General features: G+C 57.4%; 58 protein-coding genes and 1 pseudogene (1 of these 59 cut by a window edge). 18 read left to right on the top strand and 41 right to left on the bottom strand.

Features of this window, described 5'->3' with window-relative positions; translation table 11 throughout:
* Positions 1-2,228, top strand: partial view of a glycogen/starch/alpha-glucan phosphorylase gene (locus RBB62_RS04165; protein ID WP_309397344.1) — the 3' portion only. 283 nt of this gene lie to the left of the window's left edge; 2,228 of the gene's 2,511 nt are visible here — the last part of the coding sequence; the start codon falls outside the window, past its left edge; its stop codon occupies positions 2,226-2,228.
* Positions 2,229-2,692: 464 nt separating this feature from the next.
* On the opposite strand, the gene RBB62_RS04160 is transcribed toward RBB62_RS04165, so the two are convergent.
* The 4 genes from RBB62_RS04160 to RBB62_RS04145 all read right to left on the bottom strand — a co-directional run bounded on the left by RBB62_RS04160 (position 2,693) and on the right by RBB62_RS04145 (position 5,405).
* Positions 2,693-3,541 (bottom strand): alpha/beta fold hydrolase, encoded by an 849-nt coding sequence (locus RBB62_RS04160; RefSeq protein ID WP_309397342.1) that lies wholly within the window; start codon positions 3,539-3,541, stop codon positions 2,693-2,695.
* Between the two features lie 58 nt (positions 3,542-3,599).
* Positions 3,600-4,352, bottom strand: a complete 753-nt coding sequence (locus RBB62_RS04155; protein ID WP_309397339.1) for a TIGR01458 family HAD-type hydrolase — start codon at positions 4,350-4,352, stop codon at positions 3,600-3,602.
* 65 nt (positions 4,353-4,417) lie between these two features.
* Complete coding sequence (locus tag RBB62_RS04150) at positions 4,418-4,894, bottom strand: DUF4019 domain-containing protein (protein WP_309397338.1); 477 nt, start codon at positions 4,892-4,894, stop codon at positions 4,418-4,420.
* A gap of 145 nt (positions 4,895-5,039) precedes the next feature.
* Complete coding sequence (locus RBB62_RS04145; RefSeq protein ID WP_309397336.1) at positions 5,040-5,405, bottom strand: nucleotide pyrophosphohydrolase; 366 nt, start codon at positions 5,403-5,405, stop codon at positions 5,040-5,042.
* A gap of 64 nt (positions 5,406-5,469) precedes the next feature.
* Here RBB62_RS04145 and RBB62_RS04140 point away from each other — a divergent pair, with 64 nt between their 5' ends.
* The gene (locus tag RBB62_RS04140; protein WP_309397334.1) at positions 5,470-6,147 is read left to right on the top strand and encodes a hypothetical protein; all 678 of its coding nucleotides are present in this window, start codon (positions 5,470-5,472) and stop codon (positions 6,145-6,147) included.
* 15 nt (positions 6,148-6,162) lie between these two features.
* Here RBB62_RS04140 and RBB62_RS04135 read toward each other — a convergent pair whose 3' ends face one another.
* The 12 genes from RBB62_RS04135 to RBB62_RS04080 form a co-directional block, all read right to left on the bottom strand.
* Positions 6,163-7,002 carry a hypothetical protein gene (locus RBB62_RS04135; protein ID WP_309397332.1) on the bottom strand — a complete coding sequence of 280 codons (840 nt, stop codon included), beginning with the start codon at positions 7,000-7,002 and terminating at the stop codon, positions 6,163-6,165.
* A 56-nt stretch (positions 7,003-7,058) separates the two neighbouring features.
* Positions 7,059-7,649, bottom strand: a complete 591-nt coding sequence (trmB, locus tag RBB62_RS04130) for a tRNA (guanine(46)-N(7))-methyltransferase TrmB (RefSeq protein ID WP_309397330.1) — start codon at positions 7,647-7,649, stop codon at positions 7,059-7,061.
* A gap of 105 nt (positions 7,650-7,754) precedes the next feature.
* A complete protein-coding gene (locus tag RBB62_RS04125) occupies positions 7,755-9,071 on the bottom strand; it encodes a sensor histidine kinase (protein ID WP_309397328.1) in 1,317 nt (438 codons plus the stop codon).
* Between the two features lie 12 nt (positions 9,072-9,083).
* Positions 9,084-9,785: a response regulator transcription factor gene (locus RBB62_RS04120; RefSeq protein WP_309397326.1), complete on the bottom strand. Its 702-nt coding sequence runs from the start codon at positions 9,783-9,785 to the stop codon at positions 9,084-9,086.
* A 228-nt stretch (positions 9,786-10,013) separates the two neighbouring features.
* On the bottom strand, positions 10,014-11,945 hold the full coding sequence (locus tag RBB62_RS04115; RefSeq protein WP_309397324.1) for a tRNA uridine-5-carboxymethylaminomethyl modification enzyme MnmG/GidA: 1,932 nt from the start codon (positions 11,943-11,945) through the stop codon (positions 10,014-10,016).
* Positions 11,942-13,300: a tRNA uridine-5-carboxymethylaminomethyl(34) synthesis GTPase MnmE gene (mnmE, locus tag RBB62_RS04110; RefSeq protein ID WP_309397322.1), complete on the bottom strand. Its 1,359-nt coding sequence runs from the start codon at positions 13,298-13,300 to the stop codon at positions 11,942-11,944. Before mnmE ends, RBB62_RS04115 begins: the two co-directional genes overlap by 4 nt.
* 65 nt (positions 13,301-13,365) lie before the next feature.
* Positions 13,366-13,614, bottom strand: coding sequence for a hypothetical protein (locus tag RBB62_RS04105; protein ID WP_309397319.1), 249 nt, complete (start codon positions 13,612-13,614; stop codon positions 13,366-13,368).
* A 151-nt stretch (positions 13,615-13,765) separates the two neighbouring features.
* Positions 13,766-14,848, bottom strand: a complete 1,083-nt coding sequence (gene recA, locus RBB62_RS04100; protein WP_309397317.1) for a recombinase RecA — start codon at positions 14,846-14,848, stop codon at positions 13,766-13,768.
* A gap of 140 nt (positions 14,849-14,988) precedes the next feature.
* Complete coding sequence (locus RBB62_RS04095) at positions 14,989-15,429, bottom strand: hypothetical protein (RefSeq protein ID WP_309397315.1); 441 nt, start codon at positions 15,427-15,429, stop codon at positions 14,989-14,991.
* Between the two features lie 315 nt (positions 15,430-15,744).
* Positions 15,745-16,005 (bottom strand): PLDc N-terminal domain-containing protein, encoded by a 261-nt coding sequence (locus RBB62_RS04090; RefSeq protein ID WP_309397314.1) that lies wholly within the window; start codon positions 16,003-16,005, stop codon positions 15,745-15,747.
* A gap of 52 nt (positions 16,006-16,057) precedes the next feature.
* Positions 16,058-17,065 carry a tRNA epoxyqueuosine(34) reductase QueG gene (queG, locus tag RBB62_RS04085; RefSeq protein WP_309397312.1) on the bottom strand — a complete coding sequence of 336 codons (1,008 nt, stop codon included), beginning with the start codon at positions 17,063-17,065 and terminating at the stop codon, positions 16,058-16,060.
* Positions 17,066-17,325: 260 nt separating this feature from the next.
* Positions 17,326-18,873, bottom strand: coding sequence for a sigma 54-interacting transcriptional regulator (locus RBB62_RS04080; RefSeq protein ID WP_309397310.1), 1,548 nt, complete (start codon positions 18,871-18,873; stop codon positions 17,326-17,328).
* A gap of 79 nt (positions 18,874-18,952) precedes the next feature.
* Between RBB62_RS04080 and RBB62_RS04075 the strand changes: the two genes are divergently transcribed.
* Positions 18,953-19,927, top strand: a complete 975-nt coding sequence (locus RBB62_RS04075; protein WP_309397307.1) for a site-2 protease family protein — start codon at positions 18,953-18,955, stop codon at positions 19,925-19,927.
* Between the two features lie 7 nt (positions 19,928-19,934).
* On the opposite strand, the gene prfB is transcribed toward RBB62_RS04075, so the two are convergent.
* Positions 19,935-21,081 (bottom strand): peptide chain release factor 2 gene (prfB, locus tag RBB62_RS04070; RefSeq protein WP_309397305.1). Its coding sequence is split into 2 segments (ribosomal slippage): positions 19,935-21,005 and positions 21,007-21,081, totalling 1,146 coding nucleotides; the frame shifts between segments, so codons are not numbered across the junction.
* Positions 21,082-21,213: 132 nt separating this feature from the next.
* Positions 21,214-22,221: a rhomboid family intramembrane serine protease gene (locus RBB62_RS04065; RefSeq protein ID WP_309397303.1), complete on the bottom strand. Its 1,008-nt coding sequence runs from the start codon at positions 22,219-22,221 to the stop codon at positions 21,214-21,216.
* Between RBB62_RS04065 and RBB62_RS04060 the strand changes: the two genes are divergently transcribed.
* The 7 genes from RBB62_RS04060 (at position 22,210) to RBB62_RS04030 (ending at position 27,871) form a co-directional block, all read left to right on the top strand.
* Complete coding sequence (locus RBB62_RS04060) at positions 22,210-22,581, top strand: hypothetical protein (protein WP_309397301.1); 372 nt, start codon at positions 22,210-22,212, stop codon at positions 22,579-22,581. The two genes, RBB62_RS04065 and RBB62_RS04060, sit on opposite strands and share 12 nt — an antisense overlap.
* A gap of 13 nt (positions 22,582-22,594) precedes the next feature.
* Positions 22,595-23,101 (top strand): deoxycytidylate deaminase, encoded by a 507-nt coding sequence (locus RBB62_RS04055; protein WP_309397299.1) that lies wholly within the window; start codon positions 22,595-22,597, stop codon positions 23,099-23,101.
* A gap of 3 nt (positions 23,102-23,104) precedes the next feature.
* A complete protein-coding gene (locus RBB62_RS04050; RefSeq protein ID WP_309397297.1) occupies positions 23,105-23,731 on the top strand; it encodes a type II secretion system protein GspG in 627 nt (208 codons plus the stop codon).
* 66 nt (positions 23,732-23,797) lie between these two features.
* Positions 23,798-24,361, top strand: coding sequence for a YqgE/AlgH family protein (locus tag RBB62_RS04045; protein ID WP_309397295.1), 564 nt, complete (start codon positions 23,798-23,800; stop codon positions 24,359-24,361).
* 14 nt (positions 24,362-24,375) lie between these two features.
* Entirely contained in the window at positions 24,376-24,849 is a 474-nt protein-coding gene (locus RBB62_RS04040; protein ID WP_309397293.1) for a hypothetical protein, read from the top strand.
* A gap of 2 nt (positions 24,850-24,851) precedes the next feature.
* Positions 24,852-26,333, top strand: coding sequence for a right-handed parallel beta-helix repeat-containing protein (locus RBB62_RS04035; protein ID WP_309397291.1), 1,482 nt, complete (start codon positions 24,852-24,854; stop codon positions 26,331-26,333).
* Between the two features lie 32 nt (positions 26,334-26,365).
* Positions 26,366-27,871, top strand: a complete 1,506-nt coding sequence (locus RBB62_RS04030; protein ID WP_309397289.1) for a PLP-dependent transferase — start codon at positions 26,366-26,368, stop codon at positions 27,869-27,871.
* A gap of 139 nt (positions 27,872-28,010) precedes the next feature.
* Here the strand turns inward: RBB62_RS04030 and RBB62_RS04025 are convergent, their stop codons facing one another.
* The 5 genes from RBB62_RS04025 to trpD form a co-directional block, all read right to left on the bottom strand.
* A complete protein-coding gene (locus RBB62_RS04025) occupies positions 28,011-30,542 on the bottom strand; it encodes a CHASE2 domain-containing protein (RefSeq protein WP_309397287.1) in 2,532 nt (843 codons plus the stop codon).
* Positions 30,543-30,579: 37 nt separating this feature from the next.
* Entirely contained in the window at positions 30,580-32,259 is a 1,680-nt protein-coding gene (locus RBB62_RS04020) for a Na+/H+ antiporter NhaC family protein (RefSeq protein WP_309397285.1), read from the bottom strand.
* 173 nt (positions 32,260-32,432) lie between these two features.
* Entirely contained in the window at positions 32,433-32,600 is a 168-nt protein-coding gene (locus RBB62_RS04015; protein ID WP_309397283.1) for a hypothetical protein, read from the bottom strand.
* A gap of 17 nt (positions 32,601-32,617) precedes the next feature.
* On the bottom strand, positions 32,618-33,967 hold the full coding sequence (gene glmM / locus RBB62_RS04010) for a phosphoglucosamine mutase (protein ID WP_309397281.1): 1,350 nt from the start codon (positions 33,965-33,967) through the stop codon (positions 32,618-32,620).
* A complete protein-coding gene (gene trpD / locus RBB62_RS04005; RefSeq protein ID WP_309397279.1) occupies positions 33,964-35,040 on the bottom strand; it encodes an anthranilate phosphoribosyltransferase in 1,077 nt (358 codons plus the stop codon). The genes glmM and trpD overlap by 4 nt, the downstream gene beginning before the upstream one ends.
* Before the next feature lie 357 nt (positions 35,041-35,397).
* Between trpD and RBB62_RS04000 the strand changes: the two genes are divergently transcribed.
* From RBB62_RS04000 to RBB62_RS03985, 4 genes are all read left to right on the top strand, one after another.
* The gene (locus tag RBB62_RS04000; protein ID WP_309397277.1) at positions 35,398-36,879 is read left to right on the top strand and encodes a hypothetical protein; all 1,482 of its coding nucleotides are present in this window, start codon (positions 35,398-35,400) and stop codon (positions 36,877-36,879) included.
* Positions 36,880-37,258: 379 nt separating this feature from the next.
* Positions 37,259-37,945, top strand: coding sequence for a hypothetical protein (locus RBB62_RS03995; RefSeq protein WP_309397275.1), 687 nt, complete (start codon positions 37,259-37,261; stop codon positions 37,943-37,945).
* 190 nt (positions 37,946-38,135) lie between these two features.
* Positions 38,136-39,467, top strand: a complete 1,332-nt coding sequence (locus RBB62_RS03990) for an alkaline phosphatase D family protein (protein ID WP_309397273.1) — start codon at positions 38,136-38,138, stop codon at positions 39,465-39,467.
* A 9-nt stretch (positions 39,468-39,476) separates the two neighbouring features.
* The gene (locus RBB62_RS03985) at positions 39,477-40,049 is read left to right on the top strand and encodes an HdeD family acid-resistance protein (protein WP_309397271.1); all 573 of its coding nucleotides are present in this window, start codon (positions 39,477-39,479) and stop codon (positions 40,047-40,049) included.
* Positions 40,050-40,188: 139 nt separating this feature from the next.
* On the opposite strand, the gene RBB62_RS03980 is transcribed toward RBB62_RS03985, so the two are convergent.
* From RBB62_RS03980 to RBB62_RS03950, 7 genes are all read right to left on the bottom strand, one after another.
* A complete protein-coding gene (locus RBB62_RS03980) occupies positions 40,189-40,617 on the bottom strand; it encodes a Minf_1886 family protein (RefSeq protein WP_309397269.1) in 429 nt (142 codons plus the stop codon).
* Positions 40,618-40,678: 61 nt separating this feature from the next.
* Positions 40,679-41,050, bottom strand: coding sequence for a thiol-disulfide oxidoreductase DCC family protein (locus RBB62_RS03975; RefSeq protein ID WP_309397267.1), 372 nt, complete (start codon positions 41,048-41,050; stop codon positions 40,679-40,681).
* Positions 41,051-41,109: 59 nt separating this feature from the next.
* A complete protein-coding gene (locus tag RBB62_RS03970; protein ID WP_309397265.1) occupies positions 41,110-41,643 on the bottom strand; it encodes a hypothetical protein in 534 nt (177 codons plus the stop codon).
* Positions 41,644-41,741: 98 nt separating this feature from the next.
* Positions 41,742-42,017 carry a hypothetical protein gene (locus RBB62_RS03965; protein WP_309397263.1) on the bottom strand — a complete coding sequence of 92 codons (276 nt, stop codon included), beginning with the start codon at positions 42,015-42,017 and terminating at the stop codon, positions 41,742-41,744.
* A 109-nt stretch (positions 42,018-42,126) separates the two neighbouring features.
* Positions 42,127-43,008 carry a hypothetical protein gene (locus tag RBB62_RS03960; RefSeq protein ID WP_309397261.1) on the bottom strand — a complete coding sequence of 294 codons (882 nt, stop codon included), beginning with the start codon at positions 43,006-43,008 and terminating at the stop codon, positions 42,127-42,129.
* 70 nt (positions 43,009-43,078) lie between these two features.
* Positions 43,079-44,206, bottom strand: coding sequence for a DNA polymerase III subunit beta (gene dnaN / locus RBB62_RS03955; RefSeq protein ID WP_309397259.1), 1,128 nt, complete (start codon positions 44,204-44,206; stop codon positions 43,079-43,081).
* 258 nt (positions 44,207-44,464) lie between these two features.
* A complete protein-coding gene (locus RBB62_RS03950) occupies positions 44,465-45,196 on the bottom strand; it encodes a hypothetical protein (protein ID WP_309397257.1) in 732 nt (243 codons plus the stop codon).
* 11 nt (positions 45,197-45,207) lie between these two features.
* On the opposite strand from RBB62_RS03950, the gene RBB62_RS03945 reads away from it, so the two are divergent.
* Entirely contained in the window at positions 45,208-45,879 is a 672-nt protein-coding gene (locus RBB62_RS03945) for a hypothetical protein (RefSeq protein ID WP_309397255.1), read from the top strand.
* Between the two features lie 9 nt (positions 45,880-45,888).
* On the opposite strand, the gene RBB62_RS03940 is transcribed toward RBB62_RS03945, so the two are convergent.
* A complete protein-coding gene (locus RBB62_RS03940; protein WP_309397253.1) occupies positions 45,889-46,125 on the bottom strand; it encodes a hypothetical protein in 237 nt (78 codons plus the stop codon).
* Positions 46,126-46,403: 278 nt separating this feature from the next.
* Here RBB62_RS03940 and RBB62_RS03935 point away from each other — a divergent pair, with 278 nt between their 5' ends.
* Complete coding sequence (locus tag RBB62_RS03935) at positions 46,404-46,667, top strand: hypothetical protein (protein WP_309397251.1); 264 nt, start codon at positions 46,404-46,406, stop codon at positions 46,665-46,667.
* Positions 46,668-46,718: 51 nt separating this feature from the next.
* Here RBB62_RS03935 and RBB62_RS03930 read toward each other — a convergent pair whose 3' ends face one another.
* From RBB62_RS03930 to RBB62_RS03910, 5 genes and pseudogenes are all read right to left on the bottom strand, one after another.
* Positions 46,719-47,576, bottom strand: a complete 858-nt coding sequence (locus tag RBB62_RS03930) for a universal stress protein (RefSeq protein ID WP_309397249.1) — start codon at positions 47,574-47,576, stop codon at positions 46,719-46,721.
* A 124-nt stretch (positions 47,577-47,700) separates the two neighbouring features.
* On the bottom strand, positions 47,701-48,192 hold the full coding sequence (locus tag RBB62_RS03925; RefSeq protein WP_309397247.1) for a hypothetical protein: 492 nt from the start codon (positions 48,190-48,192) through the stop codon (positions 47,701-47,703).
* 15 nt (positions 48,193-48,207) lie between these two features.
* Positions 48,208-48,351 (bottom strand): hypothetical protein, encoded by a 144-nt coding sequence (locus tag RBB62_RS03920; RefSeq protein ID WP_309397245.1) that lies wholly within the window; start codon positions 48,349-48,351, stop codon positions 48,208-48,210.
* A 54-nt stretch (positions 48,352-48,405) separates the two neighbouring features.
* Positions 48,406-49,184: pseudogene (locus RBB62_RS03915) on the bottom strand (PhzF family phenazine biosynthesis protein).
* A gap of 12 nt (positions 49,185-49,196) precedes the next feature.
* A complete protein-coding gene (locus RBB62_RS03910) occupies positions 49,197-50,480 on the bottom strand; it encodes a glucose-1-phosphate adenylyltransferase (RefSeq protein WP_309397241.1) in 1,284 nt (427 codons plus the stop codon).
* Positions 50,481-50,633: 153 nt separating this feature from the next.
* Between RBB62_RS03910 and RBB62_RS03905 the strand changes: the two genes are divergently transcribed.
* Both RBB62_RS03905 and RBB62_RS20250 read left to right on the top strand, forming a co-directional pair.
* Complete coding sequence (locus RBB62_RS03905) at positions 50,634-50,975, top strand: STAS domain-containing protein (RefSeq protein WP_309397239.1); 342 nt, start codon at positions 50,634-50,636, stop codon at positions 50,973-50,975.
* Positions 50,976-51,241: 266 nt separating this feature from the next.
* Entirely contained in the window at positions 51,242-51,358 is a 117-nt protein-coding gene (locus tag RBB62_RS20250; protein ID WP_425499881.1) for a transposase, read from the top strand.
* A gap of 198 nt (positions 51,359-51,556) precedes the next feature.
* Here the strand turns inward: RBB62_RS20250 and RBB62_RS03900 are convergent, their stop codons facing one another.
* The 5 genes from RBB62_RS03900 to RBB62_RS03880 all read right to left on the bottom strand — a co-directional run bounded on the left by RBB62_RS03900 (position 51,557) and on the right by RBB62_RS03880 (position 56,047).
* Positions 51,557-52,330 (bottom strand): ABC transporter ATP-binding protein, encoded by a 774-nt coding sequence (locus tag RBB62_RS03900; protein ID WP_309397237.1) that lies wholly within the window; start codon positions 52,328-52,330, stop codon positions 51,557-51,559.
* Positions 52,331-52,334: 4 nt separating this feature from the next.
* On the bottom strand, positions 52,335-52,634 hold the full coding sequence (locus RBB62_RS03895; RefSeq protein ID WP_309397235.1) for a hypothetical protein: 300 nt from the start codon (positions 52,632-52,634) through the stop codon (positions 52,335-52,337).
* Between the two features lie 27 nt (positions 52,635-52,661).
* Positions 52,662-53,414, bottom strand: coding sequence for an MlaE family ABC transporter permease (locus tag RBB62_RS03890; protein WP_309397233.1), 753 nt, complete (start codon positions 53,412-53,414; stop codon positions 52,662-52,664).
* A gap of 108 nt (positions 53,415-53,522) precedes the next feature.
* A complete protein-coding gene (locus tag RBB62_RS03885; protein WP_309397231.1) occupies positions 53,523-55,010 on the bottom strand; it encodes a hypothetical protein in 1,488 nt (495 codons plus the stop codon).
* An 86-nt stretch (positions 55,011-55,096) separates the two neighbouring features.
* On the bottom strand, positions 55,097-56,047 hold the full coding sequence (locus RBB62_RS03880; RefSeq protein WP_309397229.1) for a DUF4339 domain-containing protein: 951 nt from the start codon (positions 56,045-56,047) through the stop codon (positions 55,097-55,099).
* Between the last annotated feature and the right edge of the window lie 43 nt (positions 56,048-56,090).

The following is a 56,090-nucleotide window of genomic DNA, read 5'->3' as shown; positions in this document are numbered from 1 at the left end:
TGATGGGCCGCCTGATGGAGAACAACCTCGTCAACTGCGGTATGTTCGACATCGCCGAAAAGGCGCTCAAGGAGCTCGGCATGGACCTGCGCGAGATCGGCGACGCCGAAGTCGACATGGGCCTCGGCAATGGTGGTTTGGGCCGCCTCGCCGCATGCTTCCTGGACTCCCTTGCCACGCTGGATTACCCGGCAGTCGGCTACGGCATCCACTACGAATTTGGCCTCTTCCGCCAGGAGTTCATCAACGGCCGCCAGCATGAGCGCCCGGACAACTGGCTCCAGCACGGCAATCCGTGGCACATCGTGCGCCCGGAATACGAAGTGCGCGTGCCGCTTTATGGCCACGTCGAATACAAGGCCAACGACGCGGGGGACTGGGCTCCGGCCTGGGTTGGCGCCAAGGAAATCGTCGGTGTGCCGTGGGATATTCCGATTGTCGGCTACGGCGCGCAGACCGTGAACTTCCTGCGCTTGTGGGAATCCCGCGCCTCGACCGAGTTTGACCTCGAGGCCTTCAACCGCGGCGGCTACACCGAAGCAGTCCGCGAAAAGGCGATCAGCGAAACGATCAGCAAAGTCCTTTACCCGAACGACGCCACCGAGTCCGGCAAGGAGCTGCGCCTCGTCCAGCAATACTTCTTTGTCACCTGCTCCCTGCACGACATCATCCGCCGCTTCAAGAAGAAGAACAGCGATTGGGAGGACTTCCCGAAGAAGGCCGCCATCCAGCTCAACGACACCCACCCCGCCGTGGCCGTCGCCGAGCTCATGCGCATCCTCATCGACGAAGAAAAGCTCGACTGGGACGACGCCTGGGCAATCTGCCGCGGTTGCTTCGCCTACACCAACCACACCCTACTGCCCGAAGCGCTCGAGAAGTGGTCCGTGCCGCTATTTGAGAAGGTCCTGCCGCGCCACCTGCAGATCATTTACGAGATCAACCGCCGCTTCCTCGAAGACGAAGTCGAAGCCAAGTGGCCCGGCGACGGCAAGAAGAAGATGGAGCTCTCCATCATTGAAGAAGGCACGCCCAAGATGATCCGCATGGCCTACCTGGCGGTTATCGGCAGCCACACGGTCAACGGCGTTGCCGCGCTGCACACCGAGCTGCTCAAGGCTCACCTCTTCAACAGCTTCGACAACCTCTATCCCGGCAAGATTCAGAACAAGACCAACGGCATCACGCCGCGTCGCTTCCTGAAGGCCTGCAACCCGGAACTCTCCGCCCTTATCGACGAAACCATCGGCGATGGCTGGCCGATGGACTTGGATATGCTCCAGGGCCTCACCAAATACGCCGACGACAAGAAGTTCCAGGAGAAGTTCATGAAGATCAAGCGGGACAACAAGGTCGTCCTCGCTGAAATCATCGAGAAGGACTGCGGCGTCAAGGTCAGCCCCGACGCCCTGTTCGACATCCAGATCAAGCGTCTCCACGAATACAAGCGCCAGCACCTACAGCTCCTGCACATCCTGACGCGCTACAAGGAGATCCTGCAAAATCCGGATGGCGACTTCGTGCCACGCGTCATCATCTTCGGCGCCAAGGCTGCTCCGGGCTACGTCCTGGCCAAGGAAATCATCTTTGCGATCAACAAAATCGCCGACAAGGTCAACAATGACCCGCGCGTGGGCGACAAGCTGAAGGTGGTCTTCTTGCCGAACTACCGCGTATCGCTGGCCGAGAAGATCATCCCGGCCGCCGACCTCTCCGAGCAGATTTCCACCGCTGGTAAGGAAGCCTCAGGCACCGGTAACATGAAGCTCGCCCTCAATGGCGCGCTGACCATTGGCACGCTCGACGGCGCCAACGTGGAAATCGGCGAAGAAGTGGGCGACGACAATATCTTCATCTTCGGTCTCACCGTTGAGGAGGTGGAGCGCCTCCGCGCCTCGGGTTACAACTCCTACAATTACTACAACAGTAATGGCAACCTGAAGGCCGCGCTCGACTGGCTCGCCTCGGACTTCTTCACGCCGGGTGATCCCAACGCACTGGCTCCGACCCGTAACAGCCTGCTCGACGGCGGCGACCCGTTCCTGGTCTGCGCTGACTACCAGGCCTTCATCGACGCCCAAAAGCGCGTGGACGACGCCTTCCGCGACACCGCTAAGTGGGCCAAGATGGCGATCATGAACACCGCCTGCGTCGGTAAGTTCTCGAGCGACCGCACCATCAATCAATACGCCAAGGAGATCTGGGATCTCAAGGCCGTCACCGCATAAGCGTCGGCTAAGCATCATTTCCAAGCCCCGCTTGCCTAGTGCGAGCGGGGCTTTTTTGTGGGCTAGTCGACCGTGCGAGGAGTCCATTGCAAATGTATATAAAGGTAGCGGCCAGCGTCCCCGCTGGCCACGATACAGGCGGGAAGCAAAGCGTTATCCTGAAGCTTATATTTGCTCTCAATGTTTAGCGCGGACCGATTCGATCTTTCTCTCTGTTCCAGGCTTGGCCAGCGGGGACGCTGGCCGCTACCCTTAGAGTGGTCGCATAGCCATTTCTCACAGAGCAAATCTCTGGGTCCAGGGATTCGGCAAGCTCACCCCAGGGCGGCACGCTGGGTTCCACGTGGAACAATTTGAGACGAGTCAGTTCGAGCTGAGGATGTCCATGAGCAGCTTGAATTTCCAGACGCCGACAAGAATCGCGCCCAGCACAACCACGCCCCAGATGATGATGGCGTCACGACTCATACCATGCTGCCCCAGTCCACTTCACGGTGGCGCTCGATGGCGCCCAGGAAGCGGTCTCGCTTTTCGATGTGCGGATTGTGCCCAGATTCATCGATTAGTTCGATACGCGCCTTGGGAAAATGGCGGTTGATGATGCGCCAATCCTCCGGAAGCACAAAACGCGACTGCCCACCGAGTATGTAGGTCGTAGCGCCGTTGAAAACATCACTCGCGCCAATCGAGTTTGCACGCATCACATCACGCGCTGCCGTGAGTGCGCGCAGATTGATGCTCCACTTGAAGGCGTCGCCTTCGCGGGCAAGATTGGTCAGGAGAAATTGACGCTGCGCCCAGTCGGGCACCTGCTCAGCCAGGCGCTCATCGGCGTCTTTACGGCTAGTCAACTCAGCGAGTGGCAGGGCGTTCATCGCGTCGAAATCCCGCTGGTGGTAGGGCGGGTAGTCGCGCGGGGCAATGTCCACAATGATCAGGCTCTCCAAGCTCTCCGGGGACTCCATCGCTACGCGCATGGCGACCTTGCCGCCAAGACTGTGGCCCAAAAGGCAGACTTGATCCAGCTCGTGCTCCTCCAGGAATTGCAGAACATCGGCAGCCATCTCACCGAAATCCATGGAGTCGCAGTGGGGCGAGTCGCCATGATTGCGCAAATCAAGCGCAAAGACTTCGTAATCTTTGACCAACTCCTTCGCGGCGCTCACCCAGTTTCGGGATGAGCCCAGGAGACCATGCAACAGGACAATGGGAGGATTACCCTCACCGCCAAAGTAACGGTAAGCTAATTTTTGGGGAGTCACGAGGCCAAGTTGGTAAAAGGGCGCTGAGCGTGCAACTTCATTCGGAGGCATGAATATTTATCATAGATTGAACAGATTAGCACATCTTATTCATTCGGTTGATACGGGCCTAGTTCATGCAATCCGCAATCGAATCAACGATCCGCGCGCTGACCGGCAAGGTGTCATCATCGCTGGATCGGTACTTACCGGTGCGCACAAGGCAACCCTGCAACCCGGCATTGACCGCCCCTACGATGTCACCGTTGACGTCGTCCCCGATCATCAGACAGTCCTTTGGCTCGTGACCAGTTGAATGCACGATCTGCAAAAAGAAGTCCTCGCTTGGCTTGCCCATAATGACCGCCTCCACCCCAGTGGCCCACTCTAGCGCGGCAATAAACGCCCCGGCGTCGAGCATCAATTGCCCGGCGTCCTTGAAGTATTTGTTGCGGCCTATACCGATCAGCGGCGCCCCATTCATACAAACGCGAAACGCATGGTTGAGCGCATCATAGTGGAGCCCCTCCCGGGCATCGCCAAGGACCACGCAATTCGGCTCATCTTCCGTGGCCAAGCCCTCAAAGTATCCCAAGATGGCCGGGTGCACCAAGCACAGTGGGCGTAGGTTGCGCGCGGCCACATAGTCTCGGGCAGCCCGGGGAGCGGCGTAGAGCTGCCCATCCTCCACAGGAAAACCGAGCCGCAAAAGCTTGTCACAGATATCGGTCTCGCTGCGAGTCGCAGTATTTGTCACGTATCGGACGACCTTGCCTTGCCTCAATGCGGCCTGCACGGCATCCACTGCACCGGGATATACGCTGTCCCCCTCATACAAAACGCCGCAGAGGTCGAAGAACACCGCCTGGCAATCCGAAAACATGGTTGGCTACTGCTTACAGCTACCATCATACCCAATGCTGCGTGTTTAGCAAACTCCTTTACGGCTTACTGAATATAGTAGCCTGCTACCTGCCAATCCGCCTTGACCGTCAGCGGGTCGTCTACTACTGGGACCGGGTCGCCATCGGAATTGATCAGCAGCGGCGTAATGATCTCCACCACGGGCTCCTCCCGGTTGGCAAACTTCGTTTTATACTGGATCATCACGTAATGCGCATCTGGCGAACCAGGCAGGCGCACGGTGTAAAACAAACGCATGAGCTGGCGCTTCTCAACGGCCCCCAAGTCTTCACGGATTTTCTCCAGAGCCTTCACAAACTCCTCCCGCGAGATCTGGATACGGAAAAACGGCGCACTGCGCGCCCAGGCTTCACCATATTCGCCCTTGTCCACAACGGCTAACCAAGCATCGGCCTGCTCTCGCGCCGCGAGCTCCACGGTTGGCGCGGCACGGAGCGCGTTGGTGGCGCTGAAGACAATAGCCAGGCAAATTAGCGAGAAGAAAGACCTCGTGCGTTTCATAGCCGCATGGTTGTGATTAAAGTCTCAAGGATAAAGGTTAAAGTAAGGGCATCAGAAATGGTGGCGCGGATCGTCTCGAACCGCTGTTCCAGCCTGGCTGGCATTTGTACACGCTGCGAATCCCTGGGTGCAGCGACACACTCGCCTAGAGCTCGGTGTATTTGTCGGAGCGCCCTTTGGCTTTCTCCACAGGATATTTGGTGGCGTTTTTGGCCATTTTGGCCTCGATTGCGGCAGTCAGGTCGATGCCGGTCACGTTGGCAAATTCCAAGGCGTAAATCACCACATCGGCCAGCTCATCTTCGATGTCGATGCGACGCTTGGGGTCCTGCGCGCGCTCCATCGAGGCCTCGGACTCGGTCCACAAGAAGTGCTCCATCAGCTCACCAGACTCCGCCGCCAGCGCCATGCTGATGTTTTTGGGCGAGTGAAATTGCAGCCAGTCGCGCTCTTCGGCAAAGGCGCTCACCTGCTGTTTGAGGTTCAGAACGGTGGCGGTGCTGTCTGTCATGCCGCTAGGCATAAGGGCTCATTGCGGAACTTGCAATGACGTAACGTGTCGGCATCATGCACACATGAAATTCCACCGTCCACTGTTTGCCCTGTTCACATTTAGCATCTTGGCTGTATCGCTCTGGGCCGAAACCGAAAAGACCAGCAGCCCGGACCTGAGCAAGATCGAGATGCCCGTCAACGGCGAGCTCGACCTGAGTGATCTCGTGGCGGCAAACCAAATAAGCAGTGGCGAGCTCCAGACACACGAACGCTTTGGCCAATACACCGAGGAGGAAATCGAAACATTCCTCAACCAATACGTTGGCGTCTGGGAAGGCTATTACAATATCCAGACTCTCCGCGGTCAAACCCTCACCCTCATGGAAACCCGCTCCACCTACGAGTGGGACCTTGTCGGCAAAACCCGCGTCCTCAAAAACCAAAGCGTCTACGCCTCCGGTGATAAAATCGCCTTTTCCGCCTCCCTCACCTATTTCTGGTTCGGTCGCGTCGTAACTGAGGTTGAGCAAGACGGCGTGAAGCGCATTTTCCTCGGCTACCTTTCGCCTGACGGTAAATCCATCACCTGGAACGTCGCCAACGCCGTCAACAAGCTCAGCTCCTCGACGACGGAAACCTTCACCCAAGTCGACGGTCGCCCAGCCATCCAAATCGAGGCTTACGAGGAAATACGAGACGCGATGTCCACAGGCACTATTGCCATGAAAGGTGAGCTCAAGCAGGTCGACCGGGAATAGCGAACAGGCACGAGCCTAATCCGATCTCCGCGGCAAAGCAGCAAGCTGCCAGGCCCGCAGCGCGCAGTAGAGCGAAAACAGCTCGCCACCGTAAAACTCCAGCATGCGCTTCTCGCCGTTGGCCAGATGCAGCTGGAGCGAAAGCATCTCCAAGTTCAAGCCCACTGGCACGCTGACAAAAGCCACCGAGCTTACATCTTCCTGCGTCAACTGGATTTCTGCGGACCTCCTGATAAAGCGCAGGCGATCCGGCTCAACCAACAGGTGTCGCTCACGCGGCATAACGGCGCATAGCACCGTGAAAAGACCACCCACACACAGGATCCCCCGCTCCCACCACTCGACTTCGGTCGAGTCCATGACCAACCCAAGAATTATCCCCGCGACTCCGCCCAGCAGCAATAGCACATGCGCCAGACCAGCCCGGCGACGGAACTCTCGTTGATCAGACTCGAACAAATCTGGCCGCTCCTTCTTTGCCCGCTTTATCACCTCCAACAGATCATGAGCCAGAATGGAAACGCTAACCCGCCCACACCTGCCAACTAGCTCTAGCCGTGTTTCCAAGCGGTTAAATCGGATCTCGCTTAGCTCACCCCAGGAAATGCGCTGACCAGCGCCCAACAAGGTGCGCTGCTCTAAGCCATCCTCGGTAACCAGCACCCGCACCCAGGCCAACCAAGCGAGCCACAAAAGCAGAAACGTAATAGCCAGGAAGCCCAACAACTCCTCTGGCTCAGAGTCCTCAATCCAGGCCTTTACGGCCAAACCACCCAAAAGCGAAGCAGCAAAAACAATCAACCAGCGTAAAGACGTTGGAATGCCGTAGGTTTGTCTGCTGGCAGCTGGCTCCATGCGTAATTATTTCTATCACTTAACAACCCGCAAAGTAACGAACCGGAGCCAAACGCCTACGCCTTCACCGCGATTAGAGACTGCCAGGACTCCATCATGTCCTGGAAAAATGAGCGCTCTTCCAGTGGCCATTCGGCCTCCTGCTTGATCGTCCACTGCGCGCTGGCCTGAATGTGCTCTACGGTCCAGGCGAAGTAGCCCTCGTGGTCGGTGCGATAGCAGAAGTCGGCATCAGGCGTGGTGATCTCCGCCAGGCGCTCAAGGAATGAAGCTTGAATCATGCGGTTCTTAAAGTGCCGCTTCTTCGGCCAAGGATCGGGAAAAAGCATGAAGACGCGTTCGAACAGCATCCCCTCGGGCAGCGCCTCAAGGAACTCACCCAACTCGGCCTTGAGGAAGCGTAGTTGGGCAAGGTCACGCTTTTCAGCTTTGGCGTTGCCCTTCTCAATGCGCTTCGTCACCAAGTCGATGCCCGTGCAAGCTTGCTCCGGGTTCGCCACCGCATAGGCGGTGAGGAAGTGGCCGTGACCACAGCCAATCTCGAGCACGCGGCGGCTAGCGCCACCCAAGTGCTCAGTACACCAGGCCCGTAGCCGCTCGATGCGTTCCGCGCGTTGCCGCAGCGCTTCTTGATATCCTTCAGACATGCAGTTGATGTGCTAGGCAGAACGCCGAAAGATTAAAGCAAAAAACGACGCCCCTCCCCTGCCCGACCGAGATGGACGTCCGGTTTGCGTCCACAAAACAGCCGACTACGCCATCGAATCCTGGTTGAGGAAAGTAAATGACGTCTTGAGCGGCGGTGGCTTGATCGGAATCCGACAAGTGATGCGTAAACCGCCCGCAGGCACATTGCCCGCTGCAACGGTGCCGCCATGCAGCTGCACGACATGCTTCACAATACTCAGCCCCAAACCGGTGCCTCCCAACTCACGCGAACGGCCTTTATCCACCCGGTAAAAGCGCTCGAAAATGTGACTCAAATCCTTATCGGGGATGCCGCAGCCATCGTCCTCAACTTCCAGCAGAAAGAAATTCCCATCGCGACTTGTCCTAACGGTGATGCGCGAGAAGCCCTTGGCGTAGCGCAAGGCGTTGTCCAACGTGTTTTGCAGGACCTGCGAAATCTTAATCGAGTCCACATTGACCCTGTCCAGCTCGGGGTCCAGGTCGCAGACGAGGGTTTGCTCATCAAGGTTCAGCCGTGGCAGGAAGTTCTCCGTGATGTCGTGGATCAGCTTGCGCAGTGAACACTCCTCGCGGTTCAGATTAATCGCCTCCCCTTCCAGACGCGAAAGCGTCAGCAAATCCTCCAAGAGCAGATGCAGACGCTCAACGTTCTTGTAGATCTTTTGCAGGAAGCGGATCTGCTCCTCTTTGCGCAGGTGCTCGTGGTCCTCGATCAGGGTATCCGTGAAGCCCTTAATGACCGTCACCGGTGTGCGCAGCTCGTGAGAAACGTTGGCCACGAATTCACGGCGGACGCTTTCGAGCTTTTTCAGGCGGGTAATATCGTGCAGCACGAAGAGGGTTAACGGCCGGCTCTCAGCGTCACTCTCCGGGATACGCGCACCGGTCACCTCCACGAACAAGCTGTCTCGTCCGCGGGTGATCTCGATCTCCTGCCAGGCTGGAGCAGATCCCTCCTCCGCCAACTCCATAAACTCCAGGAAGCCCGCGCTCTTGAGAATGCCTTCCATGCGGCGCCCTTCGCAATCACTCCCCAGCCCGAGCAATTGGCGCGCCGCAGAATTCGCCATCACCAACAGGCTGCGGTCATCCACGATAAGTACGGCCTCAGTCAGATTGCTCAGCGTGGTTTCAATTTGTCGAAGGTAGCCAAGCTCTTGCTTGGACGAACGCTCATGCTCGGCCAGTAGCTCATTGAGCTGAAGCGATAGTCGGTTTAGTCCAAAGTCCTGCGCCCAAGTCGCCTCCTCGTCAAACAAGTACGCGCGGCGGTCCTCAATCGCGTCCACCATCGCGCGCAATATCCTGCGCACCTTCCGATGGCGAAGGTAGAAAAATGCAGCCAGAGCCGCGAAAACAATGCTGAGAAAAATCGTCATGAACGGTGCGGGCTACTGCCCATCAACCGCACGGTAGCCGACCCCACGAACCGTTTCAATAATTCCTGCCTCGGAGCCTAGCTTTTCCCGTAAGCGGCGAATGTGAGTGTCCACCGTGCGCGTTTCAATGTCGGCCTCGTAATTCCAAACGTTGACCAGCAAATGCTCGCGGCTCTGCACCCGCCCCTTGCGCTCCATCAGCAAGCGCAGCAGCTTGAACTCAGTAGCGGTCAACTCAACGGGCTTACCAGACAAGGTCAAGCGGTGCTTCTCAATGTCGAGGGTGATGTTCGAAATACTCAGCGTACTACCCGGCTCTTCAGTGGGCCGCTCCACGCGACGCAGCACCGCCGAAACGCGCAGCAGCAACTCACGCGAATCAAAGGGCTTGCCGATGTAGTCGTCCGCACCAGTCTCCAGCCCCTTCACACGATCTTCAGCCTCGCCGCGCGCCGTGAGGAACACGATCGGGATATCGCACATGCTGGGGTCTGCACGCAACATCCGGCAAATCTGGATGCCGCTCAGTTCCGGCATCATGATATCGAGTATGATCAGGTCCGGTTGGAATTCCCGCGCCGTGCCCATGATCAAAAGCGGATCGTTAATCGTCGCGACCCTAAACCCTGCCTGGCGAAGTTTATACTCCACCAGTTCGGTGACATCGGGTTCATCATCGACAACAAGTATGCTTTTTTCACCTTCCTGGCTCATAATTGCCTTTTGAAATAGGAGAATCGAATGTATCTGGCCAATAACGAAAGTTACAACCGCCTCAAAACGGCCACAAAAGCGACTCAACCAAATCCACAAGTGCCTCTTGTAGAGCAGCTTAGTCGCCCATTTTCGCTTAGCAAATTCTCTGTTACAGACAAGCTACGGACATGTTACGACGATTCCAACCCCTAAATCGCCGCATTTCGACGCAAAACTACACGCCAATCACTTCAATGCGCCAGACTGCAAAGCGACCAACAAAAGGCTGATATCCGCCGGATTCACTCCGCTGATGCGACCAGCCTGCGCCAGCGTGGCAGGCTTCACCTCGTTGAGCTTCAGTGCGCTTTCCTTGCGCAGCCCCCTCACCTCCAGAAAATCGAGATCGCGCGGCACCCTCACCTTCTCTAGATTACGGAGCCGGGCAATGTGCTTCTCCTCGCGATCCAGGTAGCCCTTGTATTTCACGCGGTAAAGTGTCTCGCGCTGAATCGGCTCGCTGAGAGCCAGGAAATTTGGCGGCAACTCCACCTGCGAAAGATCATCATGCTTACGGACCATATCCCCCGCCAGGCCGCCCTTGATTCGGACGCGCTCCAGCTCCTGCATCCAGAAGCGCACCGCCTCAGCCTTGGCCTCAATCCGCGCCAAACGCTCGGCTTCCACCAAGCCAAACTGCTTAATCTTGTCGAGCAGTCGAATCTCCGCGCTCCCGTGATTAAACAAGAGCCGATGCTCGGCGCGGCTGGTAAACATGCGGTATGGCTCGCGGGTGCCCTTAGTCACCAGGTCGTCAATCAGCACGCCAATGTAAGCCTCATCCCGTCCAATGACCAGCGGCTCCTCACCGCGGATCTTCGCCACGGCATTCACGCCAGCAACGAGTCCCTGCCCTGCCGCCTCCTCATACCCCGAGGTGCCATTGATCTGGCCAGCAAAGAACAGGCCCTCGACCTTCTTCGATTCAAGCGACGGGAACAGCTGCGTCGGCGGTGCGAAGTCATACTCGACGGCATAGGCCGGTCGCAGCATGACGACATTCTCCAAACCACGGATGCTGCGCATCATCTCCAACTGCACATCGAACGGTAGGCTCGTGCTCACGCCGTTCACATACCACTCGTCAGTGTGGCGGCCTTCGGGCTCCAGGTAAACCTTGTGCGTGGCCTTGTCGGCAAACTTAACAAACTTGTCCTCGATGCTTGGGCAATACCGCGGCCCCACCCCTTCGATCTCGCCTGCGTAAAGCGCCGAGCGATGCAGATTGCTCCGGACTGCGTCCGCCGTGCCCTCGGTTGTCTCCGTGGTCCAGCAGCTCACCTGATCCTGCCCCGGCTGCCAACCCATCTTTCGCTGGCCCGAATGTTCCACGTGGAACAATGCTTCGACCGCAACAGAATCCTGAGGCAATTGTTCCACGTGGAACATTTCATCGCCGAGTCGAGTATCGTAAAAGCCAAACAAGGTCGGGTCCGCATCGCCATCCTGGCGCTCGCATTGCGAGAAATCGATACTAGAGCCGAGGATACGCGGCGGCGTGCCGGTCTTCAAACGCTGAAGCTCGATGCCTGCCTCTAGAAAGCTACCAGAAAGGCCGCGTGCGGAGAAGTCGCCCAAGCGCCCACCTTCATTCTTCTGATTGCCGATGTGCATCAAACCGCGTAGAAAAGTGCCTGTCGTTACGACCACCGTCTTGCCGTAGAACTCGACGCCGAAGCTGGTCTTCACCCCGATTACGCGGTCGCCCTCGAAGATGAGTCCCTCAACCATTGCCTGAAACAGAGTCAGGCTCGGCTGCAACTCCACGACGTGCTTCAAGCGAAACTGATAAGCCTTCTTGTCGCACTGCGCGCGCGGAGCCTGAACCGCCGGCCCCTTGGATGCATTAAGCAAGCGAAACTGAATCGCGGTTGTGTCGGTATTGACGCCCATCTCGCCGCCAAGTGCATCAATCTCGCGAACCATATGCCCCTTTGCCTGGCCACCGATAGCCGGGTTGCAGCTCATTTGGCCAATGGTGTCGACGTTACCCGTCAGCAGCAGCGCATCGGCACCACGGCGTGCTGCCGCTAGTGCCGCTTCGCAGCCAGCGTGGCCGGCGCCACAAACAATAACATCGTAGGGTTGGTTGGGTCCAAATTTGAGCGGTGGCTTCATTTTCCGATACAAAAGTTAGCGAAGAGCTTATCGAGCATATCCTCGTTGTCGACTTTTCCAATGACTTCACCAAAGCCAGCCAGCGCATCCCGCAGACCCGCAGCAGCCAGCTCGGCCGGGATGTCGTCTCGCAAACCCGCTCTGGCTCCATCAATCGAGGCACGTGCACGTGACAACGCATCCGCATGACGCGCCGAGACCATCAGGTCATCCGCAGCTGGAACCACGCGGTCCGCCTCCAAGGTTTCTGCAATCTTCGTGCGCAGCTCATCCAGAGCAATGCCTTGAGCCAACGACACACGCACCCGCGGATGCCCCGGAAGGACGTCTTGAAAAGTCGGGTGGGGCGGCAAATCCGTTTTGTTCTCCACTACGAGCACACGGTGCTCGGCAAGGCGCGCCTCAACAGCTTCCGGGAAATGGGGTGGGGGAACCGACTGGTCCACGACTACGAGCAAGAAGTCCGCGCCTTTGATCTGCTTGAGCGTGCGCTCGATACCCTGACGCTCAATATCACCCTGCGACTCACGAATGCCAGCCGTATCAACCAACTGAAGGCCATAGCTACCGATCATCACACGCTCGGTCAGGAAGTCACGCGTCGTGCCGGGCTCAGCGCTGACAATCGCGCGGTCTTCGCCCGTAAGCGCATTCAACAGGCTGCTCTTGCCCGCATTGGGCTCGCCCATGATCACCGTGCGAATACCCTCGTGCAGCAGCGTCTTATAATGGCTGGTTTCGATGAGTTCGCCGAGCTCCTGAGAAAGGGTGGCCAGACCAGCAACCGGGCCCGCCTGATCCTCGGGCGGCAAATCCTCTTCGGGGAAATCAATGTAAGCCTCGACTCCAGCTATGATCTCCAGCAAGCGATCCGTCATCGCCGACATGCGGCGACCAATGGATCCATCCAGTTGGCGCTGCGCAACCTGAAGCGCCTTCTCGCTTCGCGCGGAGATGAGATCCGTCACCGCCTCGGCCTGACTCAGGTCCAGCTTGCCATTCAGGAATGCCGTGCGCGTAAACTCCCCAGGTTCGGCCATGCGGCACCCGCGCGCCAGCAAGTCCTCAACCACCGCCTGCACAATCAGCGGGTTGCCATGCAGCGACAGCTCCAGGGACGGTTCGCCAGTATAACTGCGCTTATCTGCAAAATACAGCGCCAAGCAGCCGTCTAACACTTTGCCAGACAGCGACTTGTAATCACGCAAATGCGCCAAACGCGGGTTTTGGACCAATTCCGAGCCCAAACAGTCCGCCGCCAACTGCGGACAGAGTGGTCCAGACACGCGCACAACGGCGAGCGCGGACTCTCCGTAAGGCGTGGCTGGAGCGACGATGGTTTCACCTAAAGGCATGGCGCGGCATTAAAGCAGCGCAGGCGAAAAGTTCACGCAAAAACGGACTTCACACGTGCCAGCGTTTAATTTACCGGCCACCCCCACAGGCGTGGGAGCAATAATTGCAGGTAAACCAAAAGCACCAGCGCACAGAAATGGCACACCTGGCGATGCAAGGGCTGACCGCGCTGCTTATAAATTCCGCGGCCACAATACACCAACACAAACATACTGACGACCAAAAGCAGGGCAGGGGAGCAGAGGATCGCATTTCCAGTGCCCCAGAAAACACCAAAGCTCAACATGACGTAAAAACTGGGCGCAAGCATCATCGGCAAAAACCACGGATCTGGCCGGGGATTCAGCTGAAATGGATGGTTACTTGCGACTGCGTTCATGATGAAATATTTAACCTAGAAACAAAATGACGGCAATCCATTTCGTTCAGAATTGCCGTCATCGAAGAATGCTTTAAAGAAAAGTCTACTCCTTCCCGTCAAGCAGATCAGGATTATCGCCGTCCGTGCCGATCGCATCCCCGCCATGCACCTCCACCTTACCAAGAATGGTATCAGTGATTTCCTGCATAATTTCCGGGTGCTGCCCGAGGTATTCCTTCGCATTTTCTCGGCCCTGGCCGATGAGATCCCCCTTGTAGCTGATCCAGGCGCCCTTCTTTTCGAGTAACTTGTGCTCAATACCGAGGTCGAGAATCGAGCCCGTGCGAGAGATACCCTCGTTATACATAATGTCGAATTCGCACTCGGTGAAGGGCGGAGCCACCTTGTTTTTCACGACCTTGAGGCGGGTGCGGTTGCCAATCACAGAACCGTCAGTCGCCTTGATCTGGCCAATACGGCGGATGTCCATGCGAACGGAGGAGAAGAACTTCAGCGCGCGGCCACCAGGAGTCGTCTCCGGGCTACCAAACATGACGCCGATCTTCTCACGAATCTGGTTCGTAAAGAGCGCAATGCACTGCGTGCGGTTGATCGCAGCGGTCAAACGGCGCATCGCCTGGCTCATCATACGGGCCTGTAGGCCAACCGTCGAGTCGCCAAACTGGCCATCGAGCTCGTTCTTGGAGACCAATGCTGCGACCGAGTCAACCACGATGATGTCCACCGCGCCGGAGCGAATCAGCGTCTCGGTGATATTCAAGGCGTCCTCACCGGACTCCGGCTGCGCCACCATCAGGTTCTCCAAATCCACACCAACGATCTTGGCATAGCGAGGATCGAGCGCGTGCTCCACGTCCACAAAGACCGCGTTGCCACCTTGGCGTTGGCACTCCGCAATGACGCTCAAACAGAAGGTCGTCTTACCCGAAGACTCCGGGCCATAGATCTCACAGATGCGGCCCTTGGGCAAACCGCCCACGCCCAAAGCCAGATCGAGCGCGACCGAGCCGGTCGATATGACATCAATATTCTTCTTCGCTGCCTCGCCAAGCTTCATGATGGCACCATCGCCAAACTGCTTGTTAATGGCGGAGATTGCCAGGTCGAGCGCCTTATTATCGCGCTTGTCGGGAGTGGGAGTTTTCGTGGATTTCTTTGCGGCCATGGATTATGCGTGTAGTTGGTTATTTATTAAATTTGTTTATCGAGAGAGAAAAGCAGGTTTCAATCGGTGACGCAAGTTCATTGTGGCAACTTGTTCACATATTTTTATGTGCATGACTATCAACACTTAGGAACGAGAAGTCAATTCAGTGCATGCGGTTTGCGCACGAAATACACGGTCGGTGCCTGGATCAACGCGGCGAACAAAAGCATGCTTTGGAACGCAGGCGGCGCAACTTTTTGCCCAGCATTCGCCGCCAAAATGTAGAGAAACATCAGGTCGATCACCATCAGAAAGCCGAAGCCCACCGTGAGAACACAGAGAGAAATGAAGAGCGCGCGCCATAACTTTGGTGCTGCAATGCGCGACCAAGGCAGCATCAACATGCCGCCAAACAGGCAAAAATAGAATGCCTCAAACTCCAGCAAGCCCGTCGGCGCTTGGCCCATCCAACGTGCGGCGTTGAACGGAATCCACCCAACAAGAAACACGCCCGTCGCCACACCAATCGCCCGCGTGTAGCGCAGACCCTTGAGCGTGTGTTCGGGGACATCGCTCTGTGGCGTTGTATCAGAAGTCATCGCGGGGTTACCGTTCACACCTACCAACAGAACCAGCCTTTACAAAAATCCTCAACCTTCAACCGAGCACAGATGCACATTTTTCACTCCAAAGGGTAGGGGAGTCGTCGAAAATGAAAAATATGCCGCCTCCTTCATGAAAACTTGAGATACAATTCTCAAAAACACCCCAGCGCGAAATGACGACGCCTACGCGATCTAGGCGCCATCGCTTCCAAAAACTGGACCTAGGTCCTACAGCATGCCTCGTAATTCGATAATCTTATCGTTTGATCTTCAGGGCACTTACTACAATTTCAGCAAAAAATTCAGGCGTTAGATTTCAAACAGCCCTTCTTTTTCCGGCGGCTTCACACGCTTCGCCTCGCGAAAACTACGCACGGCAAAGGGCGCAAAGAGAATATACAGCACCAAGCCAACCACATTCAATGTGCACAACACGACCATCCAGCAAATCTTATCAACGTCGCGCATGTCATTCTCCCGTGTGTGGCACACCACCGCGAACAACCAGATGGTTTCGACAATCGCAATGATCGCGACTAACCCCGGGCCAAGCTCAAAAGGGAAGCTCATGGGAACAAGCTACCACCTACTGTCCTAATTTAAAAGTATTTTCCCTAAATCACTAAACGTCGCGCGATTCAATCTCCGCAATCGCCCAGCTGGCATGCTCGGCTGCTAGCGCGTCATCCGAACTGGCGATCCGCTGTAGCGACGGCAAATCTTCAGCATCACCGACATTCCCCAGTGCGACACACACATTGCGACGCCAGCGACTCAGCCCCGAGCGCTTAATCGGTGTTCCAGCAAAGGCTTCAGTAAAGTCCGCCTCATCCCAATCAAGCATGACGCGCAAGTCGGGATAATCCCGCGGCGCAAACTTCGCCTCTCGCGTCACCTTGGCCCAGCGATTCCACGGGCAAACATCCAGACATTCGTCGCAGCCGTAAATACGATCACCGATCGCCCGCCTGTATTCATGCGGGATTGCGCCCTTATGCTCAATCGTCAAATAGGAAATGCAGCGACGTGCATCGAGTTGATAGGGACCAGTGATCGCTCCGGTCGGGCAGGCGTCGATACAGCGGGTACACGTGCCGCAGTGACCGCGCGCCGGCTCGTCGGCCGGCAGCTCGAGCGTCGTGAAAATAAAACCGAGAAAAAGCCAAGTCCCGTTTTCGCGGTTTAGTAAAATCGTGCTCTTCCCTTGCCACCCCAACCCAGCCTGCTCGGCAATGGGTTTTTCCATCACCGGGCCGGTATCGACATATGGACGCTGCGCGCTGCCAAGCTCGTCCCGCATAACGAGGCAAATTCGCTTCAGCTTCTTGGTGATCGTTTTGTGGTAATCCTTACCGAGTGCGTATTTCGCAATGCGCCCACGGCGCGCAGGCTCAGGCTGGTAGTAATTCAGCCCCACGCAAATAATGCTCCGCGCCTCTGGAATGATATTCTCTGGAACCAAACGACGATCATTATTCCGCTCCAACCAAGACATCTCCCCATGCTGCCCACCCGCAATCCACTCCAAGTAATAGTCTCTGCGCAACGAAACATCCACCGGCGCAACACCAAAAGCATCGAAACCCTCGGCTTCAGCTAGCGCGCGCAGACGTTCCTTGATCTCGGACATGGTGGGGAAGATTAAAGGAAAAAGATTAAAGGAAAAAGGGAAATCGAAGCAGCAACCGGACCACCAAAAACAATCAACGAAGAACAAATCTAACCACTCTAAAAGCTTCCAAACTTTGCACTACAAAGCGACTTTCTACTACAAAGTTGCTTTGCCCCACAAATCCACTCTGCCAAACAAAGCAAAGCCACACATGCCTCGCCGCACATTTTCGCAATGCGAAAATCTACCGATGCAACGGGACGTTGCCGGGACGTTGCCTAGACTTTGAGGTCGAGTTGTTCGATGCGTTTGCGGAGGGTGGCGCGAGTGATGCCGAGCAGCTTGGCTGTCTTCACTTGGTTACCTTCAAACTCCTTGAGCGCGCGCACGATCATCTCGCGCTCGATTTCGCTGAGGATATTTTCGTCCGTATCCTTACGTAGAATCTTGTAAAGCGCATCGCAAGCATCCTGCAAATTACCGGACACTGCCGCTTCGATCGGAGTAGTAGGAACGACTGCAGGAGCGCTCTGCGCCTGGGTTGGAGAGGCATCGCCCACCGGCATGGGAGGCGGCGTTTGACCTTCAGCATCTGGCTTTGCTACAGCTGGCGTCGCGCTGCCCCCAGTAGGAATGTCATTAAATTTATGCAGGAGCTCGTCCGGCAAATCCTTGCGGAGAATCGCTTCGCCACCGGCGACGACGGCGCTGCGGTAAACGAGGTTTTCCAACTCGCGCACGTTGCCCGGCCAGTCATAGGCCGTCATGATCGACATCGCATCCGTGGAGAAACGCTTGGCGCGCGTCTTGCGATTGCGGTTGAGCTTTTGCAGCACGAAGTCGATCAGCGAGGGGATGTCTTCCTTGCGCTCGCGAAGCGAAGGCAGGCGCAGGCGCACGACATTGAGTCGATAGTAAAGGTCTTCGCGGAAATCGCCTTCCTCCACGAGCTTTTCGAGGTCGCGGTTGGTCGCGGCGATCAAGCGCACATCCACCTTGATCGTTTCATTGCCGCCGACGCGCTGGATCTCACCTTCCTGCGTGGCGCGGAGAATCTTCGTTTGCGTGGTCAGCGACATGTCGCCGATTTCATCGAGGAAAATCGTGCCGCCATCACAGAGCTCAAACTTACCACGTCGCTGCGTCGTCGCACCGGTGAAGGAGCCTTTCTCGTGACCAAACAGCTCGGACTCAATCAGGTTTTCCGGAATCGCCGCGCAGTTCACCGCAATGAACGGCCGACCATTGCGCAGACTGTGCTGGTAGATGCAGCGCGCGACGAGCTCTTTACCCGTGCCGCTTTCACCGGTGATCATCACGGTCACATCGCTCGCGGCAACTTGGCCAATGACCTTGAAAACTTCCTGCATCGCATCGGAGCTGCCGACGATGCCCTCGCGATAGTCGTCGCTGTTGAGCGTGGGCTCGTATTCCTCCTTGGTCTCGTGAAGGTCAGCGTAAGCGGCGAAGGCCTTCTCGATGAGGCCCAAGATCTTCGCAATGTCGAATGGCTTGATGATGTAGTCAAACGCGCCGAACTTCATGGCCTCAATCGCGGTTTGCGTCGTGCCAAAGGCAGTCATCAGGATGACCATTGAGTCCGGGCTGGACGTGCGCAGGTGCTGCAACGTTTCAATGCCGGTAATGCCGCCCATGCGGTTGTCCAGCAAGATGACGGAGGGCTTCTCCTTTTCGGCGACCTTCAGGCCTTCTTCACCGGATGACGCCTGGATGATCCGGTAGCTGCGCGCCGAGAGCACGCGCTCCAGCGAATAGCGAAGACCTTCATCATCATCAATTACCAATATGGACTGTTCTACGGACATGACATTATTCTCTGATCCGCGCTTTCGCTTGCGCGGTTGATTAATGCACCTACCGTAGAGTCCTTTCTAAGAAGCGCAAGTGTTGAACACATCATGGAAAATTGGCCGTTTATTCGGCATCCAGCTGGAAATTCATTTCACGTTTTTCCTGCTGCTGGCATTTTACGTCGTCATGGGCCACCGCGCCTATGGCTGGCATGGCGCGCTCACGCTGGGCATCATGATCGTGTTGGTGTTCATCTCCGTCGCCCTGCACGAGCTGGGGCACTGCCTCACCGCCCAGCACTACGGCATCCAGGTGCCGCGCATCGTGTTCATGGCGATCGGCGGCATGGCGCAAATGGCGAGCATCCCCCGCGATCCGCGCAAGGAAATGATCATTACGATCAACGGTCCGCTGGTTAATTTCGCCATCGCCGGCGTGCTCTTTGCCGCGTTGTCGGTTTATGATGGCGACCCCGCAAACGTCGCCCAAGGCGCGGTCAACGTGCTGCGCAAATACGTTTCCGACGACTACGTCCGCTCGCCCTACAATCCGTGGTCCCTGCATTGGACGAGCTTTGCGTGGGGCCTACTCGGCTGGAACATCGCTATGGGCCTCTTTAACCTGCTGCCCATTTTTCCCATGGACGGCGGGCGCCTGCTCCGCGCCGCACTGGCCAAGAAAGTCAGCTACCTACGCGCCACGGAGTTCTCCGTATGGACGGCCAAAGTGATTGCCGGCGGCTTGATTGCATGGTCTCTGCTCGTCACGCATCACTACCTGCTCGTTGTGCTGCTGGTGTTCATCTGGGTCGGCGGCGATCAGGAGCTGAAATACGTGCGCGTGATCGAGCGCTACGTCGGCAAACACATCCGCGACATCATGAAACCCGCGCCTGCCGACTTAAGCCTCATCCCGCTGACCAAGCGCACCTTCCAGCCCGATGACCGGGTGGACGACCACACTGCGGAAATCTTTTCCCTGAGCGGCGTAGCGATCCCCGTCGTAGGCGACGGCCACCTCGCAGGCCTCGTTTACCCGGACGAACTTTGGGAGCGAGCGGAACGTTGAAAGAAGCCTAATCCTCCAGTTGCACTTCCTTGTTGCGGTGGCGGGGGCAGCCAGCGCGGAGCCAGCCGTTGACGAACGGGTCGAGCTCGCCGTCCATCACGGCTTGCACGTTGCCGGTTTCGACGCCGGTGCGCAGGTCCTTGACCATTTGGTAAGGCTGGAAAACGTAGCTGCGAATCTGGTTGCCCCAGCCGATTTGCCCCTTCTCACCGTAGAACTTTTCCATCTCCTGGCGCTTCTCGTCGAGCTTCAGTTCGTAGAGCTTCGACTTGAGCTGACGCATGGCCTGCTCCTTGTTTTTGTGCTGGGAGCGCTGGCTCTGGCAATAGACAACAATGTTCGTTGGCAAGTGGGTCAGGCGGACGGCAGACTCCGTCTTGTTGACGTGCTGGCCACCGGCGCCGCTCGCGCGCTGCAGGTCGATGCGAATTTCGTCCGACGGGATGTCCATGTCGATGTCGTCGTCAACTTCGGCCACGACGTCCACCGCGCAAAACGAGGTGTGGCGGCGGGCATTGGAGTCAAACGGCGAGATGCGCACCAGGCGGTGCACGCCGCGCTCGGCCTTGGTGTAGCCGTAGGCGTTGACGCCCTCAAAGCGCAAACTGACGCTGGAGATGCCAGCTTCTTCGCCCTGTTGCAAGTCGAGGATTTCGACCTTCCAACCGCGGCGCTCAGCCCAGCGCGAATACATGCGGTAAAGCATGTCCGCCCAGTCGCAGCTTTCGGTGCCGCCGGCACCGGCCTGCACGGAAAGGATCGCGCTGTTGGCGTCCATCGGGCCCGTCAGGAACGAGCCGATCTCGAGGTCGGCCAGCTGCGCGTGGAGCGCTTTGGCCGTCTTGGTGATCTCAGCCATGTATTCGGCGCCTTCTTCCTCGTCGGCTTCTTCGACCAGCTCGACCATCGCATTGAGGTCGTCGACCTGCGGCTGAAACTTGGTAATCGCTTCAATCGCCGACTTGCACTGGTTGCTCTCGGCAATGACTTTTTGCGCGGCCTTTTGGTCGTCCCAAAAGCCGGCGCCGCTCATCTGCTCTTCGAGCTCGGCAATGCGTTTTTGCTTACCCGCGACGTCAAAGATACCTCCAAAGATGCCCGGAGCGGCGGGTAATTTCTTCGATCTGAGAGCGGACTTCGGGTTCGATTTGCATGGCGTGAAAAAAGCAGGGCGCCGCGTGGCTTGGCAAGCAGGAATGTGAGGTAGGGACGGTTGCCCTCAACCGTCCGATTACATCCCGAGAGCCGATTCAACTGAACGGACGGTTGGGGCAACCGTCCCTACCTTAGCCATTCATCGCCACGGTGATGCCCCAGGCCAGCGCGATCAGCAACAGCGGCACGACCAGCAGCGACTTGGAACGCGACAGGTCCGGCCAGCGCGACAGCAGGTAATACCCCAATGCACCGAGCGGAATGCCCGCCACAAAGCCCCACACGTGGGCCAAAACATCCGTGTTGCCGCCGCTGAAACCCGTCAGCAGCAGGATGATAATCCCCGCGCCAAGCGGGATGGCGCGGTGCTTCAGACTCGCGCGCTCAGCCGGGGAAAACCGCCCCGCCAACGCATGCCCCACGAGCATCCCCAGCGCGCCAAAGATCGCCGTCGAGGCGCCCAGCGAGCCGTGGTATTCCGGCCAGTAAAACCAGGCATTGAGCACGTTGCCGACATAGCCGCTCAGCACAAACAGCGTCCACGCCAGCCCTGCGCCGAAGATGCGGTTGATCAGGAACCCGAAGCAAATGCCCGAAACGAGGTTGCTGATCACGTGGTCAAGCCCGCCGTGCAGCGTGAGCGCGGTCATCGGCAGCTGCCATTGCCCGCCGTCAAAAATCTTCGTGTTGATGCTCACGCCCAGCTCGGTGAAGCGCGGCCACGCGGACTGCGCAGCGAACATAATGATCAACACCAGCGCGTAGCCCACGAGGCTCAGCGGCGAGGCCGGCGCATCGGAGGGCAGGGCGGTGAGGGGACGCGGCGGCCAGTTTTTATTCTCGCGCTGATACTTGGCGAGCTGGTCGTAGATGGCGTCCTTTTCGGCCTCATCGACCCACAGGTAGTAGCCGCCTTGCTCGCCGTCCACGAGCTCATAGGTCAGCCGCATGGCAAGGATCACGAGGCCATGCTCGCGCGCCCGCTTGGGCGAGGCATACGGCCCAATGGCAAACACCCCCGGCGGCGGCGCGGGTTGCGGTTCGGCAAACTGGTCGGTGGTTTCGGCCACGGGATTCACAGGAAAATCTATTGCGACGGCCGTGGAAAGCATCAAACTCGGGCTATCTTGTCGCAACACGACGCACAGAAGCAAATTATCGCACTCCGTATTGCGCGAGAAGAAGCACAATACGCCCGACAACGCCGGTTTCGCAACCGCGTGTCGCAGATTGCCTGGCCCCTTGGTTTGGCCTTCGCCTATGGCTCGTCTTACTTTGCTACCTTCGCGCCACAGCCGCTGTGGCGCGGGCTGTGCTTTCTTGGTTGGACGCTGATGCTCGTCGCCTACCTGGAGCTCTACGCCGCCCCCAAGGAAGGCAGCCTGCTCAAAGTTTTTAAAAAGTATGACAGTGACATGAAAATCTGGCTGGGCATAATCCTGCTATGCTCACCTTGGCTCAGCAAACTGCTGAACCTGTATTTGCTCAGCCGCCAATGACCCATTCCACACTATGAGCCTTCCCACGCCAGATCCTCTCGACCCCGCAACTGAAGCTGCGAGCCTGCTGGACCGCATTGAAGCCGCCGTCGCGCCGGGGGGTGAGCGCCCGTCGTGGGACCAGTATTTCATGGCGACCGCGTTGCTCATTTCCTCGCGTTCGAGCTGCGAACGCCTCCATGTGGGCGCGGTGATGGTCTCCGCCGGCGCGCACCCCAACCGCATCATTGCGGCGGGCTACAACGGCTTCTTGCCCGGGCATCCGCACCAGTCCCGCGTCCGCGACGACCACGAGCAGGGCACCGTCCATGCCGAGCAAAACGCCGTGGCCGACGCCGCCCGACGCGGCATTTCCGTGCAGGGCGCCACGGCCTACGTCACGCATTTTCCGTGCATTAATTGCACAAAGATTTTGCTGTCCGCTGGCATTGCGACCATCAAGTATCGCCACGATTACAAGAACGACCCCATCGCGATGGAGCTTTTGCGCGAAGCCGGGGTCGAAGTGATAAAGTTATAAATCATGAAGCAAACCCCCTTTCTTTGTCTGGCGCTCGCGAGCGCATGTGCATCCCTCTTGGCCGATGACTCCATCGACAACGCGCCGCCGCCGCCCAAGCCTGAGGCCACCGCCGCAGCATTGCCGGTTGGCCGTTTTCTGCTCAATGAGGCGGGCAACACCCAGCTCCTCATCGACACCGCCACTGGCCGCGTGTGGCAGGTGACCCGCCGCGCAGGGGACACCACCTTGACGCCCGTCCACTACGAGCACGGGCCCGAGGCCAAGACGCCGCTGCCGGACTACACGCCCCCGCCCGATAACGCCCGCTTCCTCAAGACGCCTGCCGACCCCAAGCTCGAAGCCGAGCGCCAAGCCACGGCCAGAGAATTCATCAACGAAAAGATCGACGGCCCGATCATGACCTACACCGCGCAGGTCGGCGCCTTCCCCACCAGCCTCGCCCAGCTGTCCACCAATCTCGGCAACAACCCGCGCTGGCAGGGCCCCTACATTCGCGAAACCCTCATCGACCCGTGGGGCAACCACTACAAATTCCTCTACCCGGGCATTCAGAACCCCGACACCTACGACGTCTGGTCTCTCGGCCCCGATGGCATCCCGAGCGAGGACGACATCGGCAATTGGTAGCGCCAACCGCCTGCCGCCTTTACACTGGCCATGCCTCCATGGCCGGCTAGCATAGTTGGAGTGAATATGAGCGACTTAAAGGCCGATTTTGATGACTTGTCCGGACAACTGCTGGTTTCGCACCCCTCCCTGCTCGATCCGAACTTTCGCCACACCGTAGTCCTGATCTCCGCGCACACCGACGACGACGGCGCGCTCGGCGTGATCATCAATCGCCCGCTCGGGGTAACCCTCGGCGAGAAAAACGACGACTTCACCTTCGGCCCCTTGTCCGATGTGCCCATCTATGAAGGCGGCCCCGTGCAGACCGACCAAGTCATCCTCGCCGCCTGGCGCTGGGACGAGGACGGCCGCGTGTTCCGCCTCCACTTTGGCCTCAGCGAAGAAGCCGCGCGCAAGCTCAAGCTCGCCGATGACAATGCCGAGATCCGCGCATTCCTCGGCTACTCCGGCTGGTCGCAAGGCCAGATGGAGCACGAGCTTGAGCAAAACGCCTGGCTGGTCAGCCCCGTCACCGACACCCTCCTGGCCGACGAGCACGGCGAGGACCTGTGGAAATCTTACCTCCACCGCCTCCAGCCCGAGCTCGGCTTCCTCGCAGACGCCCCGGACGACCCGTCGTTGAATTAAGGCCTCACACTCCAGTGCCTAAGTCAAAACTCATCACTTATTTAGCCGTGCTCTTAATGGGCTTGGCGGTATGCAGAGCTGAGCCTTATGACTTCCTCAACGATACTTCATACCATGATGTGCCGCTAACGCCGATACCGTCGAAAGTGCTCCAAGAAATCAAAATTGGTAGCGACATCCGGAAGATCTTCAGCAAATACGGCATGGGCCGCGAAGTGAAAGACATCCCATTAGTGGGCGTCATTCAGCCGCTTGAAGGCAACAAGCTGGTCTTCTTTTGTTTTTGCAAGCTTCAGGCATCCGGAGCTGAGAACAGAGAATTGCTTTCGAATTTTGACGGTTCGATTCAGAGCATCTACGTTTTTGATGATCGAGAACATTTTTTCCAAGGCCGCTTTCTCAAACCAGACTCATTGCGAGGCCAAAGCTTGACCGACATCTTCAATGCAATGAATGCCAGTCCAGAAGCACCGGAAACCCAACAGTAATCATGGCGCGACTGAGAAATTTCATCTTAATTATAATCGCACTGACCTTCGGCCTGCTCCGCGCCGAGGAAGTTGAATACGTGTGGAACGTCGACATCGAGGTCAACAACCGCGATCCGCAGGCCAGCGACACGAACCCGACCACGCCGTTTCGCACGATTCAAGCGGCCGCCACCAATGCGCTGGGCTATGCGCGGGCGGGCAAATCCGTGCGTGTGGTCATCCACCCCGGGCTCTACCGCGAGTCGGTTACTTTGCGAGACAAAGTAGACGAGACCAATGCGTCCATTAAATTTGAAGCCTCCGATCCGGGCAACGTCGTCATCAACGGCACGGACCAAATTAACGGCTGGAAGATTGGCGACTACGATATCTTTGAACTGCCGTGGACTTATCAATCCAAGGAAAACCCGACGGTCTATGTCGAGGGCGCGCGCTTGGTGGAAGCCTCGTCGCCCGACCGCGTGCGCCAAGGCCAGGTGTGCTACGTGCGCGGCGAGGAGCCGAAGATTTACCTGCTGCCGCCCAAGGGCGCGGCGGTCAAGCCCGGCACCGTGGAAGTCAGCCGACAAGACGTGGGCTTTCGCGCCGAGCACGTCGATGGCCTCTATTTGGAAAGCCTCGCCTTCGAGCGCGGCTTCGATGCGGCAATCGACATCGCGGGCGGCGACGGGGCAATCCTCAACAACATTGCGGTGGAGTATTGCCACGGCGACGGCGTGCGCTTGGCGGACTTGGGGCAAGTGCGCATTCGCAGACTGATCGTCGACCGCTGCGGCGGCAACGGCGTGGTGCTGCGCAACTTGGCGCAGCTCGTCATCTCCGGCGTCGAAGCGAAGCTCAACAACTGGTCGCGCAGCTCGGGCTCGCTCGCGGGCTTGCAAATACTCGACTGCGGCGCCGTCAAGGTATGGTCGCTCAAGGCCTCGGAAAATCATGGCGACGGCTTTGTGCTGGCGCAGTCCACCGGCGAATCCCAGCTGGCCAAGCTGACCGTGCTCAACAACCGCTCGGGCTTCGTCTGCCGGGACAACGCGCAAGTCGCATCCGTCAGCGAAAGCCAGTTCGCCTACAACGCCAAGGAAGGCGTGGTGCTGCAAGGCGGCGGGCTTTACCTGATGGCCAATGTATTCTACGGCAACGGCGTTGACCAACTACTGCTGGCCGAAGGCGAGACGCCCAGCGAGCTCCAGCTTTCGCGCAACATCATCGTGGCCCTCGACGACGCAAAGCTCATCAACGTCGCGGCGCCGGAGCATGGCATTCAGGCCGAAAAGAACCTCTACGATTCGCTCGCCAAGAAGCCATTTGAGGCGCTCGGGCAGGCGCTGACCTTTGCCCAGTGGCAGACCGTGGCCGGCATCGACCTCGATTCCTTCCTGGGCGAAGCCAAGCTGCTCGACCCGGAAAACTACACGTTCACGCCCACGCCGCAGAGCCCGTATTTCAAGATGAGCCGCTGGCCGGTGCGAAAATTGGATTGATAAAGCCTGCTTTTACGCTTGTTTAGGCAACCTTGTCCAAAACCCTCCAGCATTACCCTTTAGGGGCCACCATTCCAGACACCGTGCATGCGGTGTGCTGTAGCCTGCCCACGATGGACGACGTGATCGGCTACGAAGAAAAGCGCCCCGAGACCATCGCCCAGGTAAAATACGCCTACCCGCGCTTCGTCCTGCACGACTACGTGGTGCAAGCGATGAACCTCGCCAGCGAACGCCTCGGCCTCGCCGATAAACAAATTTTCCTGCTGCCGTCGGAAGGCGCCGCCAAGAGCTGCATCAAGTGGCTGGGCGTCGAGGGCGCCGAGATCCGCGAAGAGTTCGACTTCTTCTGCATCGTCTTGCCGAAGACCGAGGAGCTGCTGCGCCGCGGCAAAGCCTTCCTCCAGCACACCGGCCTCAGCATTTCCTCGCGCCACGCCGAGGACTACCTGAAGCACCACGGGTGCATGGATGCGGGCAAAGACTTTGCATTGCAAAGTTACTCTGCGAAAGAAAGTAAGCCGCGCGTCATCAACGTGCTCCGCCGCTACCTACCCACGGATCACCTCTACCTGGCCAACTGCGGCATGAACGCCTTCTACGGCGCCTTGCAAGCGGCGCAGCAAGTGCAGTCCGCCAAAGGCCGCTCGCATTACTTGCAGCTCGGCTGGCTCTACCTGGACACCCAGCGCATCCTGGAGCAATTCATCGGCGCTGAAAGCACGCTGACCGTCCACTACGATGTCTTTGACGAAGCGTGGCTGCGCAACTTCTTTGCCGAGCACGGCAGCCAGCTTGCGGCCATTGTGACCGAGCTGCCGACCAATCCGCTGATCCAAACACCGAACGTCGAGCTGCTCAATGAGCTTTGCCGCGAGCATCGCGTGATCCGTATTTACGATCCGACGATTGCCGCGATTTCCAGCGTAGACGTGCTGCCACACACGGACCTGCTCGTCACCAGCTTAACGAAGTATGCCGCGCATGAAGGCGACGTGATGATCGGTGCCGCGGCCATCAACCCGGAGAGCCCATTTGCCGACGAACTCGTGGGCGCGCTCAACGGCAAATGCGAGCCGCCCTACGTGCGCGACCTCGCCAAGCTAGCCGCGCAAATCGACGCGATGCCCGAAGTGGTCGCCAAGCAAAACGCCAACGCCAAGGCGCTGGCCGCGTGGCTGGAAACGCATCCCGCCGTGAGCAAAGTGTGGCATCCGTGGTCCGAACAATGCGCCAAGAACTTTGCCGCGATTGCCCGCAGTGAAGAGTCCTGCGGCGCGATGGTTACCTTCGAGCTCAACATTCCGCTGAAACAATTTTACGACCGGGCGCGCATAGTGAAGGGCCCGAGTTTTGGCACCACGTTCACGATGATGTGCCCGTTCATGTACCTCGCGCACTTCGACCAAGCCAGCACCGAAAAGGGTCGCGCCGAGCTGCGCGCTTGTGGCCTGAACCCGGAGCTCATCCGTCTCTCCGCCGGCGTCGAAGACATCGAGGAAATCAAGCAGGCCCTCGGCGAAGGCCTCGGAGATTAAAGTAAAAAGGAAAAAGATTAAAGTAGACGACGCACGCTCTCAGGAATTTGCGAAGACTAGCGAATCGATTCATCGCAATACCCTGGCCACTGAAAACCAGCCATCCTTTTTCCTTTAATCTTTTTCCTTTTTCCTCCCCTTACTTCGTCTTCATCACGAAGACGCCATCCCAGTTTTCGCCGGGTGGTTCTTCAAGGTAGTAGAGGCAGCGGGCGAGCAGGACGTCGCTCGGAGTCGTCGGCGCCTCCTGGTTTTTCTCGGGGCGGTTGGGCTCGAGCTCCACGGATTGTTCGAAGAATTCGATGGCACCGTTGAAGTCCTGCTGCAAGTAGCGATCGATGCCTTTTTGGTAAATTTCCAGGCAGCGCACGGTCTCGTCGTCCATGTCTTCCTTGAGGCACACGAGCTCATACATTTCGGCGGGCTGACTGCGGCCCTTCACACGAATCTTGTCGAGGTAACGGAAGACGCACTCGTCGCTCACGGCCATGCAAGCCTCGCGGGTTTCGCCAGTGACCATGATGTAAAGGCCGTAGGACTTCGCACCGGATTCACTGCGCGCCGCGAGGTTCACCGTGTCGCCCATCATGGTGTAGTTAAAGCGCGATTCCGAGCCCATGTTGCCGACAACGGCCGGGCCGGTATTGACGCCAATTCGGGTCTGCATCTTGGGAACAATTTCCGGCCAGTCGTCACCCTCGGCTGCCCACTTGTCACGCAACTCGTTTTGACGCGTCTGGATTCGCGCCGCCGCCATGCAAGCGCGCAAGGCATGGTTCTCGACGTGCAAGGGCGCATTGAACATCGCCACCATAGCGTCGCCGATGTATTTATCAAGCGTGCCAAACTCCTCCTGTAAGATGTCCGTCATCGCCGTGAGGTATTCATTCATGAGCGTCACAAGGCGGTCAGCCGGCAACAGCTCGGAGAAAGTTGAAAAGCCCTGAATGTCGGAGAAGAACGCCGAGATCTCGACTTCCTCCCCGCCCAGTTGCGGCTCTTCGCCGGACTCGACCATGTTGTTCACAAGATCGGGCGAGAGGTAAGCGCCAAACATGCCCTTGATGCGGCCGCGTTGCTTTTCTTCGACCACGAGCTGATAGACGGCACCTGCGGTGGTCGTGGTAATCGCCGAGGCAACCGGCGCAATGAACGGCAGCACCAGGTGAAACACGCTAAACGATCCAAAGACCAGCCCCACATACAACACCAGCACAAGGCCGCTGCCGACCTTCATCCACACGTTATAGCGACCAGTGTAGGTGCCCAGCGCAGCGACGAGATAAGTCAGCACCAACGTAATCAACGCATGATGCCACCAGTCCAGCCGCTTGATAAACTTGCCGGTAAAGATGGTCTTGATCGCATTGCCATGCATGCCGACCTTCGGCACCGGCACCGAGTCAAAGGGCGTAGGGGCCAAATCCTGCAGCGTAGTGTCCGTCGGCCCAATGAGCACGATGGCGTCCTTAAACTGATCAAAATACTCCCTGGCTTCCTTCTGTTGCGCTTCATTACCGTTTTCCAGCATGTGAGCTGCGTCGAAGATGCGCGCCATCGATGCGCGCGTATTGTATTCGCTAAACCACCGCGAAAACCAATTAACCTCCATGATCTGCCCTTCGACCATCGGCAGCTCAATGATCGGCTCATCATCCTTATAAAAGATCATGCGGTCTTCTTCGATCACGATGTCTTCGGGATCGAGGCCGAGGTGCTTACGGGCCAGTTCGATGCTAAAATGCAGGAAGGTTTGCTTGGTGTTCAACGGCATGAAGCCCAAGTTCTGGAAATTATTTCCCAGCACCTGTACCGTGGGCTCCCGGATGATGTCCGCCTCTGGAACTCTAAGAAACTGCTGGTTCTCGATGGATTGTTCGGTGTCTTCGAACAAGAAGTTATCGTTGAAATTCAAGTCATAGAAATACTCATAGCCCTCCAGCAAATTGAGGGTGTAGTAGGGGCCCTCCGCCTCGGCATAGAGGGGGATCCAACGCGGCACCGTATCGCCTGACATTTCTTTATCCTCTGCAATCAGGCCAATGCCATTCGTACCGTTGCCCATCAAAACCAATGGAAAAGTCGGCATCTCCGGAAAGGTCGTCTTGGGTGTGTACGGATAGTCGGCGCCGTATTTTTCGTGAAAATAAGTCAGCGGCATGTCTCGATAGCGTGGCTCGATGTGTTCGCCGTTCTTGATGCGCTCGCGTTCTTCGAAAGTGTAGGGCAGGGGGATCTGAGTGTAATTGGCGGCCAGCACCACGTTAGGATACTTGCTCAGAACTTTGCGGAATTCGATGTCGCTTTGGTTGACGTGTTCCGGCTGAACCAGCTCTGAGCTGGAATTTTTGGAGAAGATAAGGTCGAAGCCCACCGCGCTTACGTGCCCATATTCAAACAATTTCTCGGCAACCTGCCCAAAGCGAAAACGCGACCAGGGGCGCTCTCCAATCCTGCTAATCGTTTCGGCGTCTACATCGACATAGATCACCTTCACTTCCGGAGCCTCCAGCTCTCCGCGCACCTTGTAGCGCCAGTCCATGGCCAGGTTCACCAACTGCTGGGAATACACTTTGGCAAATTTTGCTTCGGTGAAGAAAATCCAGAACAGAGGTATCGGGAGCAGACACAGTAGTAGTTTCCATCTGCCGCCAGTAGAGTTAGCTGCCATGATGTTTCTTATAAAGCATTCTGCGGAAGGGAAAAGCTTAAAGGATTTCCCCGCGTGCTGACACCGCAGACCAACGCTTCAGCGCAAACGTCGCTGCGATCAACGCGCCAGCGCCGACCAACAACCCCACCCACCCCGGGGCACCGAGGCCCGCCGGAATGAACCCCAACACCGCCGCCGCCAGCGCCGACATCAGCGCGAACGGCAGCTGCGTGCGCACGTGGTCGTGCGGGGTCACGTCACAAGTAATCGCGCTGACCAGCGTCGTGTCGCTGATCGGCGAGCAGTGGTCGCCAAACACCGCGCCGCTGAACACCGCCCCAACCGCCGCCGCGTATAGTGGAGCCAAATCGCCGAGCTCCGCGCCCGGGTGGTTGGCGATCAGCGGGATCGCGAGTGGCATCAGGATGCCCATTGTGCCCCACGAAGTGCCGGTCGAAAACGAAATCAATGCGCCGAACACAAAGATGATCACGGGCAACAGCGCCAGCGGCGCCCACGCGCCCACGAGGTCGCCGAGCAGCTTACCGGTGTTGAGCGATGACAGCGTTGAGCTGAGCATCCAGGCGCCCACGAGGATCAACACCGGCGCCATCAGGTGCTTCACGCCCGCGCCATAAGCCTTGCCGCCTTCGGCGTAAGTCCGGCCGCTCAGCGGGAAAAACAACAGCGCCGCCAGCGAGGCAACCACGCCGCCGAAGACGAGCACGAAGGCCCCGGCATTGCTGCCAAAGGAGGCCGTGACCTTATCCACCGTCAGCGGAAAATACGCCGCATCGTCGCCCAAGGCACTCGGCACGCCAAAGTAATACAGGCCGCCGAGCAGCGCCAGCAACAGGGTCAATAGAGACACCACGCAGAGCAGCAGCCCCCCCGAGGTCGCCGTGGACTCCGCTCCCTGCGCCTCACCTTGGCCAGCCTTGGCGCGGGCTGCGCGTTCGTAGGCGCCCATAGGCCCGGGGTTGAAATTGCGCCAGATCACCAGCGCCACCATCAGCAGCGTAAACCAGCAATAATAGTTGTAGGGCAGGGACCGCAAAAACCACGCGTAGGGATTCGTCTCCTCGCCGATCAGCGCAAAGCCCTCGCGAATCATCGACAGCTGGTAGGCAATCCACGTCGAGAGAAACGCCACGCACGCCACCGCCGAGCTGGTCGAGTCGGCCAGGTAGGCCAGCTTCACGCGGGAGACGCCATGCCGCTCCGCCAGTGGGCTAACCAGCCGCCCGACAAGCACGCTGTTGGCGAGCCCGTCAAAGAAACACACCAGCCCAAGGCCCGCCGCGCCCGCTTGCAGCCGGGTGGGGCTCTCGCCGCCGCGCAGCAGGTAGCGCCGCAAAAAATACTCCAGCCCGCCGCTGCGCTCCAGCACCGCCGCAAAGCCACCGAGCAGCAGCGTAAAGGCCACCGCGCTCAGCTTCCATTCGCTGGTAAAATGCGGCGCAAAGTGGTCGCCCATCAGCGAGAGAAACGCCACCCACGGTCGCCCGTCGCACAGGATAATTGCCCCGCCCGCAGCGCCTGCTACAAGCCCCAGCAGCGCATTGCGCGTTAAATAAACCACGCCCAGCGCCACAATGCTCGGCCACAGCGCGGTGAGCAAGCTGCCCGTCGCGCCGCCCATCTGCCACCCCAGCGGCCAACTAATGGCCCACAAGATAACCGCCGCGCCCCACCGGACGCGCGACACACCTTCGGTCTGCGCAGCATCAGCCATAGGCCTCATCGTGGATGAGGGAGCTTAAAGTGAACAGATTAAAAATTGGAGGGCGACGCGCCACGCGATATCGCGCCCTGAAAACCAAGAGGTTGGATTGACCGTAGATGGATTATATATCGCGGCATAAAGCCGCTCCCACGGAGTGCACGACTTACCTCGTGGGAGCGGCTTTACGCCGCGATGCGCAATGCTGGGGGCAGCGTCAGCCACATTGTGCAAAGCCAAACCAAACGAAGCGGCAACGACGAAGCGTTGCCCTCCAGCCAAGCACTGCTCCAACCAAACACCCGCCAAAGCCAAGCACCGCCAAAGCCGAGCAGCCGCTTTAATTTGCTCACTTTAATTTTTAATCTCCCTAAACCACTTCCAGGTCCTTGCCTGCGGCGGCGACCAGGCGGTCGATGGCGTCTTGGGCGAGGGCTTCGGTTTCGGCTTCGGCGAGGAGGCGGAGCTTGGGCTCGGTGCCGGAGTAGCGGACCAGGATGCGGCCCTTGCCGGCCAGCTCGGTTTCCAGCGTGGCCATGACTCGGCTCAGCTCCGGGCATTCGGCAAGCGGAATTTTCACCGCGACCTTCAGGTTTTGGGTCGCTTGTGGGAAGAGTTCCACCGTCGCAGCCAGCTCAGAGAGCGGGCTCTTGGTTTCGAGCAGCAAACCCACGAGCTGAATTGCGGCCAAAAGGCCGTCGCCCGCCACAGAGTAGTCACGGAAAATCATGTGGCCGGAGGACTCGCCGCCAAAGTTATAATCGTTCTCCAGCATACAGTGGAGCACGTTGCGATCGCCCACATCCACGCGGATGACCTTGCCGCCAGCCTGCATCATGGCACGGTCGAGCCCCATGTTGCTGTGCACGGTGGCCACGAGCGTCTTCTTGCGCAAGCGGCCAGTCTTGATGCCATATAGGCCGAGAATGCCGAGCAGTTGGTCACCATGAACGACGTGCCCCTTCTCGTCGCAAACGACCAGGCGGTCGCCATCGCCATCGTGCGCGATGCCAAGGTTGGCACCATGCTCCAAGACAGCAGCCGCGAGCTTATCCGGGTGTTCGCTGCCAACGCCGTCATTGATATTCAAGCCATCGGGCTCGCCGCCAAGCTGGATAACCTCCGCGCCGTAGTGGCTGAACACCTTCGGCGTTGTCGCCGCCGTCGCGCCGTTGGCCGTATCGATGACGACTTTCCAGCCCTTGAGGCAGCCCTGGTGCATCAGCGAGCGCAAGACATTCACGTAAAAAGCGCTGCCATCGTAGTCGTGTCCACAGTTTAGACAATGGTCTGCTGGCGCGACGTCCACGCTGTCAATAAATTGCTCGATCTCGGCTTCGGCGCCAGCGGAAAACTTGAGGCCGCGGTTATCGAAAAACTTCAGGCCATTGTCGTGCGACGGGTTGTGCGAGGCGGTAATCGCCACCCCCAAATCGGCATGCAAGTCGCGCAGGCTCATGGCCACACCGGGGGTTGGCACCACGCCGAGCCGAATCACGTGAATGTGGTCCTTGCAAAAACCCTCAGAAAGCAGCATCTCCAGCTCTTCACCCGAGGCGCGGGTGTCGCGGCCAATGACGACGGTGATCGGTTTTGCCTTGTTGTGCTTGCGCAAAAACGCGGCCACGCCATAGCCCGCACGGCGCACAAACTCAGGGCTCAGCAGATCTCCGCCTACGCGCCCACGAATGCCATCGGTGCCGAAATACTTAAGCTTCATCCCGCGTAAAACTCCTTGAGTTGCGTCAGCCAGCGCTGAAGCGCGCCGCCAGTTAAAATTTCCCGCGCCGCGCCAATGCCCTCCTTCAGCGAGCTGCAGCGCCCAGCCACCCACAGCGCCGCCCCGGCGTTGAGGCAAACGGTGTCCTCCAAGCCCTGGGGCGCCTTGCCCGCCATCAGCCGTTCGAGGATGATTAAATTGTCGTTCAAATCGCCACCCTTCAGGTCTGCCATCGCACAGGGCTCCAAGCCGAGACTGGCCAGGTCGAGCGGCGTTTCGGCATTCCACAGGACGCCTTCTCCGGACTTGCCGAGCTCGCCCACGCCAGCGCCGAAGTTGACACCTGCAGTCGAAAACTCATCCATGCCGAGGCCGTCGCCCATATCGCAATGCGCGACGAGGCCGCGCTTGAGGCCCACGCTTTCCAGCGCATAAGCCACGGGCTCGACCCAGCGGCCCGGGAACACGCCCAGTAGCTGGTAGGCGGGCTTGGCGGGGTTGATCAGCGGCCCGAGCAGGTTGAAAATCGTGCGGCGGCCTTGCTCGGCCAGCGCCTTGCGCACCGGCATGATCTCCTTGAATGCCGGGTGAAAAGCGGGTGCGAAAAAGAAGGCGAAATTCAGCTCCTCCACCGAATGGCGGATGGTCGGCAGTGAGGCCTCAAGGTCGACCCCCACGGCGGACAACAGATCCGCGCTGCCGCAATTGGAGGTGATGGAGCGGTTGCCATGCTTGAGGACAGGCACGCCCGCAGCAGCAACAATGAAGGCCGACGTCGTGGAAATATTAAAGCTGCCCGACTTGTCGCCCCCGGTGCCCACGATGTCGATCGCGCGCTGGGCAATCTCGGACAGGCCAGGGTCGCGGGCCACTTCGCGGAAGGCTCCGGCAAAGGCGGCAAGCTCCGTCGGGGTTTCCCCACGTGCGTTCATGGCGGTCAGCAGGGAGGCCTTTTCTTCGGCTTGCACATCAGCGGCAATGAGCAATTGCGCAGCTTCACGTGCGTCTTCCGCCGACAATCCGTCGGCAGCGGAAGCCAGATTCGTTAGGTCAGCTAGATTGGCGTCAGGCATAAGTAGGGCGAAGTTTTAGTTATTTAGTCTGATAGCGCAGTCTCAAGCCAAAAATCCCCTAGCTCTCCAATGCGGTGCCCCCAGGGGACTGAGGTCAACTGTCCACCACCAGACACGATACAGCGCGACCAGCAACCCGCCTACCGCATCTACACTATTTCAAGATGAAAAGCAGGGCTAATTGGCCCCCATCTACTAGATTCCCATTACTTTAATTTCGTAAAATACCGGCAAAAGTCACGCTTTGCAGGCCGCCAAAGCGCGTCTCGGATTGCCATTAGAATAATTTTGGTTTTCATTAAAGGGGTGTATTCTTGTTGGCTGCTTATCGTAATATGCTCGATCTCCGGGATCTGGTTGACGGGGTGCTCTGAGCCGGGCTCCAGTGGCGCCCTCAATCAAAACATTGATACGCAATCTGCCACCATCCGCGAACAATACGTGGAGCGCGAAGACGCAGTAAACGCTTCACTTGCCGCCCGCCAAGCTTACATTCCCTCGCGGGATAGCATCAGTAGCAGCCTGCTCAACGAGTTTGCAGCAACCCCCTCACCAGGCCTCTCACTGGCAACGGCCTACAGCCAGCTAGCGGCACGCATCCAGAAAAACCCCAACTGGCGCGCCGACCCTGCAATCGCTGAAGCTTGCTGCCAATTACTCAACCAAGCCATCTACGCCGGTCAGCAACCTGGAGACGAGGACTATGAGCGCGCCCTCGCCTGGCTGATGGAGATCGTTGAGGTAAGCGGGCGTTTTGGCGAACGCCCCGGCCCCTTGGAGCAATGGATGAGCCTGGATCAATCCCTGGTCAACGCCGCGCTGCATACTGCCTTGCTTGGCGATTACCGCCTTAAAGACCAAAGCTTCTTTGCCTTCTTGCCGCTGTGGACCATGCACCAGGTCCAGCCAGACTCAGACCAAGCTACGCGAAAAGCCGTCACCAAATTCCTGATAGGGCAGAGCCAGCTTTACCCTTCGCCCAACATCCAGTGGTGGCTGGAAAATGTGCCGCAACCCCCGATCCACCTCAAGCGGTTCGACGCCGTGACGCTGCCGGCAGACTTCCCGCCGCCGCCATCCTTTGGCTTTTACCCGCAGGCCGCCGTGGTCCTGTGGCGTTCCAGCTGGGCGCCGGGCGCTGATGGGCTCGTGACGCATGGCGCATTGGCCGACGATGCCGCAACGTGCCTCCAGGCTGGCAACGTCAGCTGGACGCCTCATGCTGAACCCGTGCTCGTGCTCGGCAACGAGGCCACGCAAGGCTACGCCATCGGCGCCGAGCCCAATGAAGACGGCGCGATCATGGCGTCGCTCATCCCCGCCAGCAGTGTGATCCGCGTGGGTGAGAACCAGCCTGAGCCCGGTCGCGCACCCATCATCGTTCGCGAGCTCAATGACCACAGCGGGAACCTCCGCGTCAACGCCTCTGAGCTATTCCCCCAGCTCAGCATCTGGCATCGGGATTTGTTTTGGAAAACCGGCGGCGAGCTGCGCATCATCGACACCATCAGCTACGATTTTGGCAAACGCGACCGGACGTCCTTCTTCTGGCGCTTGAGCGCGACTGAACCCGTCAGCATTGAAACGGACCGCAAGCGCACGATTGTTGAATGGGGCGAGAATGCAATCGTCTTCCAGGGCAACACGCCGCTGGAAGTAGATCAATTCCTGGTCCCCGTCAGCGCGACGGACCCCACCCCGCAAGTCGTCATCCGCCTGCGCACGATCGGGCGCCCGCATTCCCTGCGATTGCTCACCCGCGTGCTGCCACGGGAAAATGTCGCTCCCGAAGAGGTCGTCGACATGGCGAAGATCCCAGCCTCAACTGGCGCAAATTAACCGCCTCCTCGCCCAAAACTTTGCTTTAGATTCCACAAAATGAGCAATTTTGGGCCTTAAAATGGCATAAAAGGACTGCTTTTCAACCGAAATCCCACCCGATAAATTCATAAGTCACTGACATAAAGCAGCTTGAGAGTTTCTCTTAAAAAATGACGCCTCCCAAGGGCAATTTTTGCGAAAAACCCCTGCTCAATCAGTGTAGTAAATTCAAGCAGGCGATGGAACGCCCCCTAGCATTTGCAGTCAAAAGTTTGTAGCAAAATGCCGACCCGGTATGCCATATGCTTAGTTACAATCAGCGCGCAAATCACATTTGAATGTTGATTTTCCCGCTCTCTTCTTCAGATTAACTACAACCCGGGAGGGCAAACCCATCATGAGTGCTTACGATTTCGATAATTCATCCGACGGCGACTGGGAAAACAGCGAAGAATTGAGTTGGAACGAATTTGACTGGCAGCGCTACCTGAAACAAAACGACAAAGAAATCGCGGAGTTTCTCGGGCACTACCACCGCCTCAAGCACAAGCCCGGCCACCTCGACGAAATTGCCCAACTGATGAAGTGGGAAGTCGAAGACTGGGGCGGCGCTGATTTTGAAGAGACCGACGAGGAAATGGAACAAGAAGAGAGCGAAGCGGCCAGTGAGACCGACTTCGATCCCTACTCCGTGCACAAGCACCCGGTTTACATCGTCAGCCACGGCCTTTACCAGCACCTCTTCCACTGCTGGGAGCACTTCCTGACGCAGTCCAAGGGCTCGGTCGACGCCATCATGGGCGCGCGCTTCGCCACCAGCCTCCACGCTGGTGAGTTCAACGCCGTCATGGGCATCAACGCCCTCGACATGGGCGACTTCAATTTGGCCGTGTGCCACCTGAAAAACGGCCTCGCCGCCGTCAACCACACTATGGCCGTCCTGCAGGAAGTCCGTTGCGAAAATGTGCGCCTGCTCCAGGCCTTCCAAGGCGAAGTCCTCCAAGTTCTCTTTGACCTGCGCGACCTCTGGCTCCGCGTCATGAATGACTGTCGCGAGGAAGAGCGCCGCGGCAAGGAGCGTTAATCGGCCTGTAGCCGATTAGTCCGTAAGGTGGGTGATTTCATGAGTGTCTAGGTTCGTAAACTGGCTTGGACCATTGCGCCTTAACTCTACCTGCTTTCCCACCCGCACACTTACGCAGTTGGTAACGCTACCGTCTCATAGAATATCTTGACCCGGCGCTGATGCTGGCCGTTACTGGCATTCATTGATTATGGCGCTTAATCCCCGATGCTTTTTTGCCCTCCTGGCCGCGCTAGTGCTTGGCCTCACCGCACACGCCGCACAAATCGCTTCCGGCCCCATGGTCGGCGCGCCGGAAATGCGTGCCATGCCCCTGTGGGTGCAAACCGATGGCCCGGCCGAGGTTGCCTTTGCCTACTGGCCCGCCGGTCAGGAATCCGCCAAGCAAGTGACGCCCGCGCAAACCGCCAAGCCGGAAAATGGCTACGTGGTCAAGGCAGTCGCCGGCCCGCTTGAGCCCGGCACCGAATACGCCTACGAAGTGATTATCGACGGACGCAAAGCCAGCCTAGACGCCGAAACGAAATTCAAGACCTCGCCGTTTTATACCGATCGCGCGCCACCGCCGGAGTTCACCGTGGCCCTCGGCAGCGGGCACTACGTCAACGATCCGGCCTACGATCCGCTGAACCGCACCCCCGGCGGCGGTTATGAAATTTTCCTCGCGATCCTCGCCAAGCAGCCGGACTTCATGGTGTGGGCCGGTAACGGCGTCCACCTCCGCGAGCCAGATTGGGGTTCCCGCACCGGCATGCTTGCCCGCTATGGCAAGAACCGCGCGCAGCCAGAGCTTCAGCCCCTGCTCGCCGCCGTGCCGCAAGTCGCCACGGTCAGCCAGGGAGAGATCGGCCCCGCCAACACGGGCAAGCACTTCCGCAACCTCACCGATGCGCAGGAGGTCTTTGAACTCTTTTGGGCCAACCCGCCCAGCGCCCAAACCACCGATGGCCTGGCCACATCCGTTCGCTATGGCGACGCCGAATTCTTCCTGCTCGACGACCGCTCTCAGCGCGACCTGGACTACGACATCGAGAAAAAGTGCACCATCATTGGCGAAACCCAGATCGCCTGGCTACGCCAAGCACTGCGCGAAAGCACGGCCGATTTCAAGATCGTTGTCCTTGGCTCCTCCGCGCTCAGCCCATCCAAGTCCGAGCTTAACCTAAAGGTCGCGGATTTCGAGCGCAATGAGATGCTCGATGGCTTGCGCGGCGACAAAATCAGCGGCTTGGTCTTCGTTAATGGCGGCAAGGACTTTGGCGAATTCACCAAGATGGTTCGCGCCAATGCGCCCGATGTTTACGAGCTGAGCCTAGGCCCGCTGACCGCCCGCCCAGCCGACTCCAGCCGCGAGCTCAACTTCTACCGCGTGCCCAGCACGTCCACTTTCGACCGCCAGTTTGCGATCATGAAGTTCCACGGCCCCGAGGAAAACCGCCAGCTCACGGTGACGGTTTACAACGGCCTCGGCACCGAACTTTGGACGCAGACACTCGCGCTCAGCAGCATGCAATTCAACTAGGCCCACCTTATGGCAACCCCCATCAATCCCTTCGCCGGCATTAGCCCGGAAAATATTAAGCAAAACGCCGGCCGCGCCAAAAAAGCAGGCATTGCGCTGATTGTCCTCGGCGTGCTTGCGATCATGCTGCCCGGGCTTTTTGCCCTCGGCATTGAGCTCTTCCTCGGCTGGCTGATTCTGCTCGGCGGCATTGTCCAAGTCGGCTCCGCGATTTCCCATAAGGGTGTGCATGGCCAAGGCTGGGCTTTGATCAACGGCGTGCTCGCCGCCATCGCTGGCGCATTGTTGATTGCCAACCCGGTGATTGGCGTCATGGCGATCACCGGCATGCTCGGGATTTTCTATGCGATCGACGGCGTCTTTAAACTCATTGCCGGTCTGCAAGCCGCCCACCAACCGGGCCGCGGCCTGGTACTGATCAACGGCGTCTTCGGCCTGATCATCGCGGGCATTGTTTTCAGCGAATGGCCCAGCGCCGCGCAGTGGTTCATCGGCATCATCGTTGGCGTCAACTTCCTCATGGCCGGCATGACCATCCTCTCCCTCGCCAAAGCCAGCACCAACGTCCCGTTGGATCGATAGATTTGCGTATTGCTCAAATGGTGGGGCAACCGGCTTTCTATCCAACTGAATGAGATAGTGCGACGCTTACAAGCGAGCCGCATCATTGCCACTAAGCCATTTGCCCAATGGGCAAATCTATGGGTGCAGCGGCACGCTGCTAGTTGTTGGCGGGGGTGTCTTCGTCGGGTGCCTTGAGGCGACGCGATTTGGGCTCGAAGGGAAGCAGGAAAGCTTCACGGAAATCATAACCATCGGCGAAGTCTTCGCGCTGATCGTTTTCCGTTTTGCCGAGCACGCCCCATTCCACGAGGTTGAACACGATGTCGCCGAAGTCCTCACAACGCTTGAGGCCCCAGTGCGTAAGCAGCGTGTAGGACATGGGCCCATATTGCTCGAGGGCGTAGTCGCGAATGCCAGAAAGCAGCTCTTGCCCGGAAACATGACGCGTTTCGCGGTCGGGGTCGTCCTTGAGATTTTTGATCGTGTGGTCGAGCCCCAGGCGCACAAAATGGTAGGCCCCCACTTCGTAGCGGGAGTCTTCCTTGCGGATCAGGCCGACGACTTCGTCAAAATCTTTATTGGGCATTAAACGTAGAGTGAAATTCGTCTTGGCCTTGGGGTCAAGGGCAAGCAGCGGTTAGCCCGCGCTATAAGACTTTCGAAATCAGGTAGCGGTTGTTGGCGACGCGACGATAACCCCACTCACTGAGCGCCGCAAAGATCTGACTGCGTTCATAAAAGCGGTTAGCCCACGACCAACGCGGCGCATACATAAGCGCACGGAAAATCGCCTGCGCGGAATGATAAACCGCGCCATCGGACTCCACCAAATGCACTGCATGCTCAAGCGCCGATTCGGGGATTTCCGGGAAGCGCGCAAGCATGGTCTGGTAAGGCGCGTAGTCGACGGATTCACCGGTGCGCCGCTCCAAACGCCACGCCGAACGCCCACAAAAACCGCAATCCCCATCCCAAAGGAGAGTTGGCTTCAAAGGTGGCGACTGAACACGGGCGTGCATGCGGTTAAAATGCATGAAACACCGCAAGTGTCGAATTCCAGAATGCGCGCGAGCTAAAACTAAGCGTCAGTAGCTTTCTTAGCAGCGGTCTTGGTCGCCTTCTTGGTGGCGGCTTTTTTCACTGTTTTCTTTACCGCCTTTTTAGCGCTTTTCTTGGTGGCGGCTTTCTTGGCTACAGTCTTTTTGACGGCCTTCTTCGTTGCTTTCTTGGCGGCCTTTTTAGCGGTGTTTTTCTTAGCCGCTTTCTTCACGCCTTTTTTAGCCGCCTTTTTGGACGCTTTCTTGGCAGCCTTCTTTACGGCTTTTTTCGCGGTCTTCTTTTTCGACTTAGCCTTCTTTCCGCCGGTGGCCACCTTGGCGTCGGCTTCGGCAGCAGCTTCCTCCGAGTAGATCGTTTCATGGATCTTGCTCAAGTTTTCGTCGATCTTCTCAACGACTGGCGCGGTCAGCTCGTAGGTAGTGTTAAAAATCTTGGTGAGGGTGTCGCAGGTCTTGTCGAGCAAGTCCTCGTGGTAGTCGCGCGACTTAACTTTTTGCGTGCGGAGATACTTCTTCAGCTTCTTGGCGAGCTGACCCTTTTTCAGTTTTTTCATAGCCTTGCCTTTCAGTCGTTTAGGCGATGTTAGGAAGCGTATCAGCGCTTGGCAAGAAAACGTTGGCGCGGCTGCGGGTTCGCCAGCTTGGTTTGGCATCAAAGGCTTTGCACTATCAGCGCGTTGCCCAACATCAACGCCGCGAACGCCAATCCAAGCGCCACTTGCTCTCCATTTGGCTTTGTTTGATTCTCGTTTCGAATCTGAACTTCAATTCTCTTCACAAACTTTAAGAACGCGAGCAAAGCGATCGAGCTAAGCAAAATGCTGATAATCCAGTAATCCGGAAAATTACCATAGGGTAAAATGACGACAACAATCCCAAAAAATCGAAAATATTGTAGTGGCCCTGTTCTATCGCTGAACACATTCATGATAACAAAAGAAACCAGAGAATAGATCCGCTTCCTATAAAATTTTACTTCTCGCACTCAGCATTTGCGCCATGCTCAAATCTATCTGTTCAGCCAGAGGCTGGCTGATCTAATAGTTAACCGTGCGGCCGAGGTAGTTGATCATCCAGTGCTCTTTCCAGAGACGATAGCGGCCTTCGAAAGACAGGCGGCCATGCTCTTCCTGGAACTCGCGCGGCAGGAGGTAGCCGGACTGGAGGTTCGCAATTTCGAGGCTTGTCTGCTGGCGGTTCAGGTCGTCCATCGGGTCGTCATCTTCCCAGACTTCCACATTGACGCCTTCGCGGAGGAGGCGGCGACGGTGGTAGCGCAACAGCTTGTCGAGATTCCGCATCAACGGCTTGCGGACAATGAACCACTTTTCCGGATAGAAGCCACCAAAAGGCATGGTGAGATTCGAGGTCATCACGCGCTCGCCTTCCTGGGTCTTAGTCATGAGCACATAGCCTACCTGATGCGAGCTGACGCCGTTCGGGAAAAACATCACTTGCAGGCGCACGAGGCCTTGCTCGTCCTGGTAAATGCTGGAGCGGATCGCGTAGTCCTTAATCAGCTCGGCCTTGAGGGACTCAAGCTTCTTAAAACCCGTGCTGCGAAGCCAGTCGCGCAGGAGGATGAAACGCTTGTCCGCCGGCCATTCGTCGCCCTCGGAATTCTTGCGAAAACGCGGAAAAAGCGGGATCGGGCCCTTGCTCACCGCGCAGACTTCCAGCCAGTTATAGAGCGTTTCGAGGAGGAACCAGCCGAGGAACGCTACTCCGGCGAGGACCCAGAACGGGCGCTCCGACCAGCTGAATTCACGGGCTGCCGCGGCCACGGTGCATGCAAACAGCATCCAGCGAAGCCAGCGGTTGAAAATCGACAGAACCGGGCTTTGCCAATGATTGTTCGCGAAACCGATCCCCATCGAGAGGATCAGCAGGCCGAAAACGATCTGAGTGGCAAGTGACATGTATGCTGTAGACGGCGAAAATGGGGCTTTGGTTCCATTATTCGCCGGGGGGCATGGCCCAGGGAAGAAACTAGTTCAAGCGCAGCGGCATGATGACGCACAGGAAGCTATCCAGGGTCTTAAACACGCCAGGGCTCAACTCGTCCTTGAATTCAAAGTAAACTTCGTCTTGAGCGAGGGCCTTGAGCGGATCCAGCAGGAATTGCGGATTGAAGGCCACGGTGACTTCTGCGCTCTCGTAGCTGATCGCCATGGACTCATGGGACTCGCCGTATTCGGGAGACGAACCGGTGATCTCGAGCAGGTTGTCGGACAGCTTCAACTTGACGGAATTGTTCTTGTCACTGGTCACGAGAGCGGCGCGCTGCACACACTCTGCCAGCAACTCGCGCTCGATCTTGATGCGATTTTCGGTCTCCTTCGGGATGACCTGCTTGTAGTCCGGATACTTGCCTTCGACGATCTTGGAGACGAGGTAGATGGAGTCCACCAAGCCGCTGTCGTCGTCGGTCGCAATCTGGATTTCGAAGGCAACCTGACGGTCGCTGAAAGTAATTTTGACGGTTTCACCCTGGCCGAGCAGACGCTGGAGCTCGTCCACCGTTTTTGCCGGCAAAATGAGGTCGCCCGCATTGTCTTCGACGACTTCGACTTCCTTGCTGCACAGAGCCAGGCGTCGGCCATCGGTGGCAACAAGGGTCATTTGGTTGTCGCGGAACTGGAAGAAAACGCCGTTCAAGATGTAGCGGTTTTCGTCCTTGGACTGAGCGTAGGAGACGTTCTTGAGCATGCCCACGACGTCATCCTGTGGGAGATTGAAAATGTGCTGGTCGGCAAACGAGGGGAGGGGGGGGAACTCGTCTTCGCTGATACCCATGATGCGGAACAGCGAGCCGCCGGAAGTGATCTTGGCTTGATTGCCGGAAGAGGCGTCCACCTCGATCTCACTGTTGGGGAGGGCGCGGACGATGGTGGCAAGCTTGCGAACCGGGAGCGTGATGCCACCGGGTTGTTCCACCTCGGCCTTGATGCGGCAGCGGATGCCGAGGTCGAGATTGGTGGTCGTCAGGGATAGCTGGTTGCCTTCCGCCTGGATCAGCACGTTGCTGAGGATCGGCATGGTGGCGCGGGAGCCCACCACGTTGAGGACTTGTTGCAGACCAGTGGCGAAATGATCACGGTGAATCTTGAACTTCATTGGCTAGAAAACTGGGAGGTTTCGGAGTTACTGGCAACGTTAGATTATTAGGAAAATATTTTATAAAAGTTTCTATTCCCTATTATAGTCGGTCGATGATTGTAATAAGACTGTAACTAGCTGTTTTCAAGCAAGTTGCGGCAGAGTTTGAGCGGGAATAACTGTGAGCGCAAGCTCGAACAAGTAATAACATGTCGGTAACTCGTAGGTTATTCCCAATTATCCGCACAGTTACCCGCAAGTTGTTCCGAGGGTGTTTCAGACTGTTGGCATTGGCGTTTCAGACCCGTAAATCCGCACCCAGTGCTGCCGGTTGATGTAGCGGCTCAGTTGCTTGGACGAATACATCGTGGCAACGAACGCCCCGCAGATAATGATCGCGTCGCGAAACAGGCCGAGCGCTCCATCGGTCGGCAGGATCAGGCTGAGAAGCTTATAGGTGACTATGAATACGCCGACCGGAGCAAATTGAATCACCGCCTTGTCCAGCGTGGTGAGCGGTAGCTCGGCCACCTCTGGTGGCAGGATGTCAGAGGGCCATTTGCTCCTTGGCAGGTGGCGGAGTCGCACCCAGCTGAACAGGTGATAAATACCCACAGCCCCCATGACGATGGCGTAGGAAAAGATCACCTGACTGGCGGTCGAGCTGGCGAGGCGAAACATCATCACGCTGGCGATCAGGAACAGCAGCGCCGTTCCGCCTGGGCTGTGTTCTCGCGGTTGCTTGTCCTCACGTGGGGGCAGGTTTCGTTGCTCACGATACCGTCGGTGGTTGATGCGTTCGGCGGCGCTAGCTCTCGGTTGTGGCACGGTGAAGCGGAACGTTTTCATGGCGAGGACTTCATTCAAACAAATGCGAGGCGTATAACCAAGGTAATTCCACATAATTCGTGATAGCGTATAGCTGGCGTGCATTCCACCTTGCCACGGGGTTGACATGCGGTGCCAGGCTGTGATGATGAGGGCTTGGCCAGTAATTATCGGTCGCATGTCCGTTTTTCATGAAGCATTTTCTACTCGCGTTTTCTACATGGGTCCTCGTGGCCGTCTGCTTACCAGCGGCTTCAGATTTACCACCGCCGCCGGGATACGCTGCGCCGGATCCGCCGAAGTCCAAGCCAGCAACCAGCGAGCGTAGGTATGGAGCGACCCGTTATGGTCAGCCCTACAAGAGCTCCACTGGCGCGGTTATTGTGCACGATCCACGGGGCGATTACGAACGCACTCAGCCGTATCGTTACCTTGACATGTCTCATGTCATGCTGAGGCCAATATCAGCCACTGATCTCTTGGTGCAGATCTATTTTGCCGACGATTTGCCCAACTCAGCTGAAGCCGATGCGATGTCGAATGTTTTCTTCAGACTGGATTTAGATATGAACACCGCAACTGGCTCAGAGGTTGACGAGTTGGGCATCGATCTCGGCATTAAGCTGCAGGGCTTTGATTCGAGTCAGCCTTGGGTGGCCCGCATTAAAACACACAACGAGTTGGCCGAACGCTATGGTTTTGTAGTGAAAGATCTTCAATACGCTGACCGCACCTTGACCTTTCTTCTACAGATGAACGGCTCTCAGCACCTGGATCAATTTGGGCTACAAATCGGCGCGATGCACGACTACGATAGTGTGGACAGACTGCCAAATCAGGGGCCACTTTACATCGAAATGTAAGTAAAGCCGCTAGCGAGCTTCGACTTCCGCAATTTGGCCTAAGTATTGGTGGAGTTTCCAGCCGCCAACCGAAATACCGATCAATCCAGAAGTAAGCATGAGGCTTTGCCCCAGCTCCCAATACACGATGGAGAAAGCGCTTAAGCTAAAGCCGAGGGTCAGAAACACCAAGGCCATGCTAAATGCAGCAGGGTCCTCAGATGCCTCCGGTTCAAGCGTCGCTGTATCCTTTCGCCATGATTTCATGATACGGTAGGTTATTCTGCGAGATACGGTGGGGCAAGATCACGCGCACACTTTTAGCCTTCATAGCTTCGATCAGATAACTTGTATTTGGCTCGAATGGAATACCTTAGAGATTTTTGTATGCGCCGGAATCAGTTATTCGAAACTAGTGAAATCTTTTAACAGGCATACAGTTTCCGCTGTATTGGCGCTTCATTCTAATGCTTGCCATTAGGTGGTTCTCGAGACAGGTTATCCGGGTTAACTGCAAATTATTAACCTACAGTTCGAAACACGCTATGGAAATTGTCGCACTCATTCTGATGGCTATTGGTGGCCTCATCGCATTAATTTTCGGTATTCAATTGCTGATTATCGCCTTCAAAACCCACATCTTGTGGGGCCTCGGCTACATCTTCGTGCCCTTTTGTAGCCTCGTCTTCATCATCATGTATTGGGATGACTGCAAATCGCCCTTTTTGAAGTCATTGATTGCGATCCCGTTCGTCATACTCGGATCGGTGGTTGCAGGTATGAGCGCAGGCGCTCAGGGCGGCTACTAAGCTGGCGGCTTAACCGTCTCTTATTTCTTCTCCGGGCTGCTGTTGCCGCATTTAGCGGAACAGCATTATCGGGATTTTGCAGCGGCGCATGAGGTCCGTAGTTGTGCTGCCGATGAGCAGCTCGCGGATGCGGCTATGCCCATAGGCGCCCATCATGAGCAGATCGATGCCGTTCATCTGGACAAAGCCGGAAATCTGGTCTTCGACGTCGCCAGTAAGCAGGTGAATTTCCGCATCGATATTGGTATCTTCGAGTTGGCTTTCGGCTATGCGCATGGCTCGGGCAAGCTGCTCGTCTCCATGCCCCATACTCACGGTGAGCACGTGCAGTTTGATGTCGTGTAGCTCGGTTTCAGCGATTAGCCAATCGAGGGCTTTCTGGGCACTGGCGCTACCGTCAAATGCTAGGGCAGCTATTTTGATGGGGCGAAATTCTCGGTTACTGATGAAGCAGGGCTGTCGTGCGGCGCGAACCACACGCTCGAGGTTGCCGCCGAGGTGTTCTTTGGCTTGGTCCATGCCCTCGCCGCGTTTGCCCAGCACGAGAATGTCTGCGGCATTATCGCCGGTTTCATAGTCGTCGAGGGCATCGACGAGGAGGCCGGTTTCGTGGTTGAAGGTCAGGTCGTCCACGGCGACACCGGCATCCATGAGCTCACGGGTGGCGGCTTGGGAGACGAGTTTGGCCTTTTTGTCTTCAATTTCCTGGAGGGCGCCTGTCATGCCTTGATAAGGCGAGGCACCGAGACTTCCGCCGAGATCGAGCAGGAAGGGCAGCTCAAACTCCCATAGGCTGGAGACATAAAGAGCTTCGACGCGGGCTCCCGTTTTACCAGCTAGCCAACCGGCGTAGCGGCAGACGACGCGGGCGTAATCCGAGCCATCGGTACAAGCGAGTATCTTCTTCATGGGGTTGTCCTTTCGTTTCCTACACTGTATGCGGAAACCCGGATATACACAAGCTTAACCCACCGGTTTTCAGGGCCTTGCGCATTTTTTATAAGGAAACCTGCGAGTATGCGAAAAACGCTCCCTAGTCCTTGCGCGGGGCGTCCTCTTCAGCTTTCGCCTCGGCCTCGGCTTCCTCTGGAATGTCCACCTTGGGGAATGGAGCAGATTCCGCCTGCCAAAGGTTTTCATCCTCGTCGGGATGCTCGATTTTGCCGGGCTTGGGAAAGGGCGCGTCTGCGGCTTGCCAGAGGTCTTCGCTTTCTGCCTTGGGAGATGGCTGTGCGGGTCTGGTTGCGGGCACGGGTGGTGGGATGACCGCTGGCTGGGCAACCACAGGCGGCGGTGCTGGTTGGCTTTTACCTGCGCAGATGGGGGCTAGGCCAGCGAAGCAAATACCTACGCCAAAAAAGAAAATGTGCCCCAACCAGCAGAGGTTAGCGAGGCTCATGAATGGCTCTGCCCAATCAATCTCGGGCAAAATCATGATTTGCAAGAACCACTCCGACACCCCGCAGACCAAGCCTACAAAGCCGCTGATCACTGCCAGCACGCCGAAGATGGAACGGGAGGTCATGAGAGGCTAGCTAAGTTAAGCCCTCTTCCAGGAATCTTCCTGGCGCTTGAGGAACTCCTTATAAACAGCGAGCACGATGAGCAGTTTCACGGCAGTAGCCAACGCGCCGATGACCATCAGCGGTCCGAGCAGGTTGTTGAATTCGAATGGTGGATACATAGTGGTCAGTTAAGCGGTTAAAGCAGAAAGATTAAAGTAAAAAGCGACTGCTTCTTACACGTGGATTGAGCCGGTCAAATACAAGCGTGCGTTCCCCGAAATGAACACTCGATCGCCTCGCAAGGCGCAGTCAAGCCGTCCGCTTCGGGTGGAGAGCTGGCGGGCATGCAGCTCGCTGCGGCCCAGTTTGCGGGCCCAATACGGCATCAGCGCGCAGTGGGCCGATCCAGTTACGGGGTCTTCATCGATGCCATATTTTGGCGCAAAAAAGCGGGAAACGAAATCTGCCTCCTCACGGGGGCAGTGATGATTACGCCACGTTGATCCAAAGCCTGAAGCAGGCGAAAGTCCGGCCGCACTTCGCGTAGGGCGGATTCGTTGGGGAGAATAGCAAGGTAATCGCAGCCTGTATAGCATTCGATGGGGCGTATCCCGAGTGCGTCGACGAGCTCTTGTGGCGGATGAGTGCTTTGGATTGGCGTGGCAGGGAAGTCCATCGTGATGATGTCTCCCTCGCTGGTCACCTGGAGCGGGCCGCTGCGGGTGTGGAAGGTGATGCCGCGCTTGAGCTCCGGTCGTTCGCAAAAGATCACATACGCAGTGGCAAGCGTGGCGTGTCCACACAGGTCCACTTCGGCCAGTGGCGTAAACCAGCGTAAGCGAAAATCTTCGCCCTCAGGTGCGTAAAATGCGGTTTCCGACAGATTATTCTGCGCCGCAATGGCCTGAAGCATCGCTTCTTCAGGCCACGTATTCAGTGGGCAGACCGCCGCGGGATTCCCCTGAAACGGAGCTTCCGCAAAGGCGTCAACTACGAACAGGGGAAGGCTCACACTGGCAAAGAACTAGGGGCGCACCTTGGTGCCGTTGGACACGACGCCGTTTTTCATCACCATCAGGATGCCGTCGCGCACATACATGTCGCCTTCGCTCCAGCCGTCGGGCTTGCCGTCGGGGGAGAGCTCGACGTCATCACCGATGCGGGCATTTTTGTCGATGATGGCGTTTTTGATGACACAGTTTTTGCCAACACCCATGTTGGGGCGCTGAAGGGTGGCGTTTTCCTCGCGATTTTCTGCGGTCTCGTACCAGTCGGCGCCCATCATAACGACGTCATTCAGCTCCGAGCCATCGCCAATCATCGAGCGAACGCCGATTACGCAGTGGTGAACCTTGGCCTTGGAAATGATGCAACCGCCGCCAAAAAGCGCCCGGGAAACTTCGGCGCTGTTGACCTTAGTAGCCGGCAAGTAACGAGCGCGGGTGTAGATCGGCGCTTTGTCTTCGAAGAAGTTGAAGGGGGGCACGTCGTCCGTCAGCGCCAGGTTCGCGTCGAAGAACGCGGCTACGGTTCCGATGTCTTCCCAGTAGTCATCGAAGATGTAGCTGTTCATCGAGATTTTGCCTAGTAGGCCGGGAATGATCTCCTTACCGAAGTCAGTTTCGTCGCCATTGAGCGCTTCGCGCATGACGCGGGCCGAGAACACATAAATCCCCATCGAGGCCAGGACGACGTCCTCGGGATTCCCATCGAGCGTGGAGCGCAGCTTGTCGCCGATCACCAGGCTTTCGATCACGGCCGGGTCGCTCGGTTTTTCGACGAATTCCTGGATGGAGTAGTCGTCGTCCACGCGCATGACGCCGAGTCCGGTGACTTCGGACTTGTGCATGGCCTTGGCGGCGATGGTCAGGTCTGAACCGAGCTTATTGTGGTGATCGATGATCTTCCGGAAGTCCATGCGATAGAGCTGGTCACCGGAGAGGATGAGGAAGAGGTCGTTCTTGCCGTCGTTAAAGTGGTGCAGGTTCTGGCGCACGGCGTCGGCAGTGCCCTGGTACCAGGTTTCGCCGCCGTCGGTTTGCTCGGCCGACATGATGTCCACATAACCGCCGCCAAACGGGTCAAACTGATACGTCGACTGGATGTGGTTATGCAGCGACGCGGTGTTAAATTGGGAAAGCAGGTGAATGCGGTTGATGCCGGAATTAAGGCAGTTACTGATCGGGATATCGACAAGTCGATACTTACCCGCAAGCGGGACTGCCGGCTTGCAACGTTCTTTAGTGAGGGGGTAGAGCCGGGTTCCGCGGCCGCCGCCCATGATGACGCTAATGACATTTTGTTCCATGGCGAATCGGGTATGTGTGGGTTTTTCTTCAACGTGGGCCAAGGTCGTAAAAAAATCCAGACTCTTTTGTTACAAAGGCAGATATTCACGTGACTGTCATTTTCTTAAACCGTTGCTTGCGAAATGCTCACGGTGTCGCCAGCATCCTCGACCATGGAATTGAAAGTTATCCGCGCCGATGATGAAATCTCCCACATCGCCCTGATCGGTCGCATGGACCACGCCGGCGCCTCCGCCGTCGAATTGAAGTTCCTTGCCGCTACCGCCAGTCGCCAAAAGCCTACTATGGTGGACATGAGCGAAGTGACCTTCGTGGTATCGCTCGGCATTCGCATGCTGCTTGGCGCGGCCAAAAGCCTCAAGGCCAATGATTGCGGCATGGCCTTAGTCAACGTGCAGCCCCTCGTGGCCGAGACCCTCCGCTTGGCTAAGCTCGACGAAGTTTTCATCCTCGCCGACTCCGAGGAAGACGCCCTGGCCAAGCTGGGCGTGTAGCCTACGCTTCACTCGTTGGAGTGGAAAGGTAGGGCGCAGTCTCCAGACAAGCCGCCACATTGCCTCTCGGAAAATGTCCCTGCCTCAACGCAAGCATCTCAGCCACACGACGCCTGACTGGGTTCAATCAGGATCAATTTACTTCATAACGATCAACTGCAAGGAACGTAGTATTGATCAACTCACTATTGGCGAGCGCCCAAGCCAGATCGTGAGCTCTGTCAAAAATTTGCAGGAGCAAGGACAATGGTGGCTTCACTTGTTTTTTGCTGATGCCCGACCATTTGCATGCGTTAATTACATTCAGCCCGAGCGTAAAGATGGCTCAACTGATAGCCCGCTTTAAATCATTCCAAGCACGCCAGCTACAGATCAAATGGTAGGATGGTTTTTTCGATCATCGTATCCGTGATGACAGGGAGTTTGAATTGAAGGCAGAGTACATTCGTCTCAATCCAGTGACGAAGGGATTGTGTGATCGAGCAGAAGATTGGCCGTATGTTATTGAACAGAAAGTGTAGCAGCTTTGAGGCAGCGTGCGGCTTGTCTGGAGACTGCGCCCTACCTTTCCACTCCGCTGCCTAAGAGATCTTCCTGAAGCGGGGGTCCTGGATGTCGATCTTGGGCGACATGAACTCGGCGACTTGCGGGTCGGTCGAGGCGGCTAGCTCTTCCGGAGTCGCCAGGGCGATGAGCTTACCGTTCATGAGGAGGCCGACGCGGTCGGCGATGCCGAGGGCGAGGTCGCGGTCGTGGGAGACCGCTATGCTCGTCACAGAAAACTCTTCCTTCAAGGTGCCGATGATCTCGGAAATGTTGGCTGCAGTGACCGGGTCAAGCTCGGACGTGGGCTCATCGTAAAGCAGCAGCTGCGGCTCCATGACGAGTGCCCGGGCGATGGCCACGCGCTTGCGCATACCGCCGGACAGCTCGGCGGGGAGCTTCTTGGCGGTGTCTTCGATGTGGAGAATCTTGAGCACGCGCTCTACTTTGTCCCGCAAAGTGGACTTGTTGTAGAGGCGGTGTTCGCGCGGGTAAAACGCGAGGTTGTCGAACACGCTCATCGAGTTGAAGAGCGCGCCGGCCTGGAACACCAGTGCGGTGCGGATGGCCTTGTGTGTGGCGGGGTCGGCGGCGTCTTTGCCGTCGATCAGCACTTGGCCGGCGTCCGGTTTTTCCAAATTAACGAGGTGGCGCAGCAGGACGGATTTGCCCGCGCCGCTGGGCCCCATGAGCACAAAGATTTCGCCGGGCTTTACGTCGAACGAGACGTCTTCGATGACGACTTGCTGGCCAAAGCTCTTGCTCAGGTTTTTGACTTCGACGCCAACGGGTGTGGTGGATGTTTCGGCCATGTCGCTAAAGGTTTTTTCCGTGATAATAGGTTGGTGTTTGGAAAACAATTCCAAGCTCTGGATGCTCTCTTAATCGCAGCACCAGTGCTTGGACTCGCTCCATGGCAAAGGCCTCATGATTGCGAATTTCGATCATGTGCTTTTTCACGATTCCAGCCAAGGCATTGCCTTGGTAATTATCTTCATAAGAGAGGGCATCTTCCTTCATGCTTCTGTGTTCAAACTGTGCGGAGAAGAAGAAAATACCACTTTCATTCAAGATGAACTTAACGAAGCAACCCGGGCCTTCAAATTCCTGTAACATGAAGTCTTTCCCAAAAACGTTCATCGCTTACATCAAAATGCGGGTTAACACGTAGTCCAGCAGGAGGACCAGGAACATGCCCGTGACTACTGAGCGGGTGACAGAAAAGCCGATTTCGCGCGGGCCGCCGCGAGTGATCAGCCCCTGGTTGCAGGCGATGAGCACCACGAAGAAGCCAAAGACCTCGGCCTTGATCAGGCCGTTCATCACGTCCTTGAACTCGGTGACGCTTTTCAGGTTGGCCCAGTAAACATTCGGGTCGAGGCCGATGAACTCCACGTGTTGGGCGACCACGCCGCCGCCAAACCAGCCGAGCAGCACGGCAACGATCGTCAGCACCGGCATCATGAAGAGAATCGCGATCAGGCGCGGCATCACGAGGATGCGCTCGGGTGGCGTCTGCATCGTGCGCAGGGCGTCAACTTCCTGGTAAACCGTCATCGAGGCAATCTCGGCAGTGATGGAGGAGCCCACCCGACCAGCCAGCAGGAAAGCGGTGATCAGCGGCGCGAGTTCGCGCGCAACGGCGAGGCCGACAATGCGGCCGATCAGCTCCTGCCCGCCGGCGAAGTTCATGCTGTAGCCCGTTTGCAGAGCGAGCACCGCGCCGAGGAAAAAGCTCAGGATCGCGACGATGGGAAACGTCAGGTAGCCGATGTGAAAGGCGTAGTCGAATACCCGCCCCAGTTGCCGCGGCAGCGACGGCAGGTAGCCAATCGAGCGCAGCAGCAAGACGAGGCTGCTGCCGATGGCTTCGAGTATGTTGCGCGCGGTGTTCATGTATTTTTTAACAGGAAGATCGGGAAGATCGGATAGTCGAATTGAGATCAGACTTCTTTCCGGTCTTCCCGATCTTCCTGTTGGTAAATGACGTATCCATAATTTTCGTTAAAGCTCAATGTCGAACCACAGGAGTTGCAGGGTTTCCTTGCCGTCTTCGAAGGTCCCTTCGCGCTTGTAGCCAAGGAAGCCGCCGCCGAGGGACATCTCCGCGTGGTCCTCGCCGGTGTCAGAAACGAATAAGAACGGGTTGATTTCAAAGCGGGTCGAGTCGGCGGTTTTTTCTTCGACCATGAAGTCCCACAGGAAGCTTTGCTTGGACTCGCCGGTGTTGGTGTTCCACTGGCTGCGCCAGAAGGCGGTGACTGGTGTGTAGAGTTCGCGCACGGTGTCGCTGTGCGGGTAAAAGACTTCGAAGATGCTGATCAGCTGGGCTTGCTTGAGGCCGGCGCCGTTGTCGTATTCGCTGATCCAGGGCCACACGTGGGTTTCGTAGGCCTCGGCGAGGTTGGGGTTGGTGGCGCTGCGCTGGGTTTCGTTCCAATAGATGAAATAGAAGAACTGCGTGCGATCGATGATCAGGTCTTTCTCGCGCTGAGTGCGAAAGCGGTAGGCGGGCCACATATACCAGGTCTTGTCGACGCCGGTTTTGATCGAGTGCGTGTAGAAAGGTGCCCAGCGATTGGTGTATTCGTTGTCACCACGGCCCTGCATGAAGAACGGGTAAAAATAGCGCTCCTCGGTGTAGTTTTTGGTGCGGTCTTCCTTCCAGCCGAAGAAGGGCCAGATGATCGTTACATCGTCGACGAACTCGCCGTGTTCGGTGGCCCAAAACGGCAAAAAGCCCTCGCGTACCCGAACGATTGGCCGGTCAAACTGGTCGACCTTGCGGTAGATGAACGGCCAAAGGAAAAATTGATAATCCAAGCGGCCTTCCTGCCACCAGTGCCCCATGAGCGGCCAGATGAGCACGCCGCCCGTGCCCGGCCCATGAAGTGTTTGGATGAATGGCCAGGGCGTGCCCATCCGGGTGGTGTCGCCGGTGGTAATCGTCCAATAGAGCGGCCAGAGCGCCCAGGTGGTCTTGTCGAACAGAAACTTCTGGAACTCGCCGTAGATGGGAAAAACGCCGTAGTAGGATTCGTCGGGGCGGTTGGGTTCGTAGTGAAACCAGACGAAGGGCACGATGAGGAACGTCTCAATGACGTTTGGGTGCTTGAGGCCGGTGCGGCGGCGCTGAATAAACGTGTAAATTTCCCAGCGCACGAGATTGGGGTCGCGGTAGTGGACGAAAAACGGCGGCACGAAGCTGTAGTTATAAACCTCGGTTTCGCGGTTGTATTTCTGGATCCAAAACGGGCGCGCCGTGGCCATCTGGTGCGTGCCATCGTCCGTCTGCTCGATGAATGGGCCTAGTGCCTTATAGTGCGTAAGTATTTCCTTTTCAACGGGTTCACCATCTGGTTGGACTTCTTCGACGGTCCCGAATTGCTTGAACCAAAGCGGCGACCAGTCAAAGGTAGCCCCCTGCGCCGTAGTCGTGAAAACCAACCAGCACAGCGCAAGTCCCCGGAGAATTTTTCCAGTGCTTAGCATCCGAATGGCGCGAAACAAAGCACAACCATTGCCACAGTGCAACGCCATGTTGCAGCTAAGGCTTATGCACGGCCAAGTATGACGAATTATTCAGCTTCGGGCTGCTGTTGGTAATCTTGGAGGCTGGGTATGCCGGACTCATCCAGTAGGCCAGCCTCGACCGCGGCGTTGTAGCCGACTCCCGCAATGCTCCCGCAGAGGATGAGCGCGATGATCAGCCGCCAAGTCTTCCTGAAATCCCAGATCAGGTAAACCACGACCCCTAATGGCACCAGGAGCACCGCGAGCAGCCAGCCCCAATGGCAGGCCAGCGCACGCCCCAGGCAGACGATGCCCAGCGATCCCGCGTAGGCGATGTAAACCCAAAATGCCTTCAGCGGCGCCTCAGGGATTTGCAGGAAGAAGAAACCCGCGATCAGCAGAGCGGCAAGGATTGTCAGGCCCCCTTCGATTGAGAGGGCGTTAAGGATGAAATTGACGGTTTTTGCCGCAGGATTGTCGCCGGGTAAGACGCCCTTACGTTGCTGATGCTTTAGGTGCGGCGCCATCGGCGGGCGCGTCAGCTTGAGCTTGTTGACGCGGACGTCGGCAAATTCTTCCAGCTCTTCGGCTGGCTTCCACGCTTCCATATGCTCACGCCAGATCTTGGTGGCTGGTGCGATGCTGCCTTTTTGGATCGATTTACGCAGCGCGATGGTGCTGAAGGGGCCTTGGTTCGCGCCATTGACCTCGTAATACCACACCTTGGAATCCGGCTTTAAAAAGGGTGCCGTGGTGAGTTGAGCGTTCTGCTCGGAGTTCACGGGGCGAGGCTTGGGCGGGAGTTTGGGGCGGCGCAGGGCCTTGGGCTCAAACGCCGTTTTAAACTCCGGCAGGGACGCCAAGGGCGTCCATGCGCTCATGCCTGCTTTCCATACGAGGGCTCGACCGGTAAACTCGTCCTTCTGGACTCTGGCCACAATATCGAGGATGCTGGTCGGCCCGCGGTGCTGGCCATCTTGAAGATAGAACCAGTCGCAACTGTGAGGATTGGACACGGTAAGGATTGGTTAGGATGTCTTATAATTTAGTCTTCTGACA

This window comes from Cerasicoccus maritimus, assembly GCA_031296935.1.
Taxonomy (GTDB): domain Bacteria; phylum Verrucomicrobiota; class Verrucomicrobiia; order Opitutales; family Cerasicoccaceae; genus Cerasicoccus; species Cerasicoccus maritimus.
This window is presented reverse-complemented; position numbering and strand designations above follow the sequence as displayed.

What these genes read in the sequence shown, in the direction of transcription:
- trmB (WP_309397330.1), bottom strand. Translation starts at nt 7,649, where the DNA reads ATGTCTGAAGGATATCAAGAAGCGCTGCGGCAACGCGCGGAACGCATC.
- RBB62_RS03900 (WP_309397237.1), bottom strand. Translation starts at nt 52,330, where the DNA reads ATGGCCGAAACATCCACCACACCCGTTGGCGTCGAAGTCAAAAACCTG.
- RBB62_RS04055 (WP_309397299.1), top strand. Translation starts at nt 22,595, where the DNA reads ATGAGCCTTCCCACGCCAGATCCTCTCGACCCCGCAACTGAAGCTGCG.
- RBB62_RS04045 (WP_309397295.1), top strand. Translation starts at nt 23,798, where the DNA reads ATGAGCGACTTAAAGGCCGATTTTGATGACTTGTCCGGACAACTGCTG.
- RBB62_RS04090 (WP_309397314.1), bottom strand. Translation starts at nt 16,005, where the DNA reads ATGAGCTTCCCTTTTGAGCTTGGCCCGGGGTTAGTCGCGATCATTGCG.
- RBB62_RS03910 (WP_309397241.1), bottom strand. Translation starts at nt 50,480, where the DNA reads ATGGAACAAAATGTCATTAGCGTCATCATGGGCGGCGGCCGCGGAACC.
- RBB62_RS04150 (WP_309397338.1), bottom strand. Translation starts at nt 4,894, where the DNA reads ATGAAACGCACGAGGTCTTTCTTCTCGCTAATTTGCCTGGCTATTGTC.
- RBB62_RS04160 (WP_309397342.1), bottom strand. Translation starts at nt 3,541, where the DNA reads ATGCCTCCGAATGAAGTTGCACGCTCAGCGCCCTTTTACCAACTTGGC.
- RBB62_RS04140 (WP_309397334.1), top strand. Translation starts at nt 5,470, where the DNA reads ATGAAATTCCACCGTCCACTGTTTGCCCTGTTCACATTTAGCATCTTG.
- recA (WP_309397317.1), bottom strand. Translation starts at nt 14,848, where the DNA reads ATGGCCGCAAAGAAATCCACGAAAACTCCCACTCCCGACAAGCGCGAT.
- RBB62_RS03970 (WP_309397265.1), bottom strand. Translation starts at nt 41,643, where the DNA reads ATGAAAAAACTGAAAAAGGGTCAGCTCGCCAAGAAGCTGAAGAAGTAT.
- RBB62_RS04145 (WP_309397336.1), bottom strand. Translation starts at nt 5,405, where the DNA reads ATGACAGACAGCACCGCCACCGTTCTGAACCTCAAACAGCAGGTGAGC.
- RBB62_RS03980 (WP_309397269.1), bottom strand. Translation starts at nt 40,617, where the DNA reads ATGCCCAATAAAGATTTTGACGAAGTCGTCGGCCTGATCCGCAAGGAA.
- RBB62_RS03930 (WP_309397249.1), bottom strand. Translation starts at nt 47,576, where the DNA reads ATGAAGAAGATACTCGCTTGTACCGATGGCTCGGATTACGCCCGCGTC.
- RBB62_RS03895 (WP_309397235.1), bottom strand. Translation starts at nt 52,634, where the DNA reads ATGTTACAGGAATTTGAAGGCCCGGGTTGCTTCGTTAAGTTCATCTTG.
- RBB62_RS04125 (WP_309397328.1), bottom strand. Translation starts at nt 9,071, where the DNA reads ATGACGATTTTTCTCAGCATTGTTTTCGCGGCTCTGGCTGCATTTTTC.
- RBB62_RS03985 (WP_309397271.1), top strand. Translation starts at nt 39,477, where the DNA reads ATGGCAACCCCCATCAATCCCTTCGCCGGCATTAGCCCGGAAAATATT.
- RBB62_RS04105 (WP_309397319.1), bottom strand. Translation starts at nt 13,614, where the DNA reads ATGATGCTTGCGCCCAGTTTTTACGTCATGTTGAGCTTTGGTGTTTTC.
- RBB62_RS04080 (WP_309397310.1), bottom strand. Translation starts at nt 18,873, where the DNA reads ATGTCCGTAGAACAGTCCATATTGGTAATTGATGATGATGAAGGTCTT.
- RBB62_RS04020 (WP_309397285.1), bottom strand. Translation starts at nt 32,259, where the DNA reads ATGGCTGATGCTGCGCAGACCGAAGGTGTGTCGCGCGTCCGGTGGGGC.
- RBB62_RS03960 (WP_309397261.1), bottom strand. Translation starts at nt 43,008, where the DNA reads ATGTCACTTGCCACTCAGATCGTTTTCGGCCTGCTGATCCTCTCGATG.
- RBB62_RS03925 (WP_309397247.1), bottom strand. Translation starts at nt 48,192, where the DNA reads ATGACCTCCCGTTCCATCTTCGGCGTGCTGGCAGTGATCAGCGGCTTT.
- RBB62_RS04050 (WP_309397297.1), top strand. Translation starts at nt 23,105, where the DNA reads ATGAAGCAAACCCCCTTTCTTTGTCTGGCGCTCGCGAGCGCATGTGCA.
- RBB62_RS04135 (WP_309397332.1), bottom strand. Translation starts at nt 7,002, where the DNA reads ATGGAGCCAGCTGCCAGCAGACAAACCTACGGCATTCCAACGTCTTTA.
- RBB62_RS03965 (WP_309397263.1), bottom strand. Translation starts at nt 42,017, where the DNA reads ATGAATGTGTTCAGCGATAGAACAGGGCCACTACAATATTTTCGATTT.
- RBB62_RS03890 (WP_309397233.1), bottom strand. Translation starts at nt 53,414, where the DNA reads ATGAACACCGCGCGCAACATACTCGAAGCCATCGGCAGCAGCCTCGTC.
- RBB62_RS03905 (WP_309397239.1), top strand. Translation starts at nt 50,634, where the DNA reads ATGGAATTGAAAGTTATCCGCGCCGATGATGAAATCTCCCACATCGCC.
- mnmE (WP_309397322.1), bottom strand. Translation starts at nt 13,300, where the DNA reads ATGCCTTTAGGTGAAACCATCGTCGCTCCAGCCACGCCTTACGGAGAG.
- dnaN (WP_309397259.1), bottom strand. Translation starts at nt 44,206, where the DNA reads ATGAAGTTCAAGATTCACCGTGATCATTTCGCCACTGGTCTGCAACAA.
- RBB62_RS04095 (WP_309397315.1), bottom strand. Translation starts at nt 15,429, where the DNA reads ATGACTTCTGATACAACGCCACAGAGCGATGTCCCCGAACACACGCTC.
- glmM (WP_309397281.1), bottom strand. Translation starts at nt 33,967, where the DNA reads ATGAAGCTTAAGTATTTCGGCACCGATGGCATTCGTGGGCGCGTAGGC.
- RBB62_RS03935 (WP_309397251.1), top strand. Translation starts at nt 46,404, where the DNA reads ATGGAAATTGTCGCACTCATTCTGATGGCTATTGGTGGCCTCATCGCA.
- RBB62_RS04115 (WP_309397324.1), bottom strand. Translation starts at nt 11,945, where the DNA reads ATGAAGCCACCGCTCAAATTTGGACCCAACCAACCCTACGATGTTATT.
- RBB62_RS04155 (WP_309397339.1), bottom strand. Translation starts at nt 4,352, where the DNA reads ATGTTTTCGGATTGCCAGGCGGTGTTCTTCGACCTCTGCGGCGTTTTG.
- trpD (WP_309397279.1), bottom strand. Translation starts at nt 35,040, where the DNA reads ATGCCTGACGCCAATCTAGCTGACCTAACGAATCTGGCTTCCGCTGCC.
- RBB62_RS03945 (WP_309397255.1), top strand. Translation starts at nt 45,208, where the DNA reads ATGAAGCATTTTCTACTCGCGTTTTCTACATGGGTCCTCGTGGCCGTC.
- RBB62_RS03975 (WP_309397267.1), bottom strand. Translation starts at nt 41,050, where the DNA reads ATGCACGCCCGTGTTCAGTCGCCACCTTTGAAGCCAACTCTCCTTTGG.
- RBB62_RS03920 (WP_309397245.1), bottom strand. Translation starts at nt 48,351, where the DNA reads ATGTATCCACCATTCGAATTCAACAACCTGCTCGGACCGCTGATGGTC.
- queG (WP_309397312.1), bottom strand. Translation starts at nt 17,065, where the DNA reads ATGTCCGAGATCAAGGAACGTCTGCGCGCGCTAGCTGAAGCCGAGGGT.
- RBB62_RS03995 (WP_309397275.1), top strand. Translation starts at nt 37,259, where the DNA reads ATGAGTGCTTACGATTTCGATAATTCATCCGACGGCGACTGGGAAAAC.
- RBB62_RS04120 (WP_309397326.1), bottom strand. Translation starts at nt 9,785, where the DNA reads ATGAGCCAGGAAGGTGAAAAAAGCATACTTGTTGTCGATGATGAACCC.
- RBB62_RS03885 (WP_309397231.1), bottom strand. Translation starts at nt 55,010, where the DNA reads ATGCTAAGCACTGGAAAAATTCTCCGGGGACTTGCGCTGTGCTGGTTG.
- RBB62_RS03940 (WP_309397253.1), bottom strand. Translation starts at nt 46,125, where the DNA reads ATGAAATCATGGCGAAAGGATACAGCGACGCTTGAACCGGAGGCATCT.
- RBB62_RS03950 (WP_309397257.1), bottom strand. Translation starts at nt 45,196, where the DNA reads ATGCGACCGATAATTACTGGCCAAGCCCTCATCATCACAGCCTGGCAC.
- RBB62_RS03990 (WP_309397273.1), top strand. Translation starts at nt 38,136, where the DNA reads ATGGCGCTTAATCCCCGATGCTTTTTTGCCCTCCTGGCCGCGCTAGTG.
- RBB62_RS04035 (WP_309397291.1), top strand. Translation starts at nt 24,852, where the DNA reads ATGGCGCGACTGAGAAATTTCATCTTAATTATAATCGCACTGACCTTC.
- RBB62_RS04025 (WP_309397287.1), bottom strand. Translation starts at nt 30,542, where the DNA reads ATGGCAGCTAACTCTACTGGCGGCAGATGGAAACTACTACTGTGTCTG.